The organism is Paenibacillus sp. OSY-SE (assembly GCF_000283315.1).
In the GTDB taxonomy this organism is placed as follows: Bacteria; Bacillota; Bacilli; order Paenibacillales; family Paenibacillaceae; genus Paenibacillus_B; species Paenibacillus_B profundus.
Genome location: NZ_ALKF01000167.1, coordinates 1 through 57,671, shown reverse-complemented (window position 1 = coordinate 57,671; position 57,671 = coordinate 1). Strand labels below are relative to the sequence as shown.

Here is a 57,671-nt window from a genome sequence, read left to right as displayed (position 1 = left end):
TCATATTGGCGTAACATAGCCAATCTATGATGGCTTTGTAAGCAGCACCCATGTACAAAGCGCATGCTTTCGAAGCGAGCTTTGCTTCGCTAAGCATTTAGGAGGAACATCATGATGAACAAAACCATTTTAATAACCGGAGGCACGGGCTCTTGGGGAAGAGAGCTGATTAGTCAACTGTTGGCTTATCATCATCCGCAAGAAATTCGCGTCTTTTCGCGCAATGAAGCGTTGCAAGTGGCAATGAAGCAGCAGTTCAATGACCCAAGATTGAACTTCATCATTGGAGATATCCGTGACAAGCAGGAAATCATCCAAGCTTGCCAAGGAGTTGATGTGCTCTATCATCTTGCCGCGTTGAAGCATGTGCCTATCTGTGAGAATCAGCCGGACATCGCCTTGAAGACGAATGTAATCGGAACACAGCATGTCATTGAGGCAGCCATAGAGCACCGTGTCCAAAAGGTAATTTACGTGTCGACCGATAAAGCTTCCAATCCATCGAGTACATACGGGATTACGAAGGCTATTGGTGAAAAATTGATCATTCATGCAAATGCAAAAGATACGCATACCCGGTTTGTCTGTGTGAGGTGCGGTAATGTTCTGGGATCCACCGGCAGCGTCATCCCGATCTTCAAGCATCAAATTCAGCATCAGCTGGAGGTTGGAGTGACAGACATGCGGATGACGCGGTTTTTCCTGACGCTGGAAGATGCCGTTCGCATGCTGATCGTTGCAACAGAGAAGAGCAGAGGCGGCGAAACCTTCGTCATGAATATGCCGTCCTGCAAAATTGTAGATATCGCGCAAGTCATGATTGAACAATTCGGGACGGGAGACGTGCCAATCAAACAATTGGGTATGCGCCCCGGCGAAAGGCTCAATGAAACGTTAATTTCAGAAGTTGAAAGCGGCAGGTCCATCCATTTCGATGATCAATACTTTGTTATTTTGCCTGCCTTTCCTATCGAAGGACTTCAGGAGCATTATGCTAACTGCCCTCCGGTTTATTTTCAAAGCTATCATTCTGAAAGCTCGCTCATGACAAAAGATGAAGTCAGAAGGATGCTAAAAACGGGCGGTTTCTTGGCATGAATAAAAGAATTATATTTACGGGCGGCGGCTCTGCCGGACATGTTGCGGCGAACCTTGTGCTCATTCCCAGATGTATACGGGGGGGATGGGAGATTCATTATATCGGTTCGGAACACGGAATTGAAAGACAGCTTGTGGCTGAATTCGAACAAGTTCATTATCATGCCATCTCAACGGGGAAGCTGAGAAGATATTTCGCTTGGGCTAATGTCACTGACGTGTTTAAGATCATTAGAGGCGTGTTTCAAGCTAGCGTTTTGCTGAAAAAGCTGATGCCCGATCTTGTTTTTTCACAGGGCGGTTTTGTGGCGGTTCCGGTAATACTTGGGGCAAAAATGAACAAGGTTGCTGCGATCATTCATGAATCGGATGTTCATCCCGGGCTTGCCAACAAAATTTCACTGCCGTTTGCCGCAACCATGTGCACTACCTTTCCGGAAACGCGTAACTATGTTCGTTCGGGCAACACGATACATGTCGGAGCCATCGTAAAGGAGGCGCTGAAGACGGGCAAGCGTGAGCGCGGGCTCGCTTCCTGTCATTTCGGTGACAATCAGCCTGTGCTGCTCATTATGGGAGGGAGTCAGGGAGCGCAGCGGATTAATAACCTAGTTAGGAGCGTGCTGAGGGAATTATTGGCGCACTTTCAAGTGATTCATATTTGCGGCAGAGGAAAAACGGATGCATCCATCGTAGATAAAGGTTATAAACAATTTGAATATGTGAGCGATGGCTTGCCTGATTTATTGGCAGCGGCCGATGTAGTCGTGTCGCGCGCAGGCTCGAATTCCATCCATGAATTGCTTGTGCTGCATAAGCCGATGCTGCTTATTCCACACGCAAGCGGCGGTGCCCAGACAGGCCAGATTCTGAATGCCGAGAACTTTCAACAGGCCGGGTACGCCAAAATGTTGCTTGAAGCGCATCTGACAGGCGGAAATTTTATGGAGAGCCTATTCGATGTCTACCAACATCGTGAAGCCTATATAAGGCAGATGAAATCAAGGGATGCCGAAGAGAATTCAGCCGTGGATACGATTATGGCGCTAATCAGAAAAACGGCAGAAAAGAACAACCCGTCATGAGGCATAATATTGAAAAGTGGTTGTTGGTTGCTTTTTTCGCTATAGTGATTATACTCTTCTTTTATGGGAAAACACGGCAGTGAACATCCAATTCTTATTTACAAAAGGAGCCGATCGATGATGCAATTGCTTCAATTTGCCCAAGAAGATTGTCCCTTGCATCTTAAAGAGCAGATTATATGGCTAATGCGGCAGCAGTGGCCTCAAGCATTCGAAGGCAAGGGGAAGAATATAGACTGGCCAGAGAATCCGGCAACTCATCCAACATCTTTCGTATTGGTTGAGAGCGATATCGTAATTAGCCATGTTGCCGTTCCAGGCAAAAATATTACACATGGAGGACTCACGTATAAAGCGTTTGGGCTGAGCGAGGTCATGACCAATCCTCCTTACCGCCATCAAGGATTCGGTGTGAAGCTTGTAAAAGAAGCAGCTTCGTATATCGAAAAAAATGAACCGGATATCGGCATATTTACTTGTGAACCTTCTTTAGTTAACTTTTATACGCAAGGCGGATGGGAATATCAAAAAAACGTATGCCTTGTTGGCGGCACACGCAGCAAGCCTTTCCGCAGCGATTCTTTAGGGTTGTCTACCATGATGCGTTTTTTCTCGGATAAAGCGCAAAATAATCGTAGTGCTTTTGAGGAAACAGACGTTTATCTGGAGCTAGGTGAAGGGATGCTATGGTAGGTGGTGCCGGTGCAAGCCTCTCTGTGCAAGGTTTCTTGCGCAGGGAGGCTTTGTTGCGTAGGGGGATGTGCCGTTAGATTCAAATAGAGGAGAGAGAATGTTTTCTAAAAATGGTTGCGGACTTTTAAGTGCCTGTAAAATGTCCCGCGTGCGGGTATCGCCTTAAGGGCAAAGAAGCGGAGTGCCCTGACTGTGGCTTGGCGTTGCAATGAATGACGGGATGAATAGTGTATGAATAATAGAGGGATAAACGTTCTTGTCACATTGTGGCATATAATGCTACAATCAATAAATTGAATTACTAGTGTTTGTGGAAAATGAGAAGGGCTCAGTTGAGCCCGACTTCTATAAATTATGACTTTTTCTTGCTCTTATTTTTATCCTTGTCATCGCCCTGATCGTCTTCTTCTTCCTTGTCTTCCTTCTCTTCGTGGAATTCGACGGCGGAATGTCCAGTGATGTAGTCGAACGGCGTGTAGTTGCTGTCTGGAAGGCCTTTTCCGGCAATGATCTTAGAAGAGATGATGCCCAGGAGCACCAATATAGGGATAATCAAGGAGAATATCATTATCGCACCGACGTCCATCCGGGTACATCCTTTCCTCTTTGTTTGTAGCTAGTACGAACTGGACTTTTAAAGGTTTCAAAAATGAGTGGCGATTACATAGTAAAAATGGTGAATGACAGATGACGCAGCAGGATGTGAAATATGGCATGTACACGATGTGCCTGGTGCAAGACGGCGATCGTGTGCTGTTGATCAATCGCCCCAATGAACGCGGTTTTCCCGGTTATTTGGGACCTGGCGGGAAGGTGGATTTCCCGGAAAGCTTATCGGAAGGCGTTATTCGAGAAGTGTATGAAGAGACGGGGCTTCGCGTTAAGAACCTGATTTATAAAGGGCTGGACGAATATGTAGTCCCGCAAAAAAACTATCGGTACATGGTGTTCAACTATGTAGCAGATTCGTACGAGGGAGAACTGCTGGCCAATCCGCCGGAGGGCGAATTGCTCTGGGTGTCCATCGATGAAGCGATGGAGCTGCCGATGCAGCCTTGGTTCAGGAGACGGTTTCCCTTGTTCTTCGAACCAGGCACGTTTGAAATTTCGGTTGTGTGGGATGAGGATGCTAATGAGCCGATAGAGGAGAGCATTAAGTTACTAAAGTAGATAAACTGTCAGGAGACGCCTCTATGCATGTTGTATTGTTCATTATTTCGATGCTATTCCTGAGTCTGCTTGTTTCGGATCCTAATCCGGAGCACGCAACCCTCCCGGCGGCTATTTCGATCGTTACAATCGTATTTTCTCTCTTGTTTTGGCGAGATCATCGCTTGAATGACGAATTCTCCGACTGGATTGTCGAGAATCGGGAACGGTTGAAGCAAGACGGATTGATGTTCAACGGTATTCTTATCGATGCCCAGACTGAATTTATTCAGTACGAAGTATGCATTTCGGTCGCGTATATCAGTTACCGGGGCAAGACCGCTTATTATGTGAACGGGCATCATTTCACAGCGGTGTATTCGTTGTTTTTTTCTATGTACTGCTTGGTATTTGGCTGGTGGGCCTTGCCGAAGGGACCCCTGAATACGATAAAGGCGGTCATACATAATATACGGGTTCAGCCTCGGAAGCTTAATTCCGTGGTGAATGAGATTATCGTAAATCGTATGAAACCAAGTGCATGAAAGGATTCGAGAAACCAATGATGAAACGAAACTATTCGCGCCAGACAGGAACCAATGCAGGATAAGACGTGCAACAGTCGGGCGATAGAGCGTGACTGCTTGGTTTTTGCGGCATAAACAGGTGATGGACAGATGCACAAATTATTGCTTTTCATATGTTTCCTCTTCCTGCTTGGATTAGGCAACAGCATATATCGGCAAGATATGAGCAATGCGATATTCCAGATCGTCATCGCATGTATACTATTTCTATTATATGTAGTCTTTCGCCGAAATGCCCGGAAAAAGGCTGATTTTGAAGGTTGGCTCCTGACTAATCGGGAACAATTCATGATGTCCTCCGAGCTCATTTATGATGGCATTCGGCTGGATAAGGATTCGGAACTCGTCCAGTATGAAGTTTGTTTTTCGTTCGGTCTTATTAGCTTGCGGAGCAAAACCCGCCATTACATCAAGGGCTACCACTATACGCCGCTCTTGAATTTGATGTTTACGGCGTACACGTTCCTCTTCGGCTGGTGGGCCTTGCCATTTGGCCCTATTTATACGTTGCGCTCCATTGGATATAATCTATTTTCCAAGCCGAAGCTGCTGCACACGGTGGTGGGGGAACTGGCTGTGGCGCAAGCGGCGGAATCAAAGGATACATAGGTTGCAACACAGAAGCGAGCCGGGACTAGGCTCGTTTTTTGTTTGCGCTCAGGCGGGAATGGCAGCAGCCCCCCCTCCCTTGGAAACGGCAATATGGTGCAGGCCTCAGTAGAAGAGTCCTTAGTTCCATTCACCCTTACGGTCAGGAACGATTACGATGAGGTAAGGCGCATGCCGTTTTGTATAGATGCCATAGCGTATCTAAGCGGTCGATCTCCTGATGGAAGTTAACAAAGCCATCTTTCGGGAGGGCATCGTCTGACAGAAGGGGAGAATGAAGCAAAGAGGCGGTTGAAGTGGATCCAATACGCGGTTACTCATTTTCGAAAGGCTTCGGGCTTCGAGAAGCCGCGCTTCGATTGATCGAGGTTAACGCCACGTTCGAGCAGGGGATTGAGGACTATTTCCCATACTCTCATCTTGATAAACAACGCATGCTGCAAGAGTTAGACAACGCTTTCTTGATACGCAATACGACATAATTGGTTCAATCCCCTTAGGTCCCACCATCCAGGTTGCCGTTTGGCAGCTAATAAAGTAGGCGAGAATCCGTTTCAACCCTGGTCTTATGCTCATACTCTAAATGGAATAGGGAGGGATGAAAGTATGGCAAGTAACGGATCGCTTTGCGGGCAGTTCTCAAACATTATCGGGGGCCAGTCCGGCTTCGCTGGGGGAAAGTGCGTATCGACAATAAACCGAGATCAAATAAGAGCAAAAATATTGGGAAAACAATTTACAGTTACGTCTTCTTTTTCATTCGAATCATTAAATAATAAATCTGGCAGAGCGCTATGTTTAGGTAGAGCAGCATTTTTACAAAACGAAGTCGATAAATTTACATCGGCCATTCGCAATCAAGGAATCAAAGTTACGTCTGTACACAACGAATGGCTATTCGAGCGCCCTCGTTTGATTTATATCAACATCGAAGCGGTTGAAAAACCGCTTATTTTCGCAAGAAAAGTCAGGAGAGCGCTTGATGTTATTTAATTGAAGGGAATTCTGTAGATAAGATTGAAGTTTAAGGCTGGGAGGCAAAGGGATAAGGAGATTGAGTGCAGAGATTTATGGTTCAGGACCTCTGTTCAAGAGTCCTTAGCTCCATTCTCCCTTTCCGTCAGAAACGATTGCGAGGAGGTAAGGCGCATACTATACCGTATTTCAGGAACGATCCCCTGATGGTGATATTCGAGATGAGTGTGGGAGTGACCTCGATGCCGTATACATTCTGCAAGTGATCCTGAATTTCGCGGGTGCTTACTGCTTACGGTTATGAAGTGAAGTTGCTGCTCAAGAAGCACTCTATGGACCGCAAAAAAACGGGCAACCCAAGAATGAAGCCTCGGGCTGCCTTTTTGTCTTTTTGTTATAGGAATTTCTTCATTTCATTAAACGCTAACTCTCTATAGCCTGCTTGACAGTGTTGTTCACCACCTGTTTCTTTCGTGAATACTGTAGTTGTAATTGAAGCAGCATTCATTAATTCTTGTTGAATTTGTGGCAGTCGGCTAATAGGCACGTATTGATCATCTTCTCCAGCTAATAAAAGAACATCTTGATTAATGAATGGTCCAATTCCGTGCATTGTGTGTTTTTCAAAATTTTTAATGAGATCAAAAGGCGTCGATTCACCGGTGTTTTCCATTCCTTTTGTAATTTTCCAGCTTAAATCAATATTGTTAGCCATCATATTTTCAAATAAAGAATTAACTTTATCTGCTTCATTACCATCAACTAGCTGCATAATACCATTATAAGTTTCATCTGGCATACGATTTTTTAATGCATCAAGACCACAATAGAATATGTTAAAGGCAACTACTTTATCTATTCTCTTTTCGAAAGCCGCAGCACGCATAGCTAAATATCCTCCCCAAGAAGCGCCTACGATGCTTACACGATCTAACTTGAAATAATCAATCACCGATGATATTGGTTTTTCCCAGTTGTGAATGAATTTGAGACCGTTTTTTAATGCAGTTCCTTGGCCTGGACCATCAAATACAATAATATTGTAATCAATTCCTTTCATAAATTTCATCATTTTAAGCATCTCTTCCATGTAAGAATCATAACCGCCAAAGACCAGTAATGTTTTTTTAGCCCCAGGTGTCAATAATTTTACAGCAGGAAGGTAGGAGTCTTCATAGGGAATCTTGTAGGATTCATAATCAAAATCATGAAAGCCTTTATAGAAGGTTTCTCTATATTTTTGATACATTTTTTCTTTATTTGGGTCTGCAGGCGCAAGATAAAATTCTGCAGCTTGATAGTAGACCGAGGCTAAGTCATAGTCCTTGCTCACTTCGCGTTTCTTGGCAAAATCCAGCCAAGCTTCATACCAGCTATTTGCATCATTTAATCTCGGAATAATGGTTTCCAAGTCAGCATTTGCTCTATCATCTTCTTGATAATAATCATTTATGAAACGATTAATTTGAAGATTGAATTGTTCATTATTTACATATTGTTTAAACATATTTATCCCTCCTGTAGTTGAGTATGTAGTTATTCTAAAGCATAGAAAAAGAGCGATTGAACGGGGACTAATTGAATTACTCAAACAAGCTGACTTTAAAGATATTACGATCAAAAAATTTGTGATCATTGTAACATGTAGCATCAGCTGATTTACGCAAAGAATTTGAACAAATTTTGTTTAGAACTTGCTTAGATTATTTAAACCATCAGATTTCTTCAAGTTCTATCGCATTGGAATATGTAGCAGAATTATATGCCGCTAACTCAATGGTGTTTCTGAATTGGGTTTTAAAAAACGAAAAAGATGCGAATATACTTCTTCTTGCAAATCAAATGCAAGAATATATTTTTACACAGTTAAAGTCTAACTTGTATAAAGGTTAAATGAATATTTCCCCGCAATCATCTTGTTCGTATCGTTAACGAGATGGTGAACCGACTGGACGACCAACTGTTTGCTGCCGCTTATCCTGGCGGAGGTCGTCATAGTTACCATCCCAAAATGCTCACCAAGGTCATCCTTTACGCCTACACCCAGCGCGTCTACTCTTCCCGTTTAAGAGGTTTGTTCTTTTTCCTGCTTGGGCAGAAGCTAGAATTTATACAAAGCCTCAAAAATGCATTTAACATTCTTTGGCTGTGATTGATCGTGGTGACACGGTTGGTCTCAGGAGGAAATTTTTTTCTGGTATTTCGAATTTTGCGAATAGTTAGCGTTATATTTCAGTATCGTTTCCCTCGATAAAAAAATGAATCGCCTTGTCCTTTTTGAGGAGGACAGGGCGATTTGGTTAGCCGCTGAATGCCTTGCCGAAAGGCGGTCAGTCCATAAGTAAGCAAATTATTGAACCGCCTTTAGGGACTTGACCTCCGATTCAGATAGGCCGCTAGCTTTGGCAACGACTGCCGTCTCGATTCCCAACGCTAGCATGTTCTTAGCGATTTCAATTGCTTTATTTCGCTCACCTTGTTCTCTTGCCCATTCAATCATAGAAGCCTCATCATGCAAATACTTCTGCCGTTCCTCATACAATCGGCGGGCCTCACGATCCTGACTTAAGAATTCCAGCGTATCCATCGCTTTCTTCAATGTCGGTTCATTCATCTTCAGCACCTCCCAATTCGATTTGTCGGCACCCTTCAGAAACAGAAGCCAATTGATTAAGCCGCCCTCAACCGGAACGGATTGGTCGTCCAGCTTGGATAGTTCCATGAAATGCACTTCGATATCATCGGTTAATTCAAAGCCCGTGTGGTCTTCCCGCAGATGGAACACGTTGTGGTAACGGTCATTAGGCAGGAACGAATAGTTCAAGATATTGATGGTGACACACTTCTTCAGCTCCTTGTAGGTTTGCCCTTCCTGCAACTGGCTGGAGTAGCGTTTGCTCCAATAATAAAGGGTACGCTTTTCAATATCGTATTTATTAAACAACTGCATCTCGACGTTAATCAGCTTGCCTTCCGCAGTCTTGCCCCAAATGTCGAAGATGGACTGCTTATCCAGCGGAGCATCCTTATCCGTGTATGGATTTAGAAGAACGATTTCCGTTAGCGGTGGCTCGCCCGACTCCGCGAAGGTTCGATTTAAGAAAGTGAGTAGCACGTCTTTATTTTCTTCACTGCCGAAAATTCGCTTAAACACGAAATCATTCCGGGGATCGAGCAAATCTGTCATCCGATAATCAACTCCATTTCTTTTCATTATAGCATGCCCTGCGTACGTTTTTGTAGCTTGCGGCCGACTCTTTTAGCACATTCCCCGTTATCAAAAAGTGTCCGATCAATCAATGTAATGGTTTGGGTGCTGGAATTCGAATTGAATGCCGCAGGCAGGAAGCATATGACGTTAAATCGGGACTCTTTCTTATATCTGTGCTAATGTAGTTTTTAGAGAAATGTATGACTTTGATGCGTTAAAAATAATTTAGTGCAAGCTGCCGCCCACCGCCTATACTATTGGCGTAATTTACAGTTTTCTTTCATTTAGCCCTTTGATCGGGCTGCATTATTAAGTAAAATATGGAATAGAGGCTGGGGAATAGGAGGCAATGATGAAAAAAACGACGTGGTTAGCCGTGATCTTCTTACTTACGAATGTAGGCTGGGGCATACTCTATGCTTATCAGCAGGGACAACAGGGAGTACGCGACAACAAAGGGACAGACATCTATACTTTAGCAGGAAGCGGTGTCAATTGGCGGGTGGACAACTATCGAATTGTAGTGACTCCCGATAACATACAACGGGGCAATGCCAGCTTGGTTTATTTGGGAGCGGCAGACGATGTTGCCGACAGTGACTATTATTCGGTGACTTTTTTTGAACAGGATGTGAAGTTCGGAGCTGAACCTGTGTTGAGTAAAAAGGCCCGTGCAGAGGGCGGTCCAGTGAATATACTGGTCAATGTGAACAAGATAGGGACTATTACGGGGCCTTATGAGTACGGTGAAATAGCGAAGACGAAACAAGATTATGAGAACACCTACGTTGAAATGATCTGGAAGGATAATGACGGAAAGAAAAACAAGGAAACCATTCAACTGCAGCTCGTCGCTCATCTTGATGTGAGCCGTATCGGAGCAGAAGCGGAGTAGACTGCTGATGTTTACCAATGGATCTGCCTTCGACTGCATAGATATAATATTGCATACAAGAGGTGAACAATGATGGAGATTGAGGCATTTAAGAAGCTGAAAGAAATAGGGAAGAAACCGGTTAAGGCACAGATTGGTGGATTCCGTCCAGAAGATGGCAGACGGAGCTGGTTTGGCGGACACTTTTACATAGATGCAGAAGCGGGATGGCCTACCGATACGGATGGTCATATGATTCCCGTATTGCAAGCGTATGTACCTGAAATACCAGGCGGCATCGAAGGCGTGGGCCATTCCAGTATGGTCCAAGTGTTTCTGAATAAGAAGCAGCTGCCACTGGAGCCCGCGAAGAACGGAGACGGATGGAAACTTATCGAGCATCCATCTGTGGATGGATTGCAGTTGGTTGACACGCCGGAAGAAGTGAGAGGATTAAGAGAATTTCAGATTAAATGGCACTTATCCGAAGAAAATGATTATCCGTGCTGGGAAGAGGCATGGGACTATGTTGATTTGACGCAGGTTAATGAGGACGACGAATGGAGTGACCAATTTTTTGATGAGTTCACGCGCTATACTTTTACTAAAATCGGGGGTTATCCGTCCTACATCCAATCCCCGATCTCGATGGAAGACTGCCAATTCGTCATGCAGTTCGCATCTGAGGAGAAGCCGCGCTTCATGATCGGTGACAATGGCAATCTGTATTTTTACAGATCGCGTGCCGACGGCGAGTGGTATATGTACTGGGATTGTTATTAGGGATGGGCAATGCTTATGTGGTGGAGGAAACGCATTTTCTGTTCGGTTCCACCGATTTAGAAGGATTGATAGGGTTCAGTGGCACTTGGAGCGGCAAGTTGACCGCTGGCAAATTGCCATGGAAAAAAGTCGCGAGTACGATTATGTGCTGCTGGATGGGGACATTTTTAAATTATGGTATGATTGGGTCTATGGATTGAGGAAGATCGATTATGACAACGCAAAAAACGGATTCGATGCGTAGCAGAAATTTCGAGAAGCACTTACATATTATTGAACCTCAGCTTCGGTATTATCAAGCTCTCAATCATAGGATGCCGGGATATGTACACCAGTTTAAAGCAAATACAGTAGAAGATAATATAAAAAATATATTGAATCATGTAGAAGTGAAACCTGCCATAAAAGGGATGGAGATGGAATTATGTGATTTCATGATCCACTATTTGAAGACGAATCAACCATAAGGAAGAAGCGACAAAAAATGAAATGAAGAGAGGGTGGTTATGCTGAGATCTCAAGCTATCATCGTAAGAAATAATAATCAGATTCTGATGGTTAGGCAGCGTACGGATCGCGGGAAATTGGTATGGAGTTATCCCGGCGGAGGTATCGAGCAAGGAGAGACGCCTGAAGAAGCGTGTATTCGCGAAGTCAAGGAAGAAACGGGATACGAGATTACACTCCACGGGCGAATGAGCGAGATTAAACATAAGCATACGTATCGGGCAGAAATCATCGGCGGCACTTTATCATTAGATAAGACAAAGCCATACAATCAAGAAATCGTAGAGGTTGACTGGATTGACCTACAGGATGAAGACAAGTTCGATTCCATAACGAAGCCAATCCGCGACATCGTGGTGCAACACTTGGCGAAAGAATAGCGAACGAAGACTGGTTAATGTACAAGTTGTTTCATTAAAATGAACTTGTGGGAGGACATGATGGCTCAAGAGAATACGTTCCGATTATTCCAAGTCATCTCGGTATGTCGCATGGTAAGCCACTATCTTCCGAAGATGCAGCCAGTATCGATGGCATCGTCTTACATATCATGGAGCATGTAAAGCGCAATACGCTCCGATTGATCGAGGTTAACGCCACGTTCGAGCAGGGGATTGAGGACTATTTCCCATACCCTCATCTTGATAAACAACGCATGCTGCAACAATTAGAGAACGCTTTCGCAGAATGGAAGCATGCAATGGAGTCTGAAAGAAAACGGCCCGGCAGCCCCATACTGAATTTATTAAGTGGGTCCTGTTCGTTTTGGAATTATGTACAAAATTTTCTCGTGATAAAGTCAGGGAGCGATCCGACCAAATTCCATCATCCAATCAATCTAACGCTTGGGATTCCAAGCGGTTTTTTTTATGGGAGACAAAACTCCGATTTTTGGCAGTAGTCACACGTACAATAGGGATTTTAGAGTTTTTTGCTAAATTTCGGCTGTTTGCGAATAGTTCAGGGCACACTGTTGCTTGATCCATCGAAAAAAGACCTCCACCTGTGGTATTATCCCCTTTAAGTAGACACTCAAAAAAAGGAAAGGGTATCGATATGCGTTATCATTATGAGTTTATCGAGCATCAAGAAGACTTGCCCATTCGGCTGTTCGTCAATAGCGTTGCACATATTCCTTTTCATTGGCATAAGGAAATTGAAATTATTTATGTGTTGCAGGGCACCATCACCATCTATTTGGATCAGCGTCCGTACACATTGAAGCAGGACGATATTATCGTCGTGAACAGCATGTCCATCCACCAGATCGAGCGCACAAGCCAAGACAATGTATTGCTGACTCTCCAGTTTAATCCAGACCTTCTGGATAATCATACGTTCGTCGAGTGCAACTCATTGAACCAGACGCCCGACGACCGCGGCCGTTATGATCGGATTCGCCGATGTCTTGCGGAATTGGCATGGGAGGCAAGCAAGAAGGCGCCAGGCTGCCGCCATTATTCAATGGGCGTGCTTCAGCTGTTAGCTGGCCATCTGCTGCGTTATTTCTCGACTGGCATGAACGAAGCGTCTCTAGAGAATAACAAGGCATACGATTACAAACGGCTCAATCGTGTGCTGCAATTCGTCGATCGTAATTATGGCCAGAAAATAACGCTGCAAACAATCGCCGATGAGGAGCATCTAAGCTTGCATTACTTCTCCCATTTCTTTAGCGATAAAATCGGCATCCCATTTCAGAAATATTTGACTTCGGTCCGTTTGGAGAAGGCGGTAGCCGAGTTGACGGAGTCCGACAAAAGCATAACGCAAATCGCCTTAGACTGCGGTTTTGCGAACGTGAAGCTATTCAACAAATATTTCAAAGAGAAGTATGATTGCACGCCAAGCGCTTTTCGGGATGCCGCAATAACTGAGACGCCGATCAGTCCGGCGAGGAAGCCGCTCACTTATGCTGAATCGTCAAGCGGCGATTATTATGAAACCGATACGATACAAGCGATGGAATCGTTATACCGTTATTTGGAGCGATCTGAAGAGGACACGGCTGGCTTTGACAGAAGGAGTATCGTTCATGACCGGATTGATATTCGAATACACGCAGACCATTCAGGTCTTCCTTATGAGCCGCATTGGAATCGGGTGACAACCGCCGGCAGAGCCGCTGAAGGGCTCCGAGCGGATTGGCAGGGGCAATTGCTGGATCTGCAGCGAAGGCTTGCTTTCACCCATATCCGATTCCATGGCATATTCAATGACGAGATGATGGTATATAGCGAAACGGAGGACGGCCAGCCCATCTATAACTGGTCATATGTAGACAAGCTGTATGATTTCTTGTTGCAGGCGGGGTTGCACCCATTCGTGGAACTGGGCTTCATGCCGACGCCGCTGCGCCGCTCGAACGAGACTATTTTTTGGTGGAAGGGCAATATTTCCCCGCCGGCTGTCCAGAGCAAGTGGGATGCGCTTGTGCGCGAATTTGTTCGTCATTGCCTGAATCGGTACGGATTGGATGAAGTGAAGAAGTGGTATTTCGAAGTATGGAACGAACCTGATCTGGCAGGCGTCTGCTGGGCAGGCACGAAGGAGCAGTATTTTGAATTTTACAACTCCACCGCGCGTACGATCAAGTCGGTTTCTGCCGAACTGCGTGTAGGCGGGCCTGCGCTCGGCTACGGCTCGCTGTGGAATGACAGCTGGGCGAAGGATTTTATGGCTTATTGCCGTGACGGGAATGTGCCGATCGACTTTTTTTCGTTTCATGTGTACTCGGAATATCCGAATCTGAAGGAAGAGGCCAACAGGCTGACGGAGATCATGCCGCCATCCTTCTACCTTGATAGTGTAGAGCGGCTAAGAGCTCAAATAGGTAAGAACGAAGCGCCGGGCCTTGAGCTGCATATGACAGAGTGGAACTTCTCCCTCTATGACCGCAATTTGATTCACGATACGATGTTTATGGGGCCCTTCGTCATTCATCATGCGCTCCGAACGATAGGGACGCTGACGTCAATCGCATTCTGGTCGTTCACTGACGTTTTCGAAGAAAGCCAAGCCCCTCAGCCGCTGTTCTACGGGGGGTTCGGCTTAATGAATCGCAACGGCTTAAAGAAGCCGAGCTTTTATGCATTCGAGCTGCTGGCCAAGCTGGGAAAGAGACTTGTCGCTCGCGGGGACGGCTATATCGTAACGAGCCGGAATGATGGAAGCCTGCAGCTATTAATGTACCATTACACGCATGTGGATCAGCTCTTCGCAAGCGGCGATTGGTCGGGGTTGACGGAAACGAGCCGGTACACCATATTTGAGGAGAGAGGAAACAGAGCGTATCATCTTAAGCTGGATGGCTTAAAGGGCAATTATAAACTGACGAGCTACCGGCTTGATCGCGAGCATGGCTCCGTGTTCGACGAATGGATTCGATTGGGTAAGCCGGCTTGCCCGTCGGAGGAAGAAATAGCGTATTTACGAAATAAAAGCGGCCCCGAATTGCGGACGGAACAGTTGACCGATGCGCAAAGCTATGAGCAGACCTTTATTATTCCGTCTCATGGCGTCCTGTTGATTACACTGGATAAACAATTTTGATTGTTCTTTATATACCAAGCGAAGGATGAAGCACCTCTAACAGCCAAGAGGTGTTTTTTGCTGTATACGTTACTTCGCGGAGGCCAATCTATATGGCAAGGGGCTTCGATAAGACAAAAAGTGAACCAACATGCGGCAAATAACAACAAGAAAGCGGTAACAAAAGACTTTATACTAAACAAGCAATCGAAAAGAGCTAAACAGAACGTAGGGGAGGAAGGATAATGGATCGTCTGATGAAGTGGATGACGGAAAAATTCGCGCCGCGGCTGGAAGCATTCACGAAAAATGTATGGGTGGACTCCATTCAAGAAGCGATTATGGTCGCGTTGCCGATGATCTTCATCGGTTCATTGATTACGCTGGTGTCGATTCTGAATAATTATTTTCCGGGAATGCCTGATTTGACACCGATTACAACGTTCAGCTTTGGTCTTCTCGGCATATTTATTGCCTTTCTGACGCCGTATATGGTCATGCAGAAAAAGGAGCGCCACAAAATTAAGCTGATAGCGGGAGCAACAGGCTTATCCTTGTTCATGATGCTGCTGAAACCGAAGATTAGCGATGACGGCACGATTCAGTTTCTATTGGAGCGGTTCGGACCGTCCGGCATGATTACTGCGCTGCTTGTCGGTATCCTTGTAGCGGTCGTCATGAATATGTTTAACCGCTTCTCTTTGTTCAAGAAAGATACGAAGCTGCCTGAATTTATCGTGGACTGGTTTGACTTTCTCGTTCCGATCGGTCTGATTCTAATGTTCGGCTGGGTGCTTATTTACCAGCTTGATTTCGATATTTTCGAACTGATCGTCAACATATTCAAACCGCTTAACACGATCAGCCAAAGCCTCATCGGCTTCGTATTGTTTAATTTTATCGGCGTTGTGCTTTATTCCTTCGGCGTCAGCCCTTGGGTGATGACCCCGATCTTTTATTCGATATGGATTCCCGCGATCGAGGAGAATGCCGCTTTGGCCGCGCAAGGCTTGGAACCCGTCAACATTAATACATTCGAAACGTTTTTCTCCGGTTGGGTAGGCGTTGGCGGACTAGGCGCGACGCTGCCGCTCATCATCTGGTTCCTGTTCGCGAAGTCAAAAAAATTGAACTCGATCGGTAAAGCGACGATTGTTCCCTCGCTGTTCAACATTAACGAGCCGGTCATTTATGGGGCGCCGATCGCTTTCAATCCGATTTTAATGATTCCGATGTGGATTAATGGTCTCATCACGCCAATTATTGTCTACATGGTGCTCGATTCCGGTCTTGTCGACATACCGGCCAAGGTGTACCAGCTGTGGTATACGCCAATTGGATTGTCAACCTATATTTTATCCGGATTGAATGGATTGATTTTGCTTGCGGTTGTTTTGCTCATTATTTTCGTCGTTTGGTTTCCATTCTTTAAAGTGTATGACTTGCAGGAGCTGAAGAAAGAAAAAGAGCAAGCAGATCTGCAGGAAGGGTAGAAACGAGGAGGAATGCAAAATGAAACATTCAACAGAAGACTTATTGAAAGCGATGACACTGGAAGAAAAAGCCGCGCTGTGCGCCGGTCTGAATATGTGGATGACGAAAGGAGTTGACCGCCTTGGCGTTCCGCCGATTCATATGTATGACGGGACGAACGGCATTCGCAAAACGAACAGCGATGAGGAACTCGGCATTACGGGGGAAAATATGCCAGCTACATGTTATCCGACCGGATCGGCGATCGGCTCATCGTGGAATACGGATCTGCTCCATGAGGTTGGAGTCGCTCTTGGCGCGGAGGGCAGACAGATGGGCGTTCAGCTGCTTCTGGGTCCAGGCATCAACATGAAGCGCACCCCCCTCGGCGGTCGTAACTTCGAATACTATTCTGAGGATCCTTGCTTGTCGGGCGAGCTTGGCGCTGCTTTCGTGAATGGCTTGCAAAGCCAAGGCGTCGGCGCTTCAGTCAAGCATTACGCTTGCAACAATCAAGAGTACGAGAAGATGATCACAAGCTCGGAGGTAGACGAGCGGACGCTGCGTGAAATTTATTTGAACGCCTTCGAACGAATTGTTAAAAAAGCGAATCCTTGGACCATAATGTGCTCTTATAATCTCGTGAACGGTTCCTATGCCAGCGAGAACGAACATTTGCTGAATGATATTTTGCGCGAGGAATGGGGATATGAAGGCGTTGTCCTGTCCGATTGGACTGCCGTCAACGACCGTATAAGCGGACTCAAGGCGGGCCTCGATTTGGAAATGCCGGGACCGGCTCATTACAACACGAAGGCGATTGTGGAGGCGGTGGCTGCCGGGCAGTTGGAGGAGGCGCAGCTTGATAAGATTGTCGGCCGCATTCTCGAACTCGTGCGTAAAACAACGGATTCGCAGGACGATCGCGTGCAAGCCGCCATCGATTACCATGAGCTGGCAAGGAAAGCGGCGTCCGAAAGCATGGTGCTGCTTAAGAACGACAATCACATTCTTCCGATTGACGCCGCCAAGGTAACGTCCGTCGCCGTCATCGGCAAATTCGCGAAGCAGCCGAGAATTCAAGGAGCGGGCAGTGCCAAGGTAACGCCGACCTGCATGGATATTCCGTGGGAAGAGATGAAGAAGATCGCGGCCGATTCGATTGCGCTGACCTATGCGGATGGTTACCCGCAGGATGACAGCGAGGATGAGCTCCTCATCCAAGAAAGCGCGGCGCTGGCAGCGAAGGCGGATATGGCTGTGCTGTTCGTCGGACAGCCGGAGTATGCGGAATCGGAAATGCATGACTTGACCGGCATCGAGTTGCCTTTGCACCAAGTGAAGCTCATTGAAGCGGTAGCAGCGGTTCAGCCGCGCTGCGTCGTCGTCACATGCAGCGGTACAGCGCTTGCAATGCGTCCTTGGGTGCAGCATGTGCCAGGCGTCCTCCATTCGTGGCTGGCCGGACAAGGCAGCGGCAGAGCGATAGCCGACATTTTGTTCGGACGTGTAAATCCGTCAGGCAAATTGTCCGAAACGTTCCCGGTCAAGCTGTCGGACAATCCATCGCATATGCGTCTGCGCGGCGAGAACGGAAAGCTGTATTACCGAGAGGGAATGTTCGTCGGATACCGGTATTACGACAGAAAAGAGCTTGCGCCGCAATTCCCGTTCGGGCACGGCTTATCGTTTACGGGGTTCGCTTATTCGAATTTGAAGGCTGTACAGCATAGCGGACAAGTGACCGTCACATGCAGCGTGGAAAATACAGGCGACGTGTTCGGCAAAGAAGTTGTACAGTTGTACGTGCATGACGAGGAGTGCAAGTGGGTGCGTCCGGAGAAGGAGCTCAAAGCGTTCGCTAAGCTCGCGCTTGAGCCCGGCGAGAAGAAGGAAGTCCGTTTTGTTCTGGAAGAACGGGACTTTGCGTATTACAACACGAAATATAACAAATGGGTCGCGGAAACGGGCTATTTCCAGCTCATGATCGGCAGCTCTTCGCGGGATATCCGCATTTGCGAGAGATTGCACTGCAATTTCGGAAATGAAGAGATTTCCTTTCATAAGTTCAGTTTATTAAGTGATTGGCTTAGCCATCCCAATGCAAGAGCCATCCTTGAAAGCTGCCTGGAAGAAATGAATGCTCACGTGAAGGACAAGATTATTCTTGATGACGAGTTCATCGGATTCTGGGGGGACTTCCCGGCGATCAAGATTATTCAAATGTTCGGGCAAAGCTGGTTGATTGACAGATCGCCCGATCAGGTTATGGAGCAATTGATTCAAAAGTTCGAACACGAGCGGCATGCTTAGCAAACAGATGAAACAATTGCGCAGATGAAGGAGCACGACGTTGAATGCGATCGATAAGGTTGTTATCCCTCATTGGGTGAACTTCGGCAACAAGGACAATCAAGTAAGATCCCCCTGGCTCCATAACTGAAAAGCTGCTAAACACAAGGATTTCTGTTGTGTTTGGCGGCTTTTTTGCCTGTCTTTTTTCTCTGAAAAATGGAAGCCATTTGACGTACAGCAGATGGGCTCGAACAATTCTGAGTATGCAGATAGGTTGTACGGCTGCATGAACACCCTTTTTTATTATTGACACTATTGAAATCGTTTTCAAAATGACGTCATAAATAATTGAATATCGTCAATACGCTTTTATATATTGCGTATTATTTATTGATATTGTACATTAATTGCGTAGGATAATATATACAATTCATATTTGGGGGAGACAAGATGAATCAAGGAATCGGTATTAGCGGAATGGGGAGGATCGGCCGCCTATTAATAAGGAAGCTTATGTCGGAGACGCCAAATCATTTGAAAGCTATTAACAGTATGTATCCTATCGAGACTATTGCCCATTTGTTGAAATACGATTCGGTTCATGGGATTTGGGATGCAACCATTTCGGGAAAGGATAATTTGCTTGTGATCAATGGACATTCCATACAGGTGGTGTATGAGCGCGATCCATCCCGAATTCCATGGAAAGCCTTTGGCGTGGATATTGTCATAGACGCTACCGGAAAATTCAATAATCGCGACGGTGCGCAGCAGCATATGACAGGAGGAGCTTCAACGGTTATTATTTCGGCGCCGGGAGACAGGATGGATCTCACGGTTGTAATGGGGGTCAACGATGATAAGTATAATCCCCGGAAGCACGCGCTGCTGTCAGCGGCATCCTGTACAACGAACTGCTTGTCTCCCGTATTGCACATTTTAGATCAAGCATACGGCGTGGAGCGGGGATGGATGACCACGATTCATTCGTTCACCTCCGATCAGAAACATCTGGATAATCCGCACAAAGATTTACGGAGGGCAAGGGCCTGCACGCAATCCATTGTCCCGACTACGACCGGCGTCGGCAAAGCATTGAGCGATGTGCTTCCTCATCTGTCCGGGTGTGTCGAAGGAAGCTCGATTCGCGTTCCGACGCAAAATGTATCGTTAATCGATTTGACCTTGAAGGTCTCGCGGGAAATAAGTACGGAGGACGTTCAATCCGTGTTGCGCGAAGCGGCGGCGGGCCCTTTTTCGGCTTATGTGGATTATACGGAGGAACCGCTTGTTTCATCTGATTTTATAGGAAATGACAAGTCGGCGGTTATCGACGGCTTAACCGTAAGTGCATCGGACGGATTTATCAAATTGATGGCTTGGTATGACAATGAGTGGGGATATTCAAGTAGAGTCATAGATTTGGCGAACCTGGTGCAAGTGAGGATGAGTGAAGCAAGAACGATTCCATCAGGAATTTTGTAAGGTAGGAATAGGAGGATAACCGTGATCGCGAATACGAAGGGAAGAACTCGAATTGCCGGTTCAAATGTGGAAGTATCTCATAGAAACCTGCCGGTTGCTAAGCTTGTTGAGTCCGCTCTCCTCCACGGAGAAGGGCATCTGACTTCTACAGGCGCGCTGCAAATTACGACAGGCAAGTATACAGGACGCTCTCCGAAGGATAAGTTCATCGTTAGGGAGCCTCAGTCGACAGACCATATTGCGTGGGGGAAAGTTAATCAGGCTCTCACTCCTGAACAATTTGATTCGCTTTATGAGAAAACGATGAATTATATGGAGAGCCGCAATCTATTCGTTTTCAACGGTTATGCAGGGGCAGACCAAGCCTATCGCCTGCCTATCCGAATTATTAACGAATACGCATGGCAAAATTTATTTGTTCATCAGTTGTTTATTCGTCCTACTGCGGCTGAACTGCAGTCTCATGAACCCGAATTTACCGTTATTGCGATGCCTGGCTTGAAAGCGGATCCGGTCACGGACGGTACGAATTCCGAGACCTTCATTGTCATTTCATTCGAGAGAAAGACAGTACTGATCGGCGGAACCCACTATGCGGGTGAGATGAAGAAATCGATTTTCAGCGTGATGAACTATTTGCTCCCATTCCACGACGTAATGCCGATGCATTGTTCGGCTAATGTAGGGGAGGCGGGAGATACCGCTTTGTTCTTCGGATTATCGGGAACAGGCAAGACGACGTTGTCGGCTGACACGGACCGCAGATTAATAGGCGATGACGAGCATGGCTGGTCGGACACAGGTGTATTTAACTTCGAAGGCGGATGTTATGCCAAATGCATTGGGCTGACACAGAAGAAAGAGCCGCAAATATGGAATGCGATCCGGTTCGGCTCCGTCTTGGAGAACGTGGTGATTGACGCCGTTACCGGCGAGGCAGACTACCATAATAATGAATTGACGGAGAATTCGCGGGCCGCCTATCCGATTGAATATATTCAAGGCTCGGTCATACCCGGAGTCGCCGGCCATCCGAACGTCATTATCTTTTTAACCGCCGATGCCTTTGGTGTGCTGCCTCCTGTGTCCAAGCTGACGAAGGAGCAAGCGATGTATCACTTCCTGTCGGGCTATACCTCCAAGCTGGCGGGTACGGAACGCGGCGTAACCGACCCGGAAGCAACGTTCTCGGCATGCTTTGCAGGCCCATTCCTTCCGCTTAGACCGGATGTTTACGCGGAAATGCTCGGCGACAAAATAACGAAGCACGGCGCGCGCGTCTATTTGGTCAATACAGGTTGGAGCGGCGGTCCTTACGGGATTGGCGAGCGGATGAATCTGTCGTACACAAGAGCTATGATTACGGCGATTATAAATGGAAGTATTGAGAATGCGTCATTCACTCCTCATCCCGTGTTCGGCATGCTTATCCCTGATGCTATTCCGTTGGTTCCCAATGAACTGCTCGATCCGAGAAACGTATGGGCGGATAAATCGGCCTATGATCGACAAGCGAGACAGCTTGCGCAGCTCTTTTCTCAAAATTTCGAAAAATTCAGCGGTGTATCGGACACAATCAAGCTTGCTGGCCCGCAACTGTAGTTGCAGTGCGCTCTAGCGGTTTCGAAAGTCCAATTTAGAAAGATTTATAACGGTTCTATGAAAAGGGGGCTATCTCAGAAGTCATGAAAATGACTTAGAGATAGCCCCCTTTCGACAGTAAAGTGGAATGCCTGATCGTGATTCTAACGAATTTACCAATTGGAGGTTACGATCGGCTAGTTCTTTTCGTATGAAAAGTCAGGGGAGCGCAGGTCTTCAGAAAAGCAACCCACGGTCCAGCGGCAATCCCGCCAGTCGAAACAGAACGAATGTTCTTGGAATCGTGTGGGGTATGGATGGTATAATAGTAGGGCGAGAGGTATTTTGAAGCAATCCGTCCGTTAGAGGGTGGTGGATGACTGTTATGGAAGTGATAGGATGTTGCGTGAAGTAAAGAAACTCACCGATCGGATTGAAAAGGAAGACCGATATCCTTTTCATATTCCGGCTATTCAACACTTGTGAGGCGGCTTTGTCTCCAGCGCGTCAATTGGCGTTTCTCAGCATTATCCATGAGATGCAGAAGAACGCTCAGCTCATCATTGCCACACATTCGCCCATTCTGCTCGGGTATCCCGACGCAGACATCTATAATTTCAACGTGCTGCTCTTGGAAAATCGTAAAGTCTATTTAAATGAACTGTTGGATTGAGCCATGGAGTGGCGCAGAGAACTTGGAGGATGATATGACACTATTCACTGCAATCAAGAACAAGTCTCTTGCTCAATTGAGAGAAGCAGCTGTCGCGGCCGATTTGAACGAGCAGGATAATTACGGACGAACGCCGCTGCATTACGCCATTACGCAGAAAGCGCCGATTGAACTGTTCGAGGCTCTGCTGGAGCTTGGCGCCGATCCGCGTATTAAGGATAAGCTCGGTGAGAGCGTAATCGGCAAAGCCATTAAATTCAAAAATAAAGCTGCGGTTCAAGCATTGATAGCCCGCGGGGCGGGGCTGGATCATCCAGCAGGTGTACAATGTACGCCTTGGTTTCAAGCGAGGCATTATCCCGAGATTGCGGATTTGCTCCTATCTACTAAAGGCGCAGTCCGTCTGACATTGACGCAGGACGAGCGGAATCTCATTGATGAGGTGCTCTACTCAGACGAACCAGTTGGACTTATGCATAAGCTGAAAACGCCTGAACTTTTGCATGCTTACGTGCTTGGATTTAACTGGGACGATGACATCCAGCCGATGGAAATAGTGCTGCAGCATCCGGATTGTATGGAGATTACGGCTATTGAAATGTTTGAACTGGCGGATGGGGAGTTCTGGCTTGAGCACGAGCAGATTCAACATGGATACAAAGAGCGCTTCGTCCGCTTCGTCAATCACATTTTGCAGCGGTTTCCTAACGTGTATCAATCGCAGTGAAAGGAGAAGATAGCACAATAATTACTGACAATTCACCTTGGAACATTTCTATCTCGGGTGATTTTATATACAGGTCAGGGAGAAATATTGAGCTTGCTCATGTAGGCAAGTGGAAGGATAAGAGACTAAATAGGAGAGTGAATAGAATGATACAAGCCCTTGTTTTCGATTTTGACGGATTAATTATTGATACGGAAACCCCTTGGTATTATGCGTTCCAGCAAGTATATCAGCGATATGGATTTGAACTGCCCTTGTCCGTATATGCGCAATGCATCGGCACGACATTCCATGATTTCAACCCATATGCGAATCTGGCTGAACAAGCTGGTGTCGATGTGGAAGTGATTACACGCGAGTGCAAAACAGCGCATGCCGCTTTAATGGAGCGTATTGAGCTAAGAGCGGGTGTACAGGATTATTTGAAAGAAGCGAAACGGCTCAACTTGAAGGTCGGGATCGCATCGAGCTCCGAATATGCATGGATCGAGCCGCTTTTGAAGAAGCATGACATCTTCCATTATTTCGATACGATACAGACCGCAGACGTCGTGGCCAAGGTGAAGCCGGATCCAGAGCTATATGTAAAAGCATTGGCGGCATTGGAGGTCGAGGGCAGTCAGGCCATTTCCTTCGAGGACTCATTGAATGGCTTTACGGCTGCCAAGGCGGCGGGATTGAATTGCGTCGTCGTCCCGAACGAGGTAACTCGCCATCTGCCATTTGCAGAACATGATCTGATGCTGACTTCCATGTTGGATATGCCACTTGCGGAGGTCATCGTTAAGCTGAGCGGTTCAACAGCTTGAATGGATAGTTAATCTGTGTGCATAAGCTAAGGTGATATAACGATGAAAATTGAAATGACAAATCAATGTTTTACGATAACTGACGATCAGGGGCGTTCTATATCCAATGAATGGTATGAAGTGTATAGAGTTCATATTTATGTGATAGACTGTGTGCTTTGGACCAATCGCTGTATTGAACTGGAATTTGAATATGGCAAGTTCGCCGAAGTGCATGATGATTTTGAGGGATGGGGGGAGTTGGTCGATCAACTGGATCAATATCTTCCGATTACCGATCACTTGTGGAGAGAAAGGCTAATGAACTGCAGCCCCGATGACAAAGTAGATACGATATTCGAGAGAACTGTAAGCAATCGGTAGAATTCATCGTTGCTTTGCTGCCATCACGCGATAGAGCTGAGATTAAACAGACTATTGAAGAATGGATGGAACATTTAAACGCTGTTTGATTGAATAACCTCTAGAGGGAGGCAGGCCATGGGATCCAGAATCATGCACTTTACGATCGCAACGTTACTGACCGGCAAGCTAGGCATACAAGACGATAGCTTTCTGGTGGGAGGCATCGCTCCCGATGCTAGTAAACATATAAATGCTCCCAAGCAGCAATCTCACTTTGTATACAAGGATGCGGAGGGGCACAGCTTCGTCAATCATGAGCGGTTCTGCCGCAAATATTTGTCTGAACAAGCTCGTCCGTTTCATTTAGGATATTACTGCCACCTCATCGCGGATGACATATGGCTGCAAGATATTTACTATCCCAAAATAAAGTGGCTGGAAGCGGGCGAGAAAAAAGAGACACAGCAGCGATATTACAATGATTTTAGACGGCTGAACGGCATTCTCATTGATCATTATCATTTAGAGTGGAAGGACATGAACCCCATTGCAGTGGAAATCGATGAGATCGATTGCGTTTGTCTGCCAGCGCTCATTGCCGATTTGAAAGATGACTTCGTGCGAAAAGATGATACCCGAGGGGAAGCGTTGCAGTTTTTCCGGCTTGAGGAGATTATTAGTTATATCGAGAAATCGGTTCATATAAGTATGGAAGCGATTGCGGGTAAAGTGAGAGCGTAACGCGTCATTCATCATTAGCTATATAAATGGAACGAAAGAAAGATCACTTTGCCAGCCAATAACGATACGCTGCCAAGTACTTCTATCCATTCTCCCTCTCGTTCAGAATGGTCATCCCTCCGTAGGGTAAGGTTAACTTTGATGTACATATTTCTAGTAACATTGTTACTCAGACGATGCAGCAACATCACTGTTAGATCACACCGCCTAACGCCTAAGACATGCGGGAATCGATTATTACTGATTGAAAGGGAGAGTGTCAGGAAGTGCCGAACGGAGAGAGTATCGCCGCTCCAATATGTTGAAATAAGTAACGAAGCTGTATCCAACTCTTATCAAGAAATTCAATAGCTCAACTTACATAGTTTCATTGTGGGAGGTCTATATGAGTATGCTGAAAGTACTCATTCATCAGCTGATCCCGTATGAATGGCATTGTTGGATTTTTGGAAAACACGTCGGGACTATATTTGAACGATACGATAGAAACATTGGAGCGTATCCATGCCTTGCAGGATTATGAGATCATGAGCAGCATTCGGCGCATTCTAGTCAAATACGGGATGACGACACAGCAATTGCGTGGTAATGTCAATTCACAAGAACCTTATGAAATTAAGCCCCGGAATACCCAAGACTCTTCAACATCATTGCTCCCTACTTCGTATACGCGGGTTAGCTAAACGCCATTGGAGTGAGGAAAAACCATTGAAGAGGTGAGCATACCGTGCCGCACAATAAATTTCGGTTCAGTCTGCAGGCAACAATCATGTGGCTGGTGTGCGGAGTGGTGGCTTTGGCATTGATTGTAACCGGTTACATGATAGAGCATGAAACGGCCAAGAATACGGAGTATCTTGTCAAAGAGAAGGCGAGAGCTGTCGCCCGCGCGATCGCGACGACGCCCTTGGTGGCGGATGCGCTCAGTCATAAGCTTCCGGAAGAGGGCATTCAGCGCTATGCCGACCATATCCGCTAGCAGACCGGGATGCAGTACGTGGTGGTCATGGACATGAACGGAATCCGCAAGTCGCATCCAGAGCCTAATAACATCGGAAAGCCATTCGCGGGAGGAGACGAGAAGGAAGTGTTGCACGGCAACGAGCACGTGTCGTACGGGGAAGGAACGCTTGGAACATCGAATCCGGGTTCATGCTGCGTCGTGTGAATGATCCAGTATTGGCCGCTTTCCTATTGGGCAAAAAGAGCAATGCGAGAGAACGCGGCTTAACGTTGGAAGTGAACGAGTTGAGCAGCCTGCCTGAGCCAAGGGATGTGGGGGTGACTCATGAATTAATAACCATCTTGGGCAATCTGATTGACAATGCTATGGATGCGTTGTCCATCGTGGAACAAGGAAAGATCTTAATCGGCGTACATTATGAAGCTGGAACGATGACGCTGCGGGTTGCCGATAACGGCCCGGGAATAGATGGGGAAGCAAGCGTGCGCATGTTCGAGAAGGGGTTCACCACTAAAGGCGGAGACCGCGGCTTTGGGCTTTCGCTCGTGCAGCAGTCCGTGCAGCGGCTCGGCGGAAGCATCGAAGTGGAGTCGGTGCGGGGGATGGGCGCTGTTTTTATAGTTACGATTCCATATCATATCAAGGGGGAAACGTAAGGCGTGATTAAAGTCATGATCGTGGAAGACGACCCAATGGTCACGGAATTCAATAAGCACTACTTGAGTCAAATCGAAGGATTCAAGCTGGTGTCAACGGCATCGACAGGTGATGCCGCGTTGGAGCTGCTGCAGACCATGGAGGTCGATTTGATTCTGCTGGATATATATATGCCTGCAATTAACGGTCTTCAGCTGCTGGATCGCATACGCAAGAGCGATCACGCAGCAGACGTTATCGTCATTACGGCCGCAAGCGATATGTCCAGTATTAAAATGGCGCTCCGGCTGGGAGCCGTCGATTATTTAATCAAGCCGTTTGAATTCCACCGTTTTCAAGCGGCTCTGTCCACATACAGGGAAGACGTGAAGTTGATGGGAACGCAGCAAGCCTTAAGCCAAGCTGATCTCGACAGTCTGTTGTTCCGCCATGCGGAGAAGCCACCGGCCTCGGCCGTGCTGCCCAAGGGGGTGGCCCGCACTACGATGCAACTGGTCTGGGATCGTGCGCTCACGATGAAGGGGAGGGAATTCTCGACTGAGGAGCTTGCCGCCGAAGTGGGCATTTCCCGCGTGTCGATGCGCAAATATTTGCAGTTTATGAACGAAATCGGGGTGTTGGATGTTGAAATCGAATACGGCTCTGTAGGCCGTCCTGTATACAAGCACCGGCTTGCTCCGGGCAAAGAGAACGTCATTCAATTTTATTTATAGAGCGAGTTCAAAAGGTCACGTTTCAGCAATAGCCTCTTATAGGCGGTGGGCGGTGCCACTGGATTGCTTACTTTACTTACAAAATGAATGCTTCACTTTCAAAATCTATAAAAGCGTTTACAATGCCGTTATGATGGAGCCGTAACTTATATGATGGAGGTGTTGACGATGGAAAACGCCCAACAATATGAGACGGGTCCATTGAAGAAAACGGAAGCAAAAACGGAGAGGAAGTCCGGCCGAAGGTCGAAATGGTCCGACTTGAAGGTAGGGGTCATTCCTTTGCCGCATTATATCGGGCTTGCGTCTATCATATTCCTGGCGGCCTATTTCAGCAAGCTCCCTTCGGATATGATCGGCGGATTTGCCGTTATTATCATTTTGGGAATGCTGCTTGGGGATATCGGACTGAAGGTGCCGATTCTGAAGGATATCGGCGGTCCGGCGATCTTGTCTATATTCGTGCCGTCCGTGCTGGTGTTCCTGAACGTGTTTAACCATTCTGTTATGGATGCGGTCACTGCACTCATGAAAGAAGCGAATTTTCTGTACTTCTATATTTCATGTCTCGTGGCCGGCAGTATCCTTGGCATGAATCGTACTGTGCTGGTCAAAGGCTTCGTCCGGATGTTCGTGCCGCTCGTGGCGGGCACGCTTGCTTCGGTCGGCATGGGATTGTTGGCGGGCATGCTGTTCGGCTATACGCCTTATCATACGTTCTTCTACATTATTGTGCCGATTATCGGCGGGGGGATCGGCGAAGGCATTATGCCACTGTCCATCGCTTACTCGCAAATTCTCGGCGAGCCATCGAGCGTCTATGTGTCGCAGATGATTCCGGCGGCTATTATCGGCAACATGGTGGCCATTATTTGTGCAGGCTTGTTGAAGCGTCTCGGTGAGAAGCGTCCGCACTTGAGCGGCGGCGGCATGCTGATTAAGTCGGGCGCAGACAACGATATTCTGAGCGCGAAAGAGGAAGAGAAGAAGATCGACTTTGCGCTGATGGGTGGGGGCTTGCTTCTGGCCTGCTGTTTCTTCATCCTTGGAGGATTGTTGTCCCAATTCGTAGGCATTCCTGGCGCCATCATGATGATTATCGCGGCGACGATCGTCAAATATGCGAAGCTGCTGCCCGCGAAGATGGAACACGGCGCATTTCATATGTACAAATTCGTTTCCACTTCATTGACGTGGCCGCTCATGGTCGGACTGGGCATGCTGTACGTGCCGTTGAATGATGTAGTCAACATCATCAGTCCGGGATATGTATTGGTATGCGCGTCCGTTGTATTGGCGATGGTTGGCTCTGGTTATTTCGTTGCGCGCTGGATGAATATGTACCCGGTGGAATCGGCCATCGTGACCGGTTGCCATAGCGGTCTGGGCGGGACGGGCGACGTTGCAATTCTATCCGCATCCAATCGGATGGGTATGATGCCGTTCGCTCAAATTTCCACGCGGCTTGGCGGAGCCGCGACAGTCATCGCGGCTGCGCTGCTGATGAAAATGTTCAGTTAAAAAACGATAGCATCGATTGTAAATTCATGGTATGATTTAAAACATAGTAAGCATATCGGGATATGTTAATTACTGCTATGGAAACTGCAGGAACACATCGGAGGAGAGCCGAATGAAGAAGACGTTAGGTACGAGTACAGCAACGGAAGCGCCTGCTTTATTTTTGGCGCATGGATCGCCAATAATAGCGATTCATGATAATGATTACACCGGATTTCTGGAAGAGTTGGGTCGGAGCATTCCACAAGCTGAAGCGATTGTCGTATTTACCGCCCATTGGGAAAGTGAAGCAACTCGAATCACCTATACTGATGGGGTGCATGAAACGGTTCATGACTTCGGTCCTTGGTGGCTGCAGGAGTTATTCGATGTTGAATATCCGGCGAAGGGAGCGCCTGCGCTCGCTGCAAGAGTCGATCAATTGCTGCAGCAGCAAGGGTTCACAACGATTCCGGATACACAGAGAGGACTCGATCATGGGACATGGACACTCTTGAGGCGTCTGTATCCCGATGCGGACGTGCCTGTCGTGCAGCTATCTGTAAATCCGAACCTTGCGCCAAAGGATCAATATCGTATTGGTCGAGCGGTGCGCGAGCTAAGGAAAGAAGGGGTACTCATTCTTGGCAGCGGCGTCACGGTTCATAATCTGGGATTGGACTATATTCAAGAAACCCAGCCGTGGGCGCTCGAATTCGATGATTGGCTAATTGAGAAAATAAAAGACAAGGATTACGAAGCACTGTTCAATTACGAGGAGCTTGCCCCGCATGCGAAGCTTGCGGTACCGACAGCCGAGCATTTCGTTCCTATTTTTATCGCACTTGGCAGCGGGAATCCGGAAGATGAGGCGCAGGTAATTCATCGAAGCTATGACAGGGTGCTAAGCTACCTTTCCTTGCAGTTTTAGAGGTTGTTCAAAAATATCCCTTTTGATCACGAAGCGATTTCAGGAAGTGAAGTGATTCGACATCGAATCTTGCATTCACTCTCGCGCGTCTGGAGATGCTGCAACAGCAAGGATGGCACGCTATCCAGCATTTCAAAGAAATGGCTGCAGATCGATACTACGAAAAAATCCTCGTAAATGAGAAAATGATCAAGAGAGAAAGAAGGTTGGAACATGGCAAAGTGGTCAAAGGTTCTAAGGTTTACGAAGGAGTCCGCTGGTTTCATTCCGACAGAGTCGGGGGTATATGTATTTTTAGGCGAACTGAACGGAAATTTATATCCGCTTATCTATGTAGGTCATACGGACAATCTTCGAGATCGCTATTTGAATGACACGAAGGGAGCAAACCGTTACGTGACTGAACATGCCGTGAACTATCGCTTTCTGCTGGAAGCGGAGCTTGCTGAGAGAGAAAGCATCGCGAATGAGTTGATTCAAGAACGAAATCCGGTAGGAAATGCTTTTTGATTTGATTTTTGCAATATTTTTGTTAGGATTAAGCATGTAACCCTTTTCATTTCTTAGAAAACATCATATCACGAAGAGAGGTACTGTTCGATGGATTGGAAACCAACATCTGCTATGAACATCACGAAGAATGACAAGAAAGATGCGTTGAATTGGGCGGCAGCCGCAGAAACCCCGCGCGGACCGGAACAACCTTATCTGCACGGCTATAATGCCCGGGAGCTAAGAGAATGGTCCCCGGGAACGGACCCATATGCGCCGTACTTCCGTTCGAGAGTGCCGCTTGCGAAGCGGATTAAGCCATTCCAGCCAACGCAGGCTCATCCGGAATTGACTGATGCGGCGAAGGTGATGAACCTGTCTGCCGACTATGACAAGGAAGAGTGGTTCGGCTCCTACCGGTATAATGACAGCTTTAGCCGCAATATTCTGAAGTTCTGGCAGTATCAAGATATTTATGCTTCTTGGCACGGATTGCCGGTGTACGGCTCGCCGACAGAAGAAGGGGAGCATGAATACGGAGTCGTCAACATTCCTAACCCGGCCTACACGGATGCGGCGCACCGCAACGGAGTCATCAGCCTGGGCTGCTGGTTCTGGCCGCGCAACATTGACTTTGGCGAACTGGTTGAAGTGACGGAAGACGGTCGGTTCCCGATTGCCGACAAGATGGTTGAGATGGCTCATTACTTCGGGTTCGATGGCTACTTCATCAACCAAGAAGCTGCCATTAGCGAAGAGCATGCCATCAAGCTGATGGAGATGCTGAAATATTTGCGCGATCGTGGCATGTATGTCAGCATTTATGACTGTTTGAGCCCAACGGGGGAGCTGCAATACATTAACTATTTCAATGAAAAGAATGCTCCTTGGGTTATGGAACAGCAAGATGGGCGCAAAGCGAACGACAGCATTTTCATCAACTATGCGTACACGCCCGAACGGTTGGAGAACAGCAATTCCTATGCTCGAGAAATCGGCCTGGATCCATTTGAAGCGCTGTACTCGGGCATCGAGAACGACAAGTTCCGCTTCGAACGCGGCAACGAGTTGAAGACGGTGTTCCGTGAAGATGCTTCCCGTACGCCACGCACCAGCTTGGCCCTGTTCGGTACGGATATGGTATGGCACAGAGCGCCGAATCCGTCGGACCCGAACATGCAGAAATACGTCGAACACCGCGAGCGGCTGTATTGGTCCGGAGGGAACGGCAATCCTGCGCAAAGCGGTCGGGCCATCGGCGCTGAATCCGAGAGCTGGGACGGTATCGCGCACTTTATTGCAGAGCGTTCCGTTATCGGTAACTATCCTTTTGCGACGCGATTCAACAACGGTCACGGCCTATTCTTCTTCTTGAACGGACGCACGGCATCCGCCAAAGGCTGGAACAACATGAGCGCGCAAGATATTTTGCCGACATGGCAGTGGTGGACTGCATCGAAAGGGGAACCGCTGGCGGTCGATTACGATTATGGCACGGCATGGAACGGAGGTTCCTCTGTCAAGGCCGAGGGCGTACTGAGCGCCGGCATGGCAACGGATATCCGCTTGTTCAAAACTGAATTGCCGGTTCAACAAGATGTGGAACTGACTTTCACGTACAAGACAGAAGTAACGCATCAAGGACGTTCGGGCATGGAGATCCCTGCGAATGCGATTGGCGTACAGGCGCTTCTATTCTTCACAGAAGAACCTGCAACTCCGGTCGTTGTCGATTGTAGTGCAGGTGTTAGCAAGGATTGGACGACGGTGACAGCTAACTTAGGAACATATAAAGGACGAAGCATTGCAGCGATCGGTATGCGCATCGCTTCTGCCTGGAGCGAGGATGCAGAAGTGAAGGTCAACCTTGGCGAGTTGAAGCTGACCGCAGGCGCGGGGATGCCGGCACCGAAGGCTCCATCTCAATTTAAGGTTGCTCAGGCGTTCTTCGACGACAAGCAGGCATCCTTCTATCTGTCGTGGGATTTTGCTGAAGATTGCGATACCGATAACATATGGTACTATGATCTGTATCGTGTCCGCGATGGGGAACGTGAAGCGATTGGCCGCATCTTGGATGGCGTCTACTATGTGAAATCGATCGACCGCCACGGGGAAGAGACGATTACGTTGGAAGCAGTGGCTGTGAACGTCGAGGGAACGGAGAGCGAAGCCTCCGTCATCACTTGGCAGTGGGGAGACGGGGAACGGGCTGAATACAGCTATGAGCCTATTCCAGCAGAGCACATCGTGCCGCAGTATAATGCGGAAGAGGATATCGTCCTTGAGGCCGGCTGGTCCCGTTATTTGAATGTCCGTGTTACGCCTGCTACGGCGTCCAACCTGGCATTGACCTGGAGCTCCAGCGACGAGAAGGTTGTAGAGGTAGATGAACGCGGTCAGCTTACAGCCATAGCGTCAGGAACCGCGTCTGTCACGGCGCAAGCTGGGGAAGTGATGGGCGAAGCGGGCATATCGTTCCGTGTCGGCGTTAAGGTTGTCGCACCTGTTGCGCCACCGGAGCAAGGCGTGTCGCTGCAAGCTGAACAGTACGACCGTTCCAACGGTCTGTTCATTCCGGGCAACTACGTTCATGTGCGTGATTTGCATTTTGCCGATTGGATGGCGTTCGATGATGTTGACTTCGGCGAGCAGGGCGTAAGCCGGATTACAGTTCGCGCTGCGGTATTGACCGAAGATACACGCATGCAAATGATGCTTGGCGGACCGGAAGGCAAAGCCGTAGTGGATATGGAGCTTCCGCTGCACGATGGCAAGCTGGCTCCGTTCTACAAGGAATATACGATAGAGCTGGCGGAACGGCTGACAGGCAAGCAGAATCTGCACATTGCATTCACGAATTCGAATATCCGTAAATGGCAAGTGCGCGATGCGGGCATTTGCGATATCGATTGGATTCATTTTGCATAATGGAGTTACGATTTCGAAAGAGGCCGCTTTATCCCGTGATATCAGGGCAGGGATCTAATATAAGATGAATTAGATTGGTTTCCTGTCGAAGTAAGCTTCATGAAGTGAGCTCCATTGGAAAATATACAGTCAAATGTGCGGATTAGATGGTTAGTCGGCACGTGGACTGTATTTTGTACAGTGGATTGGGCTGTTTTTCAGCGATTGGTGTGAAATGGGGGCAAAGCACTGGATGAAATCCAATGGAACTTTCTTCGGAAAGAGGATACGCGCTAATCCATTGTACGAAATCCAATGCAAGCTTAGACTCGGAGGCACGAACCAGCCTTCAGCTCAGCATTTGCTCTTCTATGTTCAAAAAGAAGGCGAGGCCAGCGTGTGAACGGCGGTCTCGCCTAATGATCGAATTAACGTGTCAGTAGCGTCTGTATTTCGGCACGCAATGCTTCGTTACCGGCAATGATGCCTGAAGCGCCCCAGGTAAACGCCCCTCCATTCACGTCCGTCACGCTGCCCTGTGCCTCTTGGACAACCCGTATTGCATGGAAGAACTCTTTACGATACGCATCATATACCATTGCAAAAACAGGCTGCCCGTCCTCGATCAGGCAGAGGGACATGGACCAGAATGCAAAGTCCTGATGTAAATGAACGCCTCCGTCGACTGGATCAAATACCCAGTAGGCATATAGAGTTCTCCTTCAGTTAATAATGGTATTCATGAATACTACTATGATTCAGTTAAAAAAAGAGGGAATACCGCAGGTTATTCAAGTATTTCCCTGTAAGGATTGATGATCTTGTCATAGTGCTGCCCATACTTCTCTGCCAATTGATTGCCGAAATCCCGCTCAATCCGATCCATAATGACGTCGTGATAGAAGCCGTTTTGCAGCAGCTCGACCACGGAAGGATGATCGGTTTCCAATGCGGACAGCTTGAGTGACTTGCCGAAGCTGCCAATGAGCGCGGAACGGGAGTCGCAGAGAATGGAAAAACGTCTGGGTTCCAGATACTTCCACTCTTCGCTCCGCCTATGCACCAAAACATGCTTTAATCGGGTATGGCATTCGCCGATGGAAATAACCGTTACCGCAACACCCCGTCGTTCCGCCTCCAGCAGCGACTCTTCGAACCAGCTTACATCTTCCGCCCATATGTCCGCCACGATGCTTTTATCTGCATTGGACAACAAACGTCGAATGGTCGTTTCCAGCGCTTTATCGCCCTGCCAGTTATAGAACGACGCGGACTTCCGTGAAGGGGACTGCAATTGCTCCAGCAGCGTGTGGGCTGTCTGTTCAAAATCCGTCTTCAGCAGTCGAACGAGCTGCTCAATGGGCACGGCGCCGTATAAAACAGGTTCGGCTTCAACCGCCCGGCATATTCCTTTGTCTGTCAAAGACCGGAGTGCCGCATACACATTTGAGCGGGATACAGATACTTTTTTGGCCACCTCATAACCCGATATGTTCGGTTCTTCATGCAGTACCAAGTAGCATCTTGCTTCCAGATCGGATAAACCGATTTTCCGAAGTTCATCAATCAAATGAGTTACCTCCTTTTTGCAATGTTTATTATAGTGTTATTTTAAAATACTACTTTTAGTATATCAATACATTGTTCACTTATCCGGGAGATGAAAGCCACCCAAAAAAGACGAAAAACAACAAATATTGTATAAGAATGAGGACATAAACTCGTCTCCAAACTTTTCGTGCTTGCGGATCTAATCGCTCAAAAGCATAGCCTGCACGTTTTTCTAATTTTCTAATTTGATAAACATACATATTAAGACCAAACAACAGTATAAACCCAATACAGCCCCACAACACAGATTTTTCATAACGATACAGCAGTCTTGAAACGTAAACTTGTGTAAATAACATAACAACACCTATCGTGATCATCCATACCGTAAATAACCAAGTGTGAGTGTCATTCATAACGAATTCCGCCTTGAATCTGAAAATAACCACCACATGATGAACTGCAGCATACTCATCCAACCTATGAATAGCAAAGAATCCCCATTGATTGAACTCAATACCTGACTAACTAACGAGAATGGCTCTGTAAATAAATGAATAGAGTGAAAACGCAGAAATCTTCCTATGTAGACCCCAATGCTGCACAGGATGATAAAAGCCAATAGGATCGTCTTGCTCCACTTTATATGTAAGATAAGACTGTGAATCTGTTTTAACATAAGAATGTAATAATAAATAGCCAATACTACTCCGCTTATTAAAACAAAAAAGTTCCACCATTCCTCAACAATCAAACCTTTTTTAAAATTAAACTCAAAAATTTTGAGATGAATGAGATCCGTTATCACGTAAAGGACATTAGGGGATAACAGTATAAAAACAATATAAAAAGCGGCACTAACGGGGATTTCCCGCTTGCTCTTTGCTTTAAATAAGGGCAATAAAAAAGCAAGCTCCAAAGCGGCAAAAGCGAGAAACATATTTAATATCATAAATGAATAGGCCGTATCAAAAATGATAAGCATCAGTATATAGGCGAAAAAACAAAGTCGTGCTTTTGCGCGTTCATCCATGAGAAACCTCCTTTACATTGATCCGGGACTGCTGCAGATGTGGTCAAGCCGATTACATCGCATGTATAGACACGAGGTGAGTGTCCGCCCTTTTTGTTCCATCCTACGCTGAAAATATGGCTGCACGATACGCAAATATTGTAGCAAAATGGCTTAAAAAATGATATTTATGAACCTTACAGGACACTTACACTTTTGTAATGTGGAGTTGATGTGAATCTGACGTTTCATCCCCGCATCTCTTCCCGAACGGGCCGGACATCTTGGGGTATGTGAGCAGGTTCTATATATACATACTCGACATCGAATATTCCTGAATATCCGAACAAATCTCCGAATTTCGGATATGCAACGCGCCGTTTTTTGCTGCCGACATCTCGATCTCCACAGCAAGATGCTGATGTGTGCCGATGAGGACCGAACGACGCAGCAAAGCCCCTGTCCAAGAAAGCCCCTGTCCGTCTTGGACAGGGGCAGTCTTAAATCAAGCGCCTGCAGTGCTCTTATGATTCGGTAATGACGATCTGATCCTTGCCGCCATACACCGTCCACCAAGGCTTCGCCGCTTGCTGCAGCACTCGATTCAAATGCTCCATGCGCTGCACGCCTTCATCCTTCAGCCATGCGCGCAGGCCAGTATCGCCATTCTCGCCATACACGGCAATGCCGTCTTGCCAAGTGGCGCGGCCACAGAGCACGCCTGAGAACGGAACGCCTGCTTCGCCAGCGAACTCCAGCGTCTCGATGAAGTCCTCGTTCGAGACGCCGCCGCTCAAATAAATAAACGGAACCGTCGCAATTGACGCCGTATCCCTGAAGTGCTGCAGCGCCTCTTCGCGCGTATATACCGCTTCCGCTTCATGGCCCCGGTTCGCTGCCGTGCCAGACACGTATGTCATGTTGACCGGCACTTCGACCTTGAGACAGTCGAGGTGATACTGCGGCTTCGTGAATTCGCGCATGCTTTTCTTCACTTTTTCCGGCTTCACCTTAGCGTATTCCGGACCCTTCGCATCGGCAATGTCGTCACAATACGTGACCGGTTCGAAGAAGAACGGAATATCGTTCGCCTTGCACTCGGCGCCGATACGCTCGATGAACGCGTGCTTCTGGTCGTTAATGTGCGCCGCATCGTCTGGGTCGTAGTACATCAATATTTTGATGGCGTCTACGCCTTTGTCCGCATAACGGCGAACAGACCACTCCGGCAGCAGGTCGGGGAGGCGCCCTTGGACGGTCGCGTCATAACCGGTCTTCTCGTAAGCGATGAGCAGTCCTGCCTGCTTATCACGCGCTTCCGCTGCGCTCCAGCCAAATTCCGGATCTAGCAGAATGGCCGTGCTGTATGGGGTCAATTCCTCGGTTACGGCCACCTTGAATTCTTCCACATGCTTCACGTCGGCTTCGTGGCCGAGCGCCTTGGTCAGCGACTTCTTCAACGAACCGCGCTGATCGAGCGCTGTTGCAATGACCAATCCGTGTTCGTCCGACAAGCGCGTTAACGCTTCGTATTTGCCTTTTGTCATCTGTACTTTCATACCAAGCACCCCAATCGTACATTTTTCCTTCACTACTTCATTACATCAATATTCCCATCATGAAACGTTTCATGAAGAAAAAATAACAAATACAGAACATTCATGAACGATTTTCAACAAAAATTCAAGTCTTTTCGTTGTGACTCTGCTTCCAGCTCCATTTGAAAACGGTGACGTTAGCTCTAGAAATGAATTGTCAGAATGTGCCACTGCGTGCTATATTCAACTGATATATCGGACAATAAGGGGGAAGGGATGTAGATGAGTCAAATGATAAACTATTATTCTTCGTTCGACGAATGGGGACGTCTCGAGCGGGAACCTTTGGAGTTCACGGTCAATTGTCATTATATTAAATCGCACCTCCCGGAAAAAGGACACATCTTGGATATCGGGGCAGGTCCCGGAAAATATGCGATAGAGCTAGCGAAATCCGGATATGACATCACATTGGCGGACATTACACCAAAGCTGGTCGAAAGCGCACGAGAGAAGGTACGGGAATACGGGCTTGAGCGCCAGTTTCAAGGCTTTGACGTTGCCGATGCGAGAAATTTGCAGTTGTATGCCGATGAGCAATTCGATGCTTCTTTGATGTTAGGCCCAATGTATCATTTGCAGCAGGAGGAAGACCGGGTTAGCGCCGCTCAGGAATTGCATCGTGTGACAAAGTCAGGCGGCCTTGTCTTCGTCGCATTCATGCCGAGAATGAGGCACGTGGCAACTTCGCTATTATATCCGCAGCATTGGAAGCCCAATGACACAATAGAAGGGCTGACCGAGTTTATGCGCACCGGAGTTTTCAATCATAGCGACGAAGGAAGGTTTACGGGAGCCTATTATTTTCCCATAGAAGAAATTGAGCCGTTTATGGAAGCGCATGGGTTCGAACAAGTTAAGCTCATCGGATCGGGCAGCATTGCGGGCTTGATGAAGCCGGAGCACTGGCAGTATTGGCGCGACCAAGGGGAAGCAGCGTTTCAATCGATCATGCAAATTGTTATGGATGCAGCAGACAGTCCATACATCCTAGGAACCTCGTCTCATTTGTTGTATATAGGGAAAAAAGTATAGGCTGAACTTCTTACATGGTTATATTTTCATAAAATAACATTAAATTTAAAATGAATCGAACGGGAATCCGTGTTACGATCTGGACGTACCAAAAATAAGGCCGAAGCTCATCTGAGCACGGGGGAACCACACATTGGGGTGAAGTCGCATAGATGCGGCAGGGGGAATCCTCTTTGACCCGAACCCGTCAGCTAACCTCGTAGGCTGCAAAGGGAGAGATAATCTGAATGAAAAATACGTTCAAGAAAGTCGTTATCACGGGAGCACTCGTTCTGGCACCAGTCGTGGCAGCAGGTTCGGCAATGGCCGCTCCGCTGAATGTTGCAGCTCAAGCACCTAATCAAAATCTGACGAACATCGATTGCTCCGGCTTCGATTTCAATACGATACTGCAAGGCAATGAGCAGAACAATCAGAACTTGACCGATATGTTGAACAAGCTGTTTCCTAATACGAAGCCTGTAGTCACACAACCAGATGCTGCGGTACCGGACAAGAGCAAGCCTGAACCGGCGACTCCGGCACCAAGCAAGCCAGCACCAACAACACCTGCAACAGGTACGGAAAATCCGAACCAAGGCGTGACGGCTAACTCCGATTTCGCTGCGCAAGTGGTTGATTTAGTGAACCAAGAGCGTGCCAAAGCAGGACTTGAGCCATTGAAATCGGACGCGGCGCTCACTAATGTCGCAATGGTGAAGGCGAAAGACATGTACGACAACAATTACTTTGATCATAATTCGCCGACCCTTGGCTCTCCGTTCGATCTGATGCAGTCCAAAGGGATCCAATATCGTACCGCTGGCGAGAACATTGCCAAAGGACAACGCACACCGGAAGAAGTAATGAATGCGTGGATGAACAGTGAAGGTCACCGTAAAAACATTCTGAACGCAAGCTATACTTCAATCGGCGTTGCATACTACAATGGTGAGTGGGTACAAGAATTTACAGGATAATGACGAACTTTGAAGCCGAAGCCTGCAGAGCAATCTGCAGGCTTTATTTTGCGCTCGTGAACGGAAAACGATGCAGTTACATAAGAATGGAACAGATGTCATCATAATTGTATTGAATATATAAGCAAATAACTATATGGTGATATTATATTTGATGAAGAAGACAGGAGGTGCAAGATGGAACATATGGATCATGCTGAACAGAAGCATACAGCAATTGAGAACGTATCCGCCTTTTTAAAATTACTTGGCGATCCGACTCGTATGACGATTGTGGCCATATTGTCCCGGCGCGAATGTTGCGTATGTGAGTTGCTTGAAGTATTCGACGTCAGCCAGCCTTCAATCAGCCAGCATCTGCGCAAGCTGAAGGATGCGAATCTCGTCAAGGAAGCTCGTAAAGGGCAGTGGATTTATTATTCGCTGCAGCCCGCGAATCCACACTACGCCCTGCTGCAGGAAATTGTTGGACGGCTGCCTGAACCATCCGTACAGCTGCGTACCATCGAGGCAAGCCAGGCGGCGAATCGGTGCGGCAATGGATGAAGATACGGAGCGCAAGGGAGTGTAAAGCAATGAACAGTACAAATTCGAAGCGATTGTCGGTGTTGGACCGCTACTTGACGTTATGGATCTTTCTCGCTATGGCGCTTGGCGTCGGGCTCGGTTCTATATTTCCGGGATGGGTCGACGGCTTGAATAGATTACAGGCGGGCACGACCTCCATTCCGCTTGCGATCGGCTTGATTCTGATGATGTATCCGCCGCAGGCAAAGGTTCGTTATGAAGAGATGGGGCGTGTATTCAAAGACGTTAAGGTGCTGATCTTATCACTCGTGCAGAACTGGATTATCGGCCCGCTTCTCATGTTCTTGCTGGCGATTCTTTTGCTGCCCGACCATCCTGAATATATGGTTGGTCTCATCTTGATTGGCCTCGCACGCTGCATCGCAATGGTCATCGTATGGAATGATCTGGCGCAGGGAGACACGGAATATGCTGCAGGGCTAGTTGCGTTCAACTCCGTATTTCAGATTTTGCCGCGGTCATCGGACCATTGGTCGAAGTCCCGGTCATGATCGGATTAGTTCGGATCGCTCTGCGGATGCAATCCTCCTTATTCCCAACCAAATCAAAACATCCACAGAGAGTGAGGAAATCGAAATGACAGCGAAAAAGACGATATATTTTCTATGCACGGGCAATTCCTGCAGAAGCCAGATGGCGGAGGGGTTCGGCAAACACTTCTTAGAAGAGGGATGGGACGTGTACTCTGCCGGCATTGAAGCGCATGGCGTCAATCCGAAAGCCGTTCAAGCGATGGCGGAAGTGGATATCGATATCTCTGGACAAACCTCGAACGTCATCGATATGGAGCTGTTGCGCCGCGCTGATGTGGTCGTGACCTTATGCGGTCACGCGAATGAGGTCTGTCCTGCGGTTCCGGCACACGTCCGACGGGAGCATTGGGGATTCGACGACCCGGCAGGGCAGGATTGGTCCGTGTTTCAGCGGGTCCGTGATGAGATAGGAGCACGTATTAAGCAGTTTGCAGAGCTTGGTTATTCGTCATAAATGCAGCACAGCAAGCCTCGACATGCGTCAGGTGTTGAGCCTGCCGAGAAACCCGCAATGAAGAGAAACGAAACCACATGCTATGACCGAGTAAGGTCGTGTGCCTGTGGTTTTTTTGATCTTGCAAACAAAAAGAAGCGCCCTAATTCGGGGTGCTCAGAGCGTTGCATTCTATTTCTACTTGGAAACGGCAGAAACGGACAAGTAATGGCAAGTTTCTGTGCTGATACCTAAAAATTGCGCATATGGTGAAGTATATCTCATTACAGTAAGAACGGAGGTTCTTCCCTTGCACAATAATCCTGCTCACCAGCAGTTGGTTTATCAGGCAGACCCCGCGATGGTTCAAGCCATGCATTCGGCCAGGGAAAAAGTTCACCATGTCTGCAACATGTATAAGGATCGGCATGTGCGAGTTCAGACGGTTGACGGTCAAGTATATGATGGGGTCATCTCAAATGTCGATAGAGATTATCTTTATTTGCATACCCAGCATCCCATGCCGCAACGCTCACTGTACGGTTCGTATTATTTTAATAACGACGTCATTTTGCCATTGGTGTTGTATAATTTGCTGGTCATTTCTTTGTTATAGTCATCAGACAGCGTCTGCTGCACGGTTGAAAAAAAAGAGTCCTTGCACCACTAAAGTGCAAGGACTTATTTGCGCGTCCGCAGCGTCCATATTAAAATCGGCCGCCCTCGCGCGCTCTTACCTCCTGATGCTTGATACAGGCAGACTTGCCGTATACAATAGGAAGGTACTTCATCTCGATACCAATAGAGAAGGAGTAAGTGAATATATTGCGTCATATATTAGTTAAAGGAGGGGTGACTGTGGCATTTGGCGCTAGAGTATTGAAGACGGGGATCGCGGTTACCCTGTCGCTATATATCAGTATGTTCCTGCAATTCAAGACACCGGTCATTGCCGCGGTAGCTGCGATCTTCGCGATGCAGCCGTCCATCTACCGTTCTTGGCGTTATTTTCTGGACCAGTTCCAGACTAATACGGTTGGAGCAGTAGTAGCATTATTGGCGGGGATGGCCTTTTCCAATGCACCGATTGCGGTAGGTATCGTCTGTATTCTGGTCATTATGATATGTTTGAAAATGAAAATGGAAGAGACCGTCGGTCTGACGCTCGTGACGGTCATTACGGTAATGGAAGCCTCGGGACAATGGGATTATGCATTGATTCGATTCGTGCAAATCCTGATTGGCATCGGTTCGGCGTTTCTCATTAACATTTTGTTCTTCCCGCCGAATCCGAAGGTTCAATTCATCGGGCAGATCCAGACCGTCTTCAACAAGATGTCGCTGCTTCTGCGCACGATTATTTCGGATGAGATCAAGGAAGCCGCGTTCCGAACAGAGAAGCAAGCTCTGGAAGACATTATGAAGTCGCTTGCGGATAAGTACAAGCTGTTCGAGGAAGAGACGAAGAAGTTAAAGCGCGCCAAGTACCGGGCTACGCGCCAATTGGTTGTGTACAAGCATCTCTTGAATACGCTGTGGAAGGGGATGGCGGTGCTGAATGCGATTGAAGAGCATTATTTTCAAACAACCCGGACGCCGGAGACGAATAAGTTCTTCGATCATCATCTGGAGATGCTTATCAAATGTCATGAACACGTGCTGCTCAAATTCGAGGACAAGGTAAAGCCAGACAGCACGGAAATTGAACTGATGGAAGCAGAGAACGAATTGTTTATGCAGAAGGCAATGCAGCATTGCGTACAAGAACAGGAAGGGATGCTGCGCCTCTCGATTGTGGCGGCGTCCATGTACGAATATGGTTTTCAGATTGCGCGCCTTGACCGGCTCGTCGGACACGTCGATAAGGAAGAGGACAAAGGACTATTAAACGGCTTGATATAATTGAATTGGAAATAAGCATGATGCCAATATTGGATATCGAGGAAATGGTTGACAAAGGTGGAGTTTAGGGATAGTATTCTCGGTAGTCTGATTATATATCCTCATTAGGTGAGGCTCCTATACAAACAAAGGCCACTGCCCGGAAATATCGAAAGATGCCTACGGGTAGAACAGGAACTGTCGAGCTAAGGCTTTTCTTAAGGTGGCTAAGAAATGATTGTATTTCTTTACGTTGTATAGTGCCAAAGCCCGGTTAAGGGGAGGCGTAAGTAAACACATTTGTTTCATTATGCACCCTCTAGCAGCTATGCTTGGAGGGTTTTATTATGTGCGCGGGAGGTGACTGTTCGAATGGACGGAAGCGGAAGTAGGATGTTTGACCAATTACGGCTTAGGTCTGCGATGCAGAAGCATTCCCTGATCATTTCCATTGATGGTTGCCAACGGGCATATGTACTTTGGTTATGAATCTCACTGGTTTTGCCACGGAACGCTTTTGATATCATTCGCATACATCCGAGAGCCGCTGCCAAGCAATTATGAAATAAAAGAGGTTATGGTATGCTGCGAAAATTAAAACGTGTGGATCCGTTGATGCTGTGGATTTTGCTGTGCTTTATGGCGGTTAGCACTATCGTTATTTACAGCGCAACGACAAATACGAGTTATGAAGGCTTGCACAAGAACAACATGATGCTCTATGCCGCATTTTTTATTCCGCTCCTCGTTACGGCTTGGTTCGATTATCGGGTTGTCGTGCGTTATTTATCCGTCATCCTCTATGTCACTGGCATTGCATTGTTGGCGCTTGTCATGTTCAAAGGGGTTGACATCAATGGTTCTGTACGCTGGATTGCCATCGGAGGACAGCAATTTCAGCCTTCCGAATTAATGAAGCTGTTCACCATATTGATGCTGGCCCGGTTTTTGGGGCGGCGTGAAGGGGAGGAGCTGCGGCTGGTTCGGGATATCGTCCCGCTCGGCCTCATTATCGCGATTCCGGTCTTTTTTGTTTTGAAGCAGCCTGATTTAGGAACGTCGATCGTGTTCGCGGCGATTTTTGTCGCTATGATATGGATGGCAAATGTGCGCATGTCACATATGATAATCGGTTTGTCTGCGACAGCCGCTGTTATCGTTTCCATTGTGGTTCTGTATTACACGAACAGCGATTTGCTGGCCCAATTCATTAAGCCTCATCAGATGGCGCGCATTGAAACATTTCTTGATCCGACCAGCGACTCGGATCAGGCGTGGCATGTGATGAATTCGATCCGTGCGATCGGCTCGGGCAGGCTGTCGGGAGACGGGTTCACTCAAGGCTTTTTTATTCATAGCGGGTACATTCCTTACAGTTATTCGGATTCGATATTCGTCGTCATTGGTGAGGAGTTCGGTTTTCTTGGATCCGCCATGCTCATTCTGTTATATTTTCTGCTTATCTACCGTATGGTTTTGATTGTGAAAGACAGCAATAATCTGGAGGGCGCCTATCTCGTTGTCGGCATTATTGCGATGTTCACGCTGCAAATCTTCGAAAATATCGCCATGCATATCGGGTTGATGCCGCTCACAGGGCTGTCCCTGCCATTTATAAGCTACGGCGGGAGCTCGCTTCTGACCAATATGATCTCGATCGGGCTTGCGCTAAGCGTCAAAATTCATCAGGAAGAACCCGATCTGCTAGAACCGCTCACAACGAAATCAGTCATGTTCCATTAATTGTGATGATGCTAATGCGGTCAGTCAAATCCGAATGTTGCGTGAACCAAGCCCTTGCCATTCAGGCAAGGGCTTGCGGTATTAAGCTTGAGCTTGCGCCTGTGGCTGCGCATGTGCCTGCGGGGGGATTCGCCTGGCCCTGCCGAGGAAAAAGTAACCGTCTAAGCCGATTCTGCCCGCGTTCCATCCGGCTACTGCAATGAAGCTGCAGATTAGGATAAACAAGGGATTCCAACTGATCGAACCTGAGAACAGAAAGGAAAAATTCATCATCATGCCCATAATAGAGGCCAGCCAAGTCATCAGCCCGAGAATGAGGCCAAGACCGACTAGAAGCTCGCCAAAGGCCACCAAGTAGCTGAAGAAGCCGGAGGTTGGCAGAGCGACGTTCTTGAGGAACCACGCCCACCAACCGGGAACGATTGGACGATCGCCAACCGATTTGGCGATCGCCGCTTCAAGAAAGCCGCTTGCATCGAATCCATTCGTAAGTTTCCCCCATCCTGCCGTCACCCATTTATACCCAACGTATAGACGGAGAACACACAGCAGCACGGCGGCGCTGAAATGGGATCGCAGCCAGTGCACAAACATAAGTAAACCACTCCTTTTGCTTTGAATTTAGGCAGCACGCTGTCTTATGATACCGGTTCTGGTATATTGTACAAAAGTTGAAGCGGTTTAACAAATAGTTATCGGTTACATTTTGAGGGGGAAATTTCTACAATTTTATCATTAATACATTGACTGATGAGTTATCAGGTATGAAAAAAGCAATTTCCAGTAACAAGGGGTAACTCTGCAAACGCTTAATGTCAAGTTGATTCAGATGGAAAGAAAACTGTCAAAAGTGAAAAGACGGCTTTAAGCAATAATAAATACAGAGCATAAGGGAAGAAGCAGGATGGGTACGCGCTGGCGGAGCTCATCTTTTTGCTGTGTATGCACAGTCGTATTTTGTGAGAAGGGGAGCGAATGGCCTTTGCATCCGGTGTCTTTTGACCATTCTCCCATTCACTCAGTCTCGTTGTGAGCACCGTGACGCTAGACGAGCACGAGTCACTTCCAAGCGGTGATTTCCATTTGCAGCGAAGGGGGTTGGGTGACGGAAGAAGTATTTTTCCTCGTAAAATCCTTCTTCTGATGTAAAGGGAGAGTGAGGCAAGAGGCGGATAGCAACAACGATGCGGTTGTGAGATTGAAGCTTTCTAGGAATTGAAGTAGCATTGATTCGTTGTTTTTCTCTTTCACGAGGAAGATGATGGATGCTTGACAAAAGGGGAATAGTATAGTTATATTTAAATCGTAATTATTACGAATAATAAAAAGGCGCTAATTATAGCCGCCGCATGAAGGAGGATAATCCATGCACGATCAGCGTATACCGGTAACCGTACTGAGCGGATATTTGGGTTCCGGGAAGACGACGATTTTAAATCATGTGTTAAACAATCGGGACGGACTTCGTGTAGCCGTTATCGTTAACGATTTAGGGGAAGTAAATATCGACGCGAATCTCATCAAAGACGGTGGCGGCTTATCCCGCACCGAAGAGAAGCTGGTGGAAATGTCGAACGGATGCATCTGCTGCACGCTGCGCGAGGATTTGTTGAAAGAGGTGGAGAAGCTCGTCAAAGAGGGCCGGTTCGATTACATTCTCATCGAGTCGACGGGGATAGGGGAACCGGTACCTGTGGCGCAGACCTTCTCGTATGTGGACGAAGAGCAAGGTATCGATTTATCGCAGTTATGCCGTCTGGATTGCATGGTGACGGTGGTGGATGCGTATCGTTTCTGGCACGATTTCTCGTCGGGCGACAGCTTGCTCGATCGGAATGAGGCGGCTGGTGAAGACGATACGCGGAGCGTCGTTGATTTGTTAATTGACCAGATAGAATTCTGCGATGTGCTCATCTTGAACAAATGCGACATGGTGAAGGAAGAGGATCTGCTGCAATTGGAAGGCGTGCTCCGCAAGCTGCAGCCGTACGCCAAGCTCATCCGCACATCTCATGGACGGATCGCTCCGCAGGATATTTTGAATACAGGGCGGTTCGACTTCGACGCAGCCAGTCAATCGGCGGGATGGATGCAAGAATTGCAGTTGGGGCATCACACACCGGAGACAGAGGAGTATGGTATCGCTTCGACTGTGTACCGCCGCAAGAAGCCATTCCATCCCGAACGTCTTACGTCATGGCTGGAGGATTTCCCGGACGACATCGTCCGCGCGAAAGGGTTGATGTGGTTGGCTTCGCGCAATGAAATGGCCACCAACTTCAGTCAAGCCGGTCCCTCCATTCAGATTGGTCCTGCCGGTTATTGGGTCGCTACATTGCCCGAACGGGAAAGGCAGGCCGTCTTAGAGGATCATCCGGAGATTGCGGCAGACTGGGACAACCGGTTCGGGGATCGCTGCACCGAGGTCGTGTTGATTGGCGTCGATATGGATAAGGAGCGTATGGTTCGTTCGTTGGATGCGTGCCTCTTGACCGATGAAGAGATGTCGGCGGACTGGTCGGCCTTTCATGATCCGCTTCCTAATCTCATTGTGGAAGAGATAGGCCAATAGTATAAAGATATAGCGGTAAAAGCAGGATGAGCCCGTGCTGGTGGAGCTCATCTTTTTATTTTGGTAATACAGCCGTTTGGGGAGAGTAGGAAGCCTGTACCATTATTCCCCCCATGTCTTTTGGTCATTCCCATTCACTCAGGCTCACAGCGGCGCTGTGCCGTTTGATGTGCAGCGTCACTTCCGAACGGACGATTTTCATTTGCAGCTACAGGAGTAGCGGGTGAAAGGCAGTGCCTATTTTCTCTAAGATCGGAACTTGAAGTGGGGGAAAACAAGCGACAACCTATGCAGCTTCTGCAGACGAGACGTCGGATTGAGTAGCTTGGAGACGAGAGAAATCCTTTTTTCTGATGGGAGGGGAGAGTGAGGCAAGAGGCGAATCAGAACAACAATATGGCCGTCCACCTTGCATATTTTGATATGGGGGATGGAACAAACGTTCTTGTAAGAGGCAGTTAAATTATGGTATAATTCAATCGGCTGGACGCAGTGAGCGATTCAGCGCAGGTGGTAATGTAATACTATAAGAGGATAAGGAATTCATATTTATGAATGAAGGAGCAGGTTGAATACATATGACGATACACAGAGCTGTCCCGGCCGAATTGGATGATGTGATGACGCTTGTTCGGGAATGTACGGAGCAGATGCATTCGCAAGGAATTAATCAGTGGGATGAGAATTATCCGAACGTTCATATTTTGATGGAGGACATCCGCTCGGGATGGCTGCACACCTACCGGGATGGCGAGGAGATTGTTGGGATGATGACCTTAGATGAAAATCAGGAGGAGGAGTTCGAAGCAATATCGTGGTGTGATCAGGGTGGAAGAGCGCTCATTGCCCATCGATTGGCTGTTAAGCCGAGCCATCAAGGGCAAGGGATTGCGAAGAAGCTGCTTGCTTTTGCAGATAACTATGCGCAGGAACAAGGTTACAGCAGCCTGCGCTTTGACAGCTACAGCAAGAACACAAAAGCCGTGGAGTTATATAAGCGGTTGGGATATGAAGTTCGAGGGGAGATTGTATACCCGTCCCTTGAATTTCCCTTCTATGTGTTCGAGAAGCATTGGACGGCTGTCAGCAATTAAGTTGGCGAAGGAGTAGCAATTAGACGATGATAAAATTATTTCAATACAATTGGATGGTACGTGAGGAATGGTTTGAGTGGTGCATGCAGCTTCCACATGAAAAATACATTCGCGAACGTGTAGGTGGAGTCAGAAGCTTCCATCGAACCCTGTTTCACATTATCGATGTCGAATCGAGTTGGATTCGAGCATTAGATGGCAAGCCAGACGAAATGCCATCATTGGAACAATATGATACGGTAGAACGACTTCATTCTCTATCCAAACATTACCGCTCTGACGTAGAATCATTCGCTGCCACGTGGACATCAGAGATGGAACTGAAGTCTTTCAGTGTACCTTGGGAGCCGGATGAGACGCATACTTATGGAGAAGTGATCCGACATGTCATTGCCCATGAGATTCATCATATCGGTCAGATCTCCGTCTGGGCACAAGAAATAGGGAGGAAGCCGGTGTCCGCCAATTTCATTGGCAGAGGACTGATCACATAACGACAGAGGATTGAACTGATAGCTCACATCGAAAGAAGCCAATCATTTCTATATAAAATCATTCATTAATTGAATTTTAATTGAATTATTATGTACGAACGAGACGATGCCTCCAAAAGGGCGCCGTCTCTTTGTATTTATAGGATATACGTTAAGGGAATGCATTTGACATATGGGATCTGCATACTGTAGAATGAACAAAAATACCAGTTAGTCAAAAAAAGAACTCTATGGTACGGAAATTGATAGAGGAGTGAGCAATGACAGTGAGTCGTCGCAGTAATTGAGATTGGTTTCGATTTTGGGGGAGGAACATGAATGTCCAGAAAAGAAAAATCTAGTGGTTCATTATTCATATTGATGTTGAATATGTTCATTGTCATGGTCGGAATGGGACTCATCATACCGATTATGCCGAAATTCATTACAGAGTTCGGGGCATCCGGACAAGCGATGGGATATCTCGTCTCGGCGTTTGGTCTAACGCAGTTTGTTTTTTCACCGTTTGCAGGAGAATGGTCGGATAAGTATGGGCGTAAAAAGATGATCGTCTTCGGAATTGCCATGTTTACGATTTCCCAGTTCATTTTCGCGGCAGCCACCGATATGTGGATGCTGTACGCATCCCGTTTCCTCGGAGGAATGGGTGCGGCATTCATGACGCCAGCCATGATGGCTTATGTCGCGGATATTACGACAGAAGATAATCGGGGTAAAGGACTTGGGTGGCTAATGGCTTCCATGAGTCTCGGGGTGGTCGTCGGACCGGGAATCGGAGGATTTCTTGCTGAGAGCGGAATTCGCATTCCATTCTACGCCGCAGCGATGATCGCGGCTATCTCAACTGTAATTTCGCTATTATTCTTACCGGAGACGGTGTCGATAGAAGCACGTATGAAATCGAAGCTCTCACAGACAAAGCGTGAAAACATTTTGAAGCAGTTCGCAAGATCATTCAAGGCACCTTATTTCATGCTGTTGGTGCTCATATTTACGATGACATTCGGTCTGATGGGCTTCGAATCAGTATTTGGACTGTATGTCGACAAGAAATATGGCTTCACACCTAAAGATATTTCGCTCATGATTACGGTTGGCGCCCTCTTGGGCGTAGTCATTCAAGCGGTTCTGATCGACAAGCTGTTGCGCCGATTCGGCGAGAAGAAATTGTTGAATGTCATGTTTGTCGTAGCTGGCGTGAGTATGATAATTATGGTGTTCGTCCAGGGCTACTTCCTCATATTTGCCGTATCGGGTCTGTTCTTCATTGCGACTTCTATTATCCGTCCGGCGATCAACACGTTATTGTCTAAGATGGCAGGAAATGAGCAGGGCTTCGTTGCTGGTATGAATAATGCCTATATGAGCTTAGGCAACATTATCGGTCCAGCAATTGCGGGTACATTGTTCGATGTAAACATTAACATTCCATATGTGGTAGGCGCAGTCATATTAGTTATGAGCTCCTTACTCTTAGCTGCATGGAGCCGAAGCAGCAGCGCGAGCAAAGCGGCCAAGTCTGAAGCGGTTCATGCATAATATTGGGTCAGCAGGAGTGCATCATGAGATGCACTCTTTTTTTTGTTGAAAAAGTTTCCATAGTCGGATACACTTGAACCAACTTTATGGAGTGCTCGACAACGAAATAGCAGGGCTTCAAATCGATATTGCAGCGTATTGTGTATGACATGAACATGTTCACTACAATAAACCCAAGGAGATTATTCGTATGAAAATCATGAATTTCTCGCATGCGGCTCCGTTCCTTGATGCCGCCCTGCCATTGTTAATGCAAGATGAAGCGGTGAACAATGTCATGATCGGGTTAGCAATGCAATTGCGCCAACAGCACAGCGATGTGTACTTCGCTCTGCTGTCAGACCATAAACCTGCATTGGCCGCACTCATGACTCCCTCAGGACCATTGCATCTGTACGGTAAAGATTGCACTGCCGGACATCTTAATCTGCTCGTGCACAACATCCGCCAGCAACTCAGGAGCGTATCCCAAGTTGTCGGACCTGCGGGGCTCACGAATCTGTTTGCAAGCGTGTGGTCCAATGCGACTGGCTTTAAAGCGGTGAATAGCAAGTTGTTGAGCGTATATTGTCTAGAGCGCGATATGCTGTTGCCCGATAAGAGAAGAGGTATGCTGCGCTCGGTAGAAACGAAAGATGAGCATCTTTTGACGCAATGGATGTATGAGATGTCCGTCGAGACTGGCATTCCCATTAGGGAAGAAGATGCTAGCTGGAGGACGAAGCAGAGCATTGCGGACGGAGATTTGTATTTGTGGGAAGTGGAAGGAAGGCCTGTATCTATGGCAGGGAAAGTAAGGTCGACCCCAAACGGTATTGCCATCCATTCCGTATATACGCCGCTGCCTCTGCGAAATATGGGGCACGCTGCCGCTTGTGTTGCAGCGTTGAGTGAACTTCTGCTTCACTCTGGTTATGACTTTTGCTGTATTTTTGCCGATGATACTCTTGCGGGGGCCGGACGATTGTACACGAACATGGGATATGAACAATTGGAACATGTAATTGAACACCACTTTATATTGGGTTGAGCGGAGGGCAGCATCGGGGGGGATAACAAGAAAAGAGCCTAAAGGCAGGCTCTTTGCGTTATGTCATTCATATGTGGAATGTGATTATGAAAGGAAACGGTGTAGCACGGGCACGAGTCACAATGGAAGGCCTACGCGATAGAAGTGGCTATACTTTGAACGGAGTGTGCCGTATTTATGCGCGCCGTTTCTTTTTTTTGTTTACTCGGCTAATGGTCGCTACCCCTTCTTCAATAGTATTGAACGTGAAAAAGTGCCGCGGTATCGGAACGCAATGATGACGGTTCACAATTTCAATGGGGTGAATGACGGGAAGGATTTGCGGATGAAAAAAATCGCGGATGATCGGAGCCGTCGGACAAATGATAGGTTCAGCTGGCGGGCAATGCGGTCTACAGGACATACGGTACAACTCCTTTCGTTTAGTTGGTTACATTATATTGGACTGACACCGATGAGGTATGTTCACTTGTACCGATGGCATTCGGTTTTGATGAAAATGTCCCTACTGGCATAAATATACGCAAGAAAGGGCATCTTTACCAAAGAGCAGAAGAGAGAGGTGACATGGATGCCGAAGAAAATGATTAACGGCGTGAACCTGCACTATCATGTTTACGGTAAAGGTGTTCCGATATTGTTTATTCATCCGCCATTGTTGACATCAGAGAACTTCAATTATCAAGTCGCTCAGCTATCGGCGCATTTCAAGGTAATCACGTTCGACATTCGCGGCCATGGATTAAGCGATGTCTCGAAAGAACCGATAACGTACCCGCTCATTGTACGGGACATGCTGCAGTTGATGAATAAGCTCGGAATTGACAAAGCTTATTTATGTGGCTACTCCACAGGGGGAACGATTGCTCTGCACGCGTTGTTATCATACCCTGACAGGTTCCAAGGCGGTATATTAGTCAGCACGATGTCTGAGACGAGCGATTATTGGCTGCGATGGAGAATCGCACTGGCAATCGCATTGACGAATGTGAAAGCCAAAAATCTGCTTGCATGGGCCATCACGCGGGGCAATGCCGACAGCCGGGAAACGTATAACAATTTAAAGCGGACGGCAAAGCTCGGGAGAACCGACAATTGGCGTCAGTATTACCGCTGCAGCTTAACTTATAACTGCACAAGTCAATTGAAAAAAATCAAGGCTCCGATCATGCTCATTTACGGGAAAAAGGATCTGGGGTTCTTCCGTTACGCGGGAAAGCTGCAAAGGAATTTACCGCACTATCAGCTCTACTGGATTAAGGGTGCCAAGCATCAGATTCCAACCAAAAACGCGTTGGAAATGAATGAGCTGATCCAGCAATGGATTCGGAGGCAGGAGAACGAAGTAAAGCGGGAAGAGAAGCAGCCTGAAGTCGAGCCTTATCTGGCAGCTAAGATACTTGAAGAATCGTCTGAGTCCATGCAACACCCGCTGGCATAAGGGGACGAAATATTTTTGCGGAAAGCGGTCATGAAAGTCCGGCAAGCGGTTGCCGGATTTTTTGTCATGCCGCTCATAGTAATGAAAGGATCGTGAACGGTATGCCGCTTGCTATCTTTATTTTTTTGGACGGGTTTCGCCACTTGTCGGACTCGTGATTGGTTGGTTTATTCCAGCGATTGCAAAGTGGGCGGTAACCTTGCCGTGGGTGCCTTTTAAAGGGCCACTTGTACTGATCGCCTCATTAAAAAGGCTCTTGTAACTAATGAACAAAGCCGGAGCCACTTGAAGCCTGTCCTCATATAATATTGAAACCTATCTTTATTCTGCGCCCTTTTGCTAGAAGATAGGTTTAGATTAAGCATTTTGAAAAGGAGGACAAGCCGATGAGTGCATTACCCGGCAATTATGTCATCGCCATCGAGCGAGCGATAAGAAGAGTCAGCTTTGTCGATATGGATACGCTTACAGTAGCCCAGCAAATCAGTATCGATGGCGATGTGGTGGATGTAGCTGTTACGGGCGATTTTAATAAAGCGGTCATCTGTTCTTTTAATGCGCAGAAGTTGTTTGAAATGAATTTGCGAACGAATCCTCCATCTGTCGTCCATACTTTCAACTCGCCTATCCCTTTAGAAGCTGTGGCGCTCACTGCCGATAACCGCTTTGCCGTCAGCGTGGTAGGGGGTTCCCCTTCGCAGATGGTGTCCTATAGTCTGGAGGACGCGTCAGGCAGCTGGATTCCTGCAGATGCGCAGGCGGTGGCCAGCTCTCCCGATTTGAGTGGACGCCTCTTGACGGCCCGATACAACGCAGGCCGTGTGCGGCTCTATTACATCGACAACGCAGGCATGATCACGGATAGCGGGAGCGAAGTGATGGCAGGCGACACGCCGCTCAACCTTGCCTATACGCCCGATGGCCGATTTTGCTTTGTAGCCAACTACTACGCGGATGAAATCGTCGTGCTGTATACCGGCAACTTGAATTATTTCGGAGAAACGAGCCGAACGCCGGTCATTGGGCACCCGCAGACGATCGTCGTATCCAAAAACGGACAGCGGGTTTACGTTCTGACCACGCGAGAGGTTGCCAGCTTCGAGTTCGATCCGGTAGCCCAAAGATTGAGCCTAACAGGGAGATTCAATCATAATCTGGATATTGTCAGTTATTTCGGCGTGGACAGAATGACGTTGGATGCGACGGAGACGAAGCTAATTATCTCTGGACAAAACCAGCTTGCCGCCTTCAATCTTACCGGGACTCTGCTCGGAATCGTCCCAGGCGTGCAGTCTGACGGAGGAGTGGCTGCCGGGCAATCAAGCTATCGTCTGCCTATCGACACCATATTGGTGCCTTCCCGCTCTGGTATTCTCCAATTTCTAGACGAAACTCTTAGACCTATCATCGGTGAGGTTTTTTTGAAGAATGCAGACAATGTTGTCATTACAAAAGATTGTACCAGAGCAATAGTCCCATCGTATGACAACGGCAGCAGGCTGATGGATATTGATCTCACGACGAGGCCGCCTTCGCTGAAGCATTCGGTTCAAACCCCGGTGTCCGTGCTCAGTCTCGGCATTACGCCGGATAGCCGGTATGCGGTCGGTGTACCTTCGCACGAGAACGGTCAAATGGTTTCCTACTCGTTATCCGATCAAACTGTCAAGTCTATTCCGACAGACGCGCAAGCCGTTGCCGTATCGCCGAACGGAAGCGGCCTTATCCTCGCTGCCTGTTATGTTAAAGGTCTCGTCAGATGCTACCGTATCAACGCGCAAGGCAGTGTGACGGATACCGGGATCGCTGTGGAGGCGGGCAACGATCCGATTAACCTCGCCTTTTCACCTGACGGCAATTTTGCTTTTGTCGCGAACTGGGAAGCGCAGGAAATTGTCGTGCTGGATACGAGCAGCCCTTATTATATCAGCGAAGCGAGCAGAACGGGATTGATCGGTAAGCCGCAAACGATATTGGTGTCTCGTGACGGCAGCAAAGTGTACGTGCTGACCTCGCCGCTGGAAGTACAAATCTTCAATTTCGACCCGGTATCCAAAAGATTGACGCTTTCGAGCAGCTTCAATCACAACCTGAGACCTTTATTCGAATTCGGCGTCGATATGATGGCGCTGAACTCGGACGAGACCAGATTGTACATCTATACTTTCGTAACCTTGACAGCCAGAACGATGTTAGCGTTTACTACAACCGGTGAAAGATTATATGGTCCATCTGGAGTCCTTACGCAGGGAGTCGCCATCTGTAAACCCATGTAATGGCTTGCTTCTGAACTGTTAAAGATTCTCCTGCTAAAAGAAAATAAAGTGTTTTCTTAGTGCTTAGTCCCGGTTTATTGGTTTATATGAAGAACTACATGCTACACGCGTATGTGCTTTAATTTGAAATTGGTAATGTGGAGGACGTAGCCTAAGCGAAGCGCGGGAGCGTTCTCTTTTTTGAACTAACGAGAAGTATAGTTCAATGAATAAGCAAAAGTATTTAATCATGCTCATACCATAACGATTCTGCCCTAGCTTCTCAAGGGTTGTGCCAGTTCTCATCGGTTCCGAAATAGCCAAGCAATATGTGATCGGTGATAAACTATCCACCTTAATGCGCCGACTGCTCTACAATATAGAATGACCATGAATGTTTCTTGCTGCTTTGATACGCAGGAAAAAAGAATTTGGGATCCGTTTTGCCGCCGGATCAACGATGAAACAGCTTATCATCCTCGTGTACGGGGAAATGCTTCTGCTCATTGCTACTGCGGCCCTAGCTGGCCTAATCGTCGTTACTCTCGCATCGAGTCTGATAGATATTAATCTGCGCATTGATGGGGTGACCGTACTCGTCATTCTCGGAATCATGACGGCATTAAGCGGTATTTGCTTGATTCCGTTAACGTTTCAAATGAAACGCTATATGCCAACGGATATGCTGAGAGGAGTGTATCCAGTGATTGAATTAAACAATGTTTGCAAATCTTACGGCCATGGGGAGAACGAAACGCAGGTACTCAAAAATGTGAATGTAATGATTCACAGAAGCGAATGTGTGGCTATTATGGGATCTTCCGGCGCTGGCAAGACTTCCTACATATATTGGGGCTTCTTGATCTTCCCAGTTCTGGAGAGTACGTGAATAAAGCGAAAAAGGCGCTCTATATGGTCGGTTTGGAATCCCATATATATAAACGTCCTGATCAATTATCAGGAGGACAGCAGCAGCGTGTGGCCATTGCAAGGGCGATCGTTGGGGAACCTTCGGTGCTATTGGCTGATGGGAGTCCCTACTGTGAATCGTCCACGCGTCTCAGCCGGCTTTTGCCTCGTTGCCAAGGAGAATACGGGTTAGCAAAATAGACGCCAAACGAGGAATATAAAGTTACTGGTAGGTGGGTGTACCGCTGGGATTGATTTTGACTCTCCTTCCCCGTCCCGGGTCTAGTAAAAATCCCGACGTTTGTACGTCCCCCCAAAATCTTTCCTCGAATACAATTATTTTATTAAGTACAGGTGGTGAACTGAAGTGAGTAAGAAAGTCTATATTCTTCTAACCGATACAGGAACATGGTTCTCAAAGATGATCGGATTATACACGAGAGCGCGGCTCAAACTGATCAAATGATCTTTTGCGTCATAGATTTCAATGCAGGACGATGTTATTCCATATTCATTCATACAAGACTAGGGAGATGAGACTATCAAAAAGGTAAGAAAAGCTCTGCTTTATTTGGGAGCAACTATTATTTCACTTGTTGGGTTAGCATTGATTTTTCCCACATGGACTCCCAAAATAGACGGCGTAAACAGCATAAGCGTACTCGAGCAAGTCGAAATTAATGGCACCGGTCATGAATTGATGATACGAGGTCAGGATAAGAACAATCCTATTGTAATCTTTATACACGGGGGTCCAGGTGTTTCGGAAATACCCTATGTAACCAAATACCAAGACCTATTGGAGAAGAATTTCACGATTGTCCATTACGACCAAAGAGCTAGTGGGAAATCTTATCAATTCGGGGAAGATTATTCCAACCTTTCGACCGATCTATTAGTGAAAGATTTATTGGCTTTGACGGATTACATATCCACTCGTTTCAACCAAAAGAAGGTCATACTAGTCGGCCATTCCTTTGGAACATATATTGGCATACAGGCTGCGCAACAAGCTCCTGAAAAATATGAGGCCTATATCGGCATTGGGCAGATGTCCAATACGTTAGAAAGCGAATTGGATGGTCTGAATTTCACGATTGATCAAGCAAAATTGAGCGGTAATACAACCGACGTCGAGTATTTGCAAGGGTTAACTGAAAAAGTGAAAAGCGGCGAAATGTTAACTCCACGCCAGTATGTTCGAAAATATGGCGGTGCTGCAAGACTGATCGATATGAATGCCGACATGGAAAATGGTTTATTGTTCGGACCGGAGTATAACTTATTAGATCGCATCCGTTATAACCGTGGCGTATCCTATGTACAAGAAACGCTAATAGGGCAGGCGATCAAAAAACCCCTGCCTTCGATCATCACAAAACTAGATTTACCGGTGTATTTTATAATGGGACATTACGACTACATGACTTCCACGAAAGCAGCCAAAACATACTTTGATCAGATTGATGCAAATAAAAAGGAATTTATAACGTACGACCAATCCGCTCATTATCCGCAATTTGAAGAAAAAGAAAAATTCTCAAAGTGGATGGTGGATTCGTTCGCAAAATGACGGATTGTCATATGAAGTGCGACAGTTACCATT

The 57,671-nt window shown here is 47.3% G+C and carries 56 protein-coding genes, 4 pseudogenes and 2 riboswitches; of the genes and pseudogenes, 51 read left to right on the top strand and 9 right to left on the bottom strand.

Annotated elements, in window-relative coordinates:
- Positions 1–111 precede the first annotated feature (111 nt).
- From A372_RS0109460 to A372_RS0109450, 3 genes are all read left to right on the top strand, one after another.
- Positions 112–1,098 (top strand): polysaccharide biosynthesis protein, encoded by a 987-nt coding sequence (locus A372_RS0109460; RefSeq protein ID WP_019420599.1) that lies wholly within the window; start codon positions 112–114, stop codon positions 1,096–1,098.
- Positions 1,095–2,183 carry an undecaprenyldiphospho-muramoylpentapeptide beta-N-acetylglucosaminyltransferase gene (locus A372_RS0109455; RefSeq protein WP_019420598.1) on the top strand — a complete coding sequence of 363 codons (1,089 nt, stop codon included), beginning with the start codon at positions 1,095–1,097 and terminating at the stop codon, positions 2,181–2,183. The genes A372_RS0109460 and A372_RS0109455 overlap by 4 nt, the downstream gene beginning before the upstream one ends.
- Positions 2,184–2,300: 117 nt before the next feature.
- A complete protein-coding gene (locus tag A372_RS0109450) occupies positions 2,301–2,876 on the top strand; it encodes a GNAT family N-acetyltransferase (protein ID WP_019420597.1) in 576 nt (191 codons plus the stop codon).
- Positions 2,877–3,228: 352 nt separating this feature from the next.
- Here A372_RS0109450 and A372_RS0109445 read toward each other — a convergent pair whose 3' ends face one another.
- A complete protein-coding gene (locus A372_RS0109445; protein WP_019420596.1) occupies positions 3,229–3,462 on the bottom strand; it encodes a DUF3951 domain-containing protein in 234 nt (77 codons plus the stop codon).
- A gap of 101 nt (positions 3,463–3,563) precedes the next feature.
- On the opposite strand from A372_RS0109445, the gene A372_RS0109440 reads away from it, so the two are divergent.
- From A372_RS0109440 to A372_RS0109420, 5 genes are all read left to right on the top strand, one after another.
- Positions 3,564–4,046 carry an 8-oxo-dGTP diphosphatase gene (locus A372_RS0109440; protein WP_019420595.1) on the top strand — a complete coding sequence of 161 codons (483 nt, stop codon included), beginning with the start codon at positions 3,564–3,566 and terminating at the stop codon, positions 4,044–4,046.
- 23 nt (positions 4,047–4,069) lie between these two features.
- Positions 4,070–4,570, top strand: coding sequence for a hypothetical protein (locus tag A372_RS0109435; protein ID WP_019420594.1), 501 nt, complete (start codon positions 4,070–4,072; stop codon positions 4,568–4,570).
- A gap of 132 nt (positions 4,571–4,702) precedes the next feature.
- Positions 4,703–5,221, top strand: coding sequence for a hypothetical protein (locus tag A372_RS0109430; RefSeq protein ID WP_019420593.1), 519 nt, complete (start codon positions 4,703–4,705; stop codon positions 5,219–5,221).
- Positions 5,222–5,517: 296 nt separating this feature from the next.
- Positions 5,518–5,703 carry a hypothetical protein gene (locus tag A372_RS0109425; protein ID WP_019420592.1) on the top strand — a complete coding sequence of 62 codons (186 nt, stop codon included), beginning with the start codon at positions 5,518–5,520 and terminating at the stop codon, positions 5,701–5,703.
- Positions 5,704–5,827: 124 nt separating this feature from the next.
- Positions 5,828–6,214, top strand: coding sequence for a DUF1259 domain-containing protein (locus A372_RS0109420; protein WP_019420591.1), 387 nt, complete (start codon positions 5,828–5,830; stop codon positions 6,212–6,214).
- 376 nt (positions 6,215–6,590) lie between these two features.
- Here A372_RS0109420 and A372_RS0109415 read toward each other — a convergent pair whose 3' ends face one another.
- A complete protein-coding gene (locus A372_RS0109415; RefSeq protein ID WP_019420590.1) occupies positions 6,591–7,703 on the bottom strand; it encodes an alpha/beta fold hydrolase in 1,113 nt (370 codons plus the stop codon).
- A 390-nt stretch (positions 7,704–8,093) separates the two neighbouring features.
- Between A372_RS0109415 and A372_RS39525 the strand changes: the two are divergent.
- Positions 8,094–8,261: pseudogene (locus tag A372_RS39525) on the top strand (IS1182 family transposase); the annotation flags it as partial.
- Between the two features lie 285 nt (positions 8,262–8,546).
- Here the strand turns inward: A372_RS39525 and A372_RS0109410 are convergent.
- Positions 8,547–9,383 (bottom strand): Rpn family recombination-promoting nuclease/putative transposase, encoded by an 837-nt coding sequence (locus tag A372_RS0109410; RefSeq protein ID WP_019420589.1) that lies wholly within the window; start codon positions 9,381–9,383, stop codon positions 8,547–8,549.
- A 373-nt stretch (positions 9,384–9,756) separates the two neighbouring features.
- On the opposite strand from A372_RS0109410, the gene A372_RS0109405 reads away from it, so the two are divergent.
- The 23 genes and pseudogenes from A372_RS0109405 (at position 9,757) to A372_RS0109280 (ending at position 33,419) form a co-directional block, all read left to right on the top strand.
- Positions 9,757–10,302 carry a hypothetical protein gene (locus A372_RS0109405; RefSeq protein WP_157259494.1) on the top strand — a complete coding sequence of 182 codons (546 nt, stop codon included), beginning with the start codon at positions 9,757–9,759 and terminating at the stop codon, positions 10,300–10,302.
- A gap of 69 nt (positions 10,303–10,371) precedes the next feature.
- Positions 10,372–11,064, top strand: coding sequence for a DUF1963 domain-containing protein (locus tag A372_RS0109400; RefSeq protein WP_019420587.1), 693 nt, complete (start codon positions 10,372–10,374; stop codon positions 11,062–11,064).
- An 85-nt stretch (positions 11,065–11,149) separates the two neighbouring features.
- On the top strand, positions 11,150–11,308 hold the full coding sequence (locus A372_RS37300) for a hypothetical protein (protein WP_157259493.1): 159 nt from the start codon (positions 11,150–11,152) through the stop codon (positions 11,306–11,308).
- A 262-nt stretch (positions 11,309–11,570) separates the two neighbouring features.
- Positions 11,571–11,951: an NUDIX hydrolase gene (locus A372_RS0109385; RefSeq protein WP_019420584.1), complete on the top strand. Its 381-nt coding sequence runs from the start codon at positions 11,571–11,573 to the stop codon at positions 11,949–11,951.
- 676 nt (positions 11,952–12,627) lie between these two features.
- Entirely contained in the window at positions 12,628–15,123 is a 2,496-nt protein-coding gene (locus tag A372_RS0109375; RefSeq protein ID WP_019420582.1) for a GH39 family glycosyl hydrolase, read from the top strand.
- 224 nt (positions 15,124–15,347) lie between these two features.
- Positions 15,348–16,595: a PTS sugar transporter subunit IIC gene (locus A372_RS0109365; protein ID WP_019420580.1), complete on the top strand. Its 1,248-nt coding sequence runs from the start codon at positions 15,348–15,350 to the stop codon at positions 16,593–16,595.
- Between the two features lie 19 nt (positions 16,596–16,614).
- Positions 16,615–18,888: a beta-glucosidase family protein gene (locus tag A372_RS0109360; protein WP_019420579.1), complete on the top strand. Its 2,274-nt coding sequence runs from the start codon at positions 16,615–16,617 to the stop codon at positions 18,886–18,888.
- A 432-nt stretch (positions 18,889–19,320) separates the two neighbouring features.
- Positions 19,321–20,355 carry a type I glyceraldehyde-3-phosphate dehydrogenase gene (gene gap, locus A372_RS0109355; protein WP_019420578.1) on the top strand — a complete coding sequence of 345 codons (1,035 nt, stop codon included), beginning with the start codon at positions 19,321–19,323 and terminating at the stop codon, positions 20,353–20,355.
- 21 nt (positions 20,356–20,376) lie between these two features.
- On the top strand, positions 20,377–21,957 hold the full coding sequence (gene pckA, locus A372_RS0109350) for a phosphoenolpyruvate carboxykinase (ATP) (protein ID WP_019420577.1): 1,581 nt from the start codon (positions 20,377–20,379) through the stop codon (positions 21,955–21,957).
- A gap of 448 nt (positions 21,958–22,405) precedes the next feature.
- Positions 22,406–22,609, top strand: a pseudogene (locus tag A372_RS0109345) (AAA family ATPase); the annotation flags it as partial.
- A gap of 34 nt (positions 22,610–22,643) precedes the next feature.
- Positions 22,644–23,336: a DUF4274 domain-containing protein gene (locus A372_RS0109340; RefSeq protein WP_019420575.1), complete on the top strand. Its 693-nt coding sequence runs from the start codon at positions 22,644–22,646 to the stop codon at positions 23,334–23,336.
- Positions 23,337–23,482: 146 nt separating this feature from the next.
- Positions 23,483–24,145 carry an HAD family hydrolase gene (locus A372_RS0109335; protein ID WP_019420574.1) on the top strand — a complete coding sequence of 221 codons (663 nt, stop codon included), beginning with the start codon at positions 23,483–23,485 and terminating at the stop codon, positions 24,143–24,145.
- Between the two features lie 42 nt (positions 24,146–24,187).
- Positions 24,188–24,508, top strand: a complete 321-nt coding sequence (locus A372_RS0109330; RefSeq protein ID WP_019420573.1) for a hypothetical protein — start codon at positions 24,188–24,190, stop codon at positions 24,506–24,508.
- Between the two features lie 117 nt (positions 24,509–24,625).
- Positions 24,626–25,231, top strand: a complete 606-nt coding sequence (locus tag A372_RS33675) for a hypothetical protein (protein WP_019420572.1) — start codon at positions 24,626–24,628, stop codon at positions 25,229–25,231.
- A 425-nt stretch (positions 25,232–25,656) separates the two neighbouring features.
- Complete coding sequence (locus tag A372_RS0109320; RefSeq protein WP_019420571.1) at positions 25,657–25,914, top strand: hypothetical protein; 258 nt, start codon at positions 25,657–25,659, stop codon at positions 25,912–25,914.
- Between the two features lie 44 nt (positions 25,915–25,958).
- On the top strand, positions 25,959–26,210 hold the full coding sequence (locus A372_RS0109315; protein WP_019420570.1) for a hypothetical protein: 252 nt from the start codon (positions 25,959–25,961) through the stop codon (positions 26,208–26,210).
- 9 nt (positions 26,211–26,219) lie between these two features.
- On the top strand, positions 26,220–26,399 hold the full coding sequence (locus A372_RS37295) for a hypothetical protein (RefSeq protein ID WP_157259492.1): 180 nt from the start codon (positions 26,220–26,222) through the stop codon (positions 26,397–26,399).
- Positions 26,396–26,851: an ATP-binding protein gene (locus tag A372_RS0109305; RefSeq protein WP_157259491.1), complete on the top strand. Its 456-nt coding sequence runs from the start codon at positions 26,396–26,398 to the stop codon at positions 26,849–26,851. The genes A372_RS37295 and A372_RS0109305 overlap by 4 nt, the downstream gene beginning before the upstream one ends.
- A gap of 3 nt (positions 26,852–26,854) precedes the next feature.
- Positions 26,855–27,565: a response regulator gene (locus A372_RS0109300; protein ID WP_019420567.1), complete on the top strand. Its 711-nt coding sequence runs from the start codon at positions 26,855–26,857 to the stop codon at positions 27,563–27,565.
- A 168-nt stretch (positions 27,566–27,733) separates the two neighbouring features.
- The gene (locus A372_RS0109295) at positions 27,734–29,086 is read left to right on the top strand and encodes a 2-hydroxycarboxylate transporter family protein (RefSeq protein WP_019420566.1); all 1,353 of its coding nucleotides are present in this window, start codon (positions 27,734–27,736) and stop codon (positions 29,084–29,086) included.
- Positions 29,087–29,198: 112 nt separating this feature from the next.
- Entirely contained in the window at positions 29,199–29,996 is a 798-nt protein-coding gene (locus A372_RS0109290; RefSeq protein ID WP_019420565.1) for a dioxygenase family protein, read from the top strand.
- Positions 29,997–30,209: 213 nt separating this feature from the next.
- Positions 30,210–30,506 carry a hypothetical protein gene (locus A372_RS0109285; RefSeq protein ID WP_019420564.1) on the top strand — a complete coding sequence of 99 codons (297 nt, stop codon included), beginning with the start codon at positions 30,210–30,212 and terminating at the stop codon, positions 30,504–30,506.
- Positions 30,507–30,596: 90 nt separating this feature from the next.
- Positions 30,597–33,419: an endo-beta-N-acetylglucosaminidase gene (locus A372_RS0109280; RefSeq protein WP_019420563.1), complete on the top strand. Its 2,823-nt coding sequence runs from the start codon at positions 30,597–30,599 to the stop codon at positions 33,417–33,419.
- 766 nt (positions 33,420–34,185) lie between these two features.
- Here the strand turns inward: A372_RS0109280 and A372_RS0109265 are convergent.
- From A372_RS0109265 to A372_RS0109250, 4 genes are all read right to left on the bottom strand, one after another.
- Positions 34,186–34,968: a TrmB family transcriptional regulator gene (locus A372_RS0109265; protein WP_019420560.1), complete on the bottom strand. Its 783-nt coding sequence runs from the start codon at positions 34,966–34,968 to the stop codon at positions 34,186–34,188.
- 79 nt (positions 34,969–35,047) lie between these two features.
- A complete protein-coding gene (locus A372_RS0109260) occupies positions 35,048–35,365 on the bottom strand; it encodes a hypothetical protein (RefSeq protein ID WP_019420559.1) in 318 nt (105 codons plus the stop codon).
- Complete coding sequence (locus tag A372_RS0109255; RefSeq protein WP_019420558.1) at positions 35,362–35,982, bottom strand: DUF1361 domain-containing protein; 621 nt, start codon at positions 35,980–35,982, stop codon at positions 35,362–35,364. The genes A372_RS0109260 and A372_RS0109255 overlap by 4 nt, the downstream gene beginning before the upstream one ends.
- A 503-nt stretch (positions 35,983–36,485) precedes the next feature.
- The gene (locus tag A372_RS0109250; protein WP_019420557.1) at positions 36,486–37,520 is read right to left on the bottom strand and encodes a tagatose 1,6-diphosphate aldolase; all 1,035 of its coding nucleotides are present in this window, start codon (positions 37,518–37,520) and stop codon (positions 36,486–36,488) included.
- 261 nt (positions 37,521–37,781) lie between these two features.
- Between A372_RS0109250 and A372_RS0109245 the strand changes: the two genes are divergently transcribed.
- The 8 genes and pseudogenes from A372_RS0109245 (at position 37,782) to A372_RS0109210 (ending at position 44,731) form a co-directional block, all read left to right on the top strand.
- On the top strand, positions 37,782–38,594 hold the full coding sequence (locus tag A372_RS0109245) for a class I SAM-dependent methyltransferase (RefSeq protein WP_019420556.1): 813 nt from the start codon (positions 37,782–37,784) through the stop codon (positions 38,592–38,594).
- 88 nt (positions 38,595–38,682) lie between these two features.
- Positions 38,683–38,815: riboswitch (cyclic di-AMP (ydaO/yuaA leader) on the top strand.
- 6 nt (positions 38,816–38,821) lie between these two features.
- On the top strand, positions 38,822–39,553 hold the full coding sequence (locus A372_RS0109240; RefSeq protein ID WP_019420555.1) for a CAP domain-containing protein: 732 nt from the start codon (positions 38,822–38,824) through the stop codon (positions 39,551–39,553).
- 177 nt (positions 39,554–39,730) lie between these two features.
- Positions 39,731–40,099 (top strand): ArsR/SmtB family transcription factor, encoded by a 369-nt coding sequence (locus A372_RS0109235; RefSeq protein WP_019420554.1) that lies wholly within the window; start codon positions 39,731–39,733, stop codon positions 40,097–40,099.
- A 29-nt stretch (positions 40,100–40,128) separates the two neighbouring features.
- A pseudogene (locus A372_RS33670) lies at positions 40,129–40,593 on the top strand (arsenic resistance protein); the annotation flags it as partial.
- Positions 40,594–40,717: 124 nt separating this feature from the next.
- On the top strand, positions 40,718–41,128 hold the full coding sequence (gene arsC, locus A372_RS0109225) for an arsenate reductase (thioredoxin) (protein ID WP_019420552.1): 411 nt from the start codon (positions 40,718–40,720) through the stop codon (positions 41,126–41,128).
- A 289-nt stretch (positions 41,129–41,417) separates the two neighbouring features.
- Positions 41,418–41,723: a hypothetical protein gene (locus A372_RS0109220; RefSeq protein WP_019420551.1), complete on the top strand. Its 306-nt coding sequence runs from the start codon at positions 41,418–41,420 to the stop codon at positions 41,721–41,723.
- A gap of 242 nt (positions 41,724–41,965) precedes the next feature.
- Positions 41,966–43,009, top strand: a complete 1,044-nt coding sequence (locus A372_RS0109215; protein WP_019420550.1) for an FUSC family protein — start codon at positions 41,966–41,968, stop codon at positions 43,007–43,009.
- Positions 43,010–43,102: 93 nt separating this feature from the next.
- Positions 43,103–43,276, top strand: a riboswitch (M-box (ykoK) riboswitch).
- 294 nt (positions 43,277–43,570) lie between these two features.
- Positions 43,571–44,731 carry an FtsW/RodA/SpoVE family cell cycle protein gene (locus tag A372_RS0109210; RefSeq protein ID WP_019420549.1) on the top strand — a complete coding sequence of 387 codons (1,161 nt, stop codon included), beginning with the start codon at positions 43,571–43,573 and terminating at the stop codon, positions 44,729–44,731.
- Positions 44,732–44,812: 81 nt separating this feature from the next.
- Here the strand turns inward: A372_RS0109210 and A372_RS0109205 are convergent, their stop codons facing one another.
- On the bottom strand, positions 44,813–45,325 hold the full coding sequence (locus tag A372_RS0109205) for a DoxX family membrane protein (RefSeq protein WP_019420548.1): 513 nt from the start codon (positions 45,323–45,325) through the stop codon (positions 44,813–44,815).
- Positions 45,326–46,097: 772 nt separating this feature from the next.
- On the opposite strand from A372_RS0109205, the gene A372_RS0109200 reads away from it, so the two are divergent.
- The 5 genes from A372_RS0109200 (at position 46,098) to A372_RS35400 (ending at position 51,460) form a co-directional block, all read left to right on the top strand.
- Positions 46,098–47,303: a GTP-binding protein gene (locus tag A372_RS0109200; RefSeq protein WP_019420547.1), complete on the top strand. Its 1,206-nt coding sequence runs from the start codon at positions 46,098–46,100 to the stop codon at positions 47,301–47,303.
- Positions 47,304–47,881: 578 nt separating this feature from the next.
- Positions 47,882–48,397: a GNAT family N-acetyltransferase gene (locus tag A372_RS0109195; RefSeq protein ID WP_019420546.1), complete on the top strand. Its 516-nt coding sequence runs from the start codon at positions 47,882–47,884 to the stop codon at positions 48,395–48,397.
- A gap of 26 nt (positions 48,398–48,423) precedes the next feature.
- Positions 48,424–48,891 (top strand): DinB family protein, encoded by a 468-nt coding sequence (locus A372_RS0109190; protein WP_019420545.1) that lies wholly within the window; start codon positions 48,424–48,426, stop codon positions 48,889–48,891.
- A 318-nt stretch (positions 48,892–49,209) separates the two neighbouring features.
- Entirely contained in the window at positions 49,210–50,430 is a 1,221-nt protein-coding gene (locus A372_RS0109185) for an MFS transporter (RefSeq protein ID WP_019420544.1), read from the top strand.
- Between the two features lie 190 nt (positions 50,431–50,620).
- Entirely contained in the window at positions 50,621–51,460 is an 840-nt protein-coding gene (locus A372_RS35400) for a GNAT family N-acetyltransferase (protein WP_019420543.1), read from the top strand.
- A 175-nt stretch (positions 51,461–51,635) separates the two neighbouring features.
- On the opposite strand, the gene A372_RS36305 is transcribed toward A372_RS35400, so the two are convergent.
- Complete coding sequence (locus A372_RS36305) at positions 51,636–51,863, bottom strand: hypothetical protein (protein ID WP_083858820.1); 228 nt, start codon at positions 51,861–51,863, stop codon at positions 51,636–51,638.
- 168 nt (positions 51,864–52,031) lie between these two features.
- Here A372_RS36305 and A372_RS0109175 point away from each other — a divergent pair, with 168 nt between their 5' ends.
- The 6 genes and pseudogenes from A372_RS0109175 to A372_RS0109155 all read left to right on the top strand — a co-directional run bounded on the left by A372_RS0109175 (position 52,032) and on the right by A372_RS0109155 (position 57,638).
- Positions 52,032–52,901 (top strand): alpha/beta fold hydrolase, encoded by an 870-nt coding sequence (locus tag A372_RS0109175; RefSeq protein WP_019420542.1) that lies wholly within the window; start codon positions 52,032–52,034, stop codon positions 52,899–52,901.
- 130 nt (positions 52,902–53,031) lie between these two features.
- Positions 53,032–53,145 (top strand): annotated as a pseudogene (locus A372_RS39275) (YqeB family protein); the annotation flags it as partial.
- Positions 53,146–53,287: 142 nt separating this feature from the next.
- Positions 53,288–55,177, top strand: a complete 1,890-nt coding sequence (locus tag A372_RS0109165; protein ID WP_019420541.1) for a hypothetical protein — start codon at positions 53,288–53,290, stop codon at positions 55,175–55,177.
- A 373-nt stretch (positions 55,178–55,550) separates the two neighbouring features.
- Positions 55,551–56,045, top strand: a complete 495-nt coding sequence (locus A372_RS0109160; RefSeq protein WP_026010969.1) for an FtsX-like permease family protein — start codon at positions 55,551–55,553, stop codon at positions 56,043–56,045.
- Positions 55,955–56,266, top strand: coding sequence for an ATP-binding cassette domain-containing protein (locus tag A372_RS39270; protein ID WP_083858818.1), 312 nt, complete (start codon positions 55,955–55,957; stop codon positions 56,264–56,266). Before A372_RS0109160 ends, A372_RS39270 begins: the two co-directional genes overlap by 91 nt.
- Positions 56,267–56,606: 340 nt before the next feature.
- Positions 56,607–57,638, top strand: coding sequence for an alpha/beta fold hydrolase (locus tag A372_RS0109155; protein ID WP_026010968.1), 1,032 nt, complete (start codon positions 56,607–56,609; stop codon positions 57,636–57,638).
- Positions 57,639–57,671: the final 33 nt, after the last annotated feature.

Bases quoted from the DNA above. Each gene is read 5' to 3' on its own strand.
- A372_RS0109460 (WP_019420599.1), top strand. From the start codon at position 112: ATGATGAACAAAACCATTTTAATAACCGGAGGCACGGGCTCTTGGGGA.
- A372_RS0109455 (WP_019420598.1), top strand. From the start codon at position 1,095: ATGAATAAAAGAATTATATTTACGGGCGGCGGCTCTGCCGGACATGTT.
- A372_RS0109450 (WP_019420597.1), top strand. From the start codon at position 2,301: ATGATGCAATTGCTTCAATTTGCCCAAGAAGATTGTCCCTTGCATCTT.
- A372_RS0109445 (WP_019420596.1), bottom strand. From the start codon at position 3,462: ATGGACGTCGGTGCGATAATGATATTCTCCTTGATTATCCCTATATTG.
- A372_RS0109440 (WP_019420595.1), top strand. From the start codon at position 3,564: ATGACGCAGCAGGATGTGAAATATGGCATGTACACGATGTGCCTGGTG.
- A372_RS0109435 (WP_019420594.1), top strand. From the start codon at position 4,070: ATGCATGTTGTATTGTTCATTATTTCGATGCTATTCCTGAGTCTGCTT.
- A372_RS0109430 (WP_019420593.1), top strand. From the start codon at position 4,703: ATGCACAAATTATTGCTTTTCATATGTTTCCTCTTCCTGCTTGGATTA.
- A372_RS0109420 (WP_019420591.1), top strand. From the start codon at position 5,828: ATGGCAAGTAACGGATCGCTTTGCGGGCAGTTCTCAAACATTATCGGG.
- A372_RS0109415 (WP_019420590.1), bottom strand. From the start codon at position 7,703: ATGTTTAAACAATATGTAAATAATGAACAATTCAATCTTCAAATTAAT.
- A372_RS0109410 (WP_019420589.1), bottom strand. From the start codon at position 9,383: ATGACAGATTTGCTCGATCCCCGGAATGATTTCGTGTTTAAGCGAATT.
- A372_RS0109405 (WP_157259494.1), top strand. From the start codon at position 9,757: ATGATGAAAAAAACGACGTGGTTAGCCGTGATCTTCTTACTTACGAAT.
- A372_RS0109400 (WP_019420587.1), top strand. From the start codon at position 10,372: ATGATGGAGATTGAGGCATTTAAGAAGCTGAAAGAAATAGGGAAGAAA.
- A372_RS0109385 (WP_019420584.1), top strand. From the start codon at position 11,571: ATGCTGAGATCTCAAGCTATCATCGTAAGAAATAATAATCAGATTCTG.
- A372_RS0109375 (WP_019420582.1), top strand. From the start codon at position 12,628: ATGCGTTATCATTATGAGTTTATCGAGCATCAAGAAGACTTGCCCATT.
- A372_RS0109365 (WP_019420580.1), top strand. From the start codon at position 15,348: ATGGATCGTCTGATGAAGTGGATGACGGAAAAATTCGCGCCGCGGCTG.
- A372_RS0109360 (WP_019420579.1), top strand. From the start codon at position 16,615: ATGAAACATTCAACAGAAGACTTATTGAAAGCGATGACACTGGAAGAA.
- gap (WP_019420578.1), top strand. From the start codon at position 19,321: ATGAATCAAGGAATCGGTATTAGCGGAATGGGGAGGATCGGCCGCCTA.
- A372_RS0109340 (WP_019420575.1), top strand. From the start codon at position 22,644: ATGACACTATTCACTGCAATCAAGAACAAGTCTCTTGCTCAATTGAGA.
- A372_RS0109335 (WP_019420574.1), top strand. From the start codon at position 23,483: ATGATACAAGCCCTTGTTTTCGATTTTGACGGATTAATTATTGATACG.
- A372_RS0109330 (WP_019420573.1), top strand. From the start codon at position 24,188: ATGAAAATTGAAATGACAAATCAATGTTTTACGATAACTGACGATCAG.
- A372_RS33675 (WP_019420572.1), top strand. From the start codon at position 24,626: ATGGGATCCAGAATCATGCACTTTACGATCGCAACGTTACTGACCGGC.
- A372_RS0109320 (WP_019420571.1), top strand. From the start codon at position 25,657: ATGAATGGCATTGTTGGATTTTTGGAAAACACGTCGGGACTATATTTG.
- A372_RS37295 (WP_157259492.1), top strand. From the start codon at position 26,220: ATGCAGTACGTGGTGGTCATGGACATGAACGGAATCCGCAAGTCGCAT.
- A372_RS0109295 (WP_019420566.1), top strand. From the start codon at position 27,734: ATGGAAAACGCCCAACAATATGAGACGGGTCCATTGAAGAAAACGGAA.
- A372_RS0109290 (WP_019420565.1), top strand. From the start codon at position 29,199: ATGAAGAAGACGTTAGGTACGAGTACAGCAACGGAAGCGCCTGCTTTA.
- A372_RS0109285 (WP_019420564.1), top strand. From the start codon at position 30,210: ATGGCAAAGTGGTCAAAGGTTCTAAGGTTTACGAAGGAGTCCGCTGGT.
- A372_RS0109280 (WP_019420563.1), top strand. From the start codon at position 30,597: ATGGATTGGAAACCAACATCTGCTATGAACATCACGAAGAATGACAAG.
- A372_RS0109260 (WP_019420559.1), bottom strand. From the start codon at position 35,365: ATGAATGACACTCACACTTGGTTATTTACGGTATGGATGATCACGATA.
- A372_RS0109255 (WP_019420558.1), bottom strand. From the start codon at position 35,982: ATGGATGAACGCGCAAAAGCACGACTTTGTTTTTTCGCCTATATACTG.
- A372_RS0109250 (WP_019420557.1), bottom strand. From the start codon at position 37,520: ATGAAAGTACAGATGACAAAAGGCAAATACGAAGCGTTAACGCGCTTG.
- A372_RS0109245 (WP_019420556.1), top strand. From the start codon at position 37,782: ATGAGTCAAATGATAAACTATTATTCTTCGTTCGACGAATGGGGACGT.
- A372_RS0109240 (WP_019420555.1), top strand. From the start codon at position 38,822: ATGAAAAATACGTTCAAGAAAGTCGTTATCACGGGAGCACTCGTTCTG.
- A372_RS0109235 (WP_019420554.1), top strand. From the start codon at position 39,731: ATGGAACATATGGATCATGCTGAACAGAAGCATACAGCAATTGAGAAC.
- arsC (WP_019420552.1), top strand. From the start codon at position 40,718: ATGACAGCGAAAAAGACGATATATTTTCTATGCACGGGCAATTCCTGC.
- A372_RS0109210 (WP_019420549.1), top strand. From the start codon at position 43,571: ATGCTGCGAAAATTAAAACGTGTGGATCCGTTGATGCTGTGGATTTTG.
- A372_RS0109205 (WP_019420548.1), bottom strand. From the start codon at position 45,325: ATGTTTGTGCACTGGCTGCGATCCCATTTCAGCGCCGCCGTGCTGCTG.
- A372_RS0109200 (WP_019420547.1), top strand. From the start codon at position 46,098: ATGCACGATCAGCGTATACCGGTAACCGTACTGAGCGGATATTTGGGT.
- A372_RS0109195 (WP_019420546.1), top strand. From the start codon at position 47,882: ATGACGATACACAGAGCTGTCCCGGCCGAATTGGATGATGTGATGACG.
- A372_RS0109190 (WP_019420545.1), top strand. From the start codon at position 48,424: ATGATAAAATTATTTCAATACAATTGGATGGTACGTGAGGAATGGTTT.
- A372_RS0109185 (WP_019420544.1), top strand. From the start codon at position 49,210: ATGTCCAGAAAAGAAAAATCTAGTGGTTCATTATTCATATTGATGTTG.
- A372_RS35400 (WP_019420543.1), top strand. From the start codon at position 50,621: ATGAAAATCATGAATTTCTCGCATGCGGCTCCGTTCCTTGATGCCGCC.
- A372_RS36305 (WP_083858820.1), bottom strand. From the start codon at position 51,863: ATGTCCTGTAGACCGCATTGCCCGCCAGCTGAACCTATCATTTGTCCG.
- A372_RS0109175 (WP_019420542.1), top strand. From the start codon at position 52,032: ATGCCGAAGAAAATGATTAACGGCGTGAACCTGCACTATCATGTTTAC.
- A372_RS0109165 (WP_019420541.1), top strand. From the start codon at position 53,288: ATGAGTGCATTACCCGGCAATTATGTCATCGCCATCGAGCGAGCGATA.
- A372_RS0109160 (WP_026010969.1), top strand. From the start codon at position 55,551: ATGTTTCTTGCTGCTTTGATACGCAGGAAAAAAGAATTTGGGATCCGT.
- A372_RS39270 (WP_083858818.1), top strand. From the start codon at position 55,955: ATGTGTGGCTATTATGGGATCTTCCGGCGCTGGCAAGACTTCCTACAT.